Annotated in this window: 42 protein-coding genes (1 of these 42 cut by a window edge); 20 read left to right on the top strand and 22 right to left on the bottom strand. The window is 55.6% G+C overall.

Translation table 11 applies throughout. The features are described 5' to 3' along the window. Positions 1-84: 84 nt before the first annotated feature. The 8 genes from recA to A3850_RS04980 form a co-directional block, all read right to left on the bottom strand. Positions 85-1,167 (bottom strand): recombinase RecA, encoded by a 1,083-nt coding sequence (recA, locus tag A3850_RS04945; RefSeq protein WP_068214778.1) that lies wholly within the window; start codon positions 1,165-1,167, stop codon positions 85-87. A gap of 274 nt (positions 1,168-1,441) precedes the next feature. After that, positions 1,442-6,280 carry a gliding motility-associated C-terminal domain-containing protein gene (locus tag A3850_RS04950; RefSeq protein ID WP_082921628.1) on the bottom strand — a complete coding sequence of 1,613 codons (4,839 nt, stop codon included), beginning with the start codon at positions 6,278-6,280 and terminating at the stop codon, positions 1,442-1,444. A gap of 211 nt (positions 6,281-6,491) precedes the next feature. After that, a complete protein-coding gene (locus A3850_RS04955; RefSeq protein ID WP_068214780.1) occupies positions 6,492-7,100 on the bottom strand; it encodes a lipopolysaccharide assembly protein LapB in 609 nt (202 codons plus the stop codon). An 85-nt stretch (positions 7,101-7,185) separates the two neighbouring features. Continuing rightward, a complete protein-coding gene (gene tatC, locus A3850_RS04960; protein WP_068214781.1) occupies positions 7,186-8,055 on the bottom strand; it encodes a twin-arginine translocase subunit TatC in 870 nt (289 codons plus the stop codon). A gap of 181 nt (positions 8,056-8,236) precedes the next feature. Continuing rightward, positions 8,237-9,091 (bottom strand): SDR family oxidoreductase, encoded by an 855-nt coding sequence (locus A3850_RS04965; protein WP_068214782.1) that lies wholly within the window; start codon positions 9,089-9,091, stop codon positions 8,237-8,239. Positions 9,092-9,315: 224 nt separating this feature from the next. After that, a complete protein-coding gene (locus A3850_RS04970; protein WP_068214783.1) occupies positions 9,316-11,040 on the bottom strand; it encodes a GMC oxidoreductase in 1,725 nt (574 codons plus the stop codon). A gap of 462 nt (positions 11,041-11,502) precedes the next feature. Further along, a complete protein-coding gene (locus A3850_RS04975) occupies positions 11,503-12,150 on the bottom strand; it encodes a gluconate 2-dehydrogenase subunit 3 family protein (protein WP_068214784.1) in 648 nt (215 codons plus the stop codon). 50 nt (positions 12,151-12,200) lie between these two features. Beyond that, positions 12,201-13,925, bottom strand: coding sequence for a GMC oxidoreductase (locus A3850_RS04980; RefSeq protein WP_068219435.1), 1,725 nt, complete (start codon positions 13,923-13,925; stop codon positions 12,201-12,203). A 369-nt stretch (positions 13,926-14,294) separates the two neighbouring features. On the opposite strand from A3850_RS04980, the gene A3850_RS04985 reads away from it, so the two are divergent. Together A3850_RS04985 and A3850_RS04990 are read left to right on the top strand one after the other, a co-directional pair. After that, on the top strand, positions 14,295-17,321 hold the full coding sequence (locus A3850_RS04985) for a CotH kinase family protein (protein WP_068214785.1): 3,027 nt from the start codon (positions 14,295-14,297) through the stop codon (positions 17,319-17,321). A gap of 41 nt (positions 17,322-17,362) precedes the next feature. Beyond that, a complete protein-coding gene (locus A3850_RS04990; protein ID WP_068214786.1) occupies positions 17,363-18,463 on the top strand; it encodes a VWA domain-containing protein in 1,101 nt (366 codons plus the stop codon). Positions 18,464-18,474: 11 nt separating this feature from the next. On the opposite strand, the gene A3850_RS04995 is transcribed toward A3850_RS04990, so the two are convergent. After that, positions 18,475-18,966, bottom strand: a complete 492-nt coding sequence (locus A3850_RS04995) for a hypothetical protein (protein ID WP_068214787.1) — start codon at positions 18,964-18,966, stop codon at positions 18,475-18,477. A gap of 73 nt (positions 18,967-19,039) precedes the next feature. Continuing rightward, positions 19,040-19,804: an alpha/beta fold hydrolase gene (locus A3850_RS05000; RefSeq protein ID WP_068214788.1), complete on the bottom strand. Its 765-nt coding sequence runs from the start codon at positions 19,802-19,804 to the stop codon at positions 19,040-19,042. Positions 19,805-20,140: 336 nt separating this feature from the next. Here A3850_RS05000 and A3850_RS05005 point away from each other — a divergent pair, with 336 nt between their 5' ends. From A3850_RS05005 to A3850_RS20120, 3 genes are all read left to right on the top strand, one after another. Next, on the top strand, positions 20,141-20,671 hold the full coding sequence (locus A3850_RS05005; RefSeq protein WP_157500893.1) for a hypothetical protein: 531 nt from the start codon (positions 20,141-20,143) through the stop codon (positions 20,669-20,671). A gap of 70 nt (positions 20,672-20,741) precedes the next feature. Beyond that, positions 20,742-21,281, top strand: coding sequence for a hypothetical protein (locus A3850_RS05010; RefSeq protein ID WP_068214790.1), 540 nt, complete (start codon positions 20,742-20,744; stop codon positions 21,279-21,281). Positions 21,282-21,695: 414 nt separating this feature from the next. After that, complete coding sequence (locus A3850_RS20120) at positions 21,696-22,319, top strand: hypothetical protein (RefSeq protein WP_157500897.1); 624 nt, start codon at positions 21,696-21,698, stop codon at positions 22,317-22,319. A gap of 210 nt (positions 22,320-22,529) precedes the next feature. Here A3850_RS20120 and A3850_RS05015 read toward each other — a convergent pair whose 3' ends face one another. After that, positions 22,530-23,861 carry a glycosyltransferase family 39 protein gene (locus A3850_RS05015; protein WP_076639925.1) on the bottom strand — a complete coding sequence of 444 codons (1,332 nt, stop codon included), beginning with the start codon at positions 23,859-23,861 and terminating at the stop codon, positions 22,530-22,532. A 285-nt stretch (positions 23,862-24,146) separates the two neighbouring features. On the opposite strand from A3850_RS05015, the gene A3850_RS05020 reads away from it, so the two are divergent. Next, positions 24,147-24,749, top strand: coding sequence for a hypothetical protein (locus A3850_RS05020; protein ID WP_068214792.1), 603 nt, complete (start codon positions 24,147-24,149; stop codon positions 24,747-24,749). Between the two features lie 105 nt (positions 24,750-24,854). Beyond that, positions 24,855-25,358: a DUF4174 domain-containing protein gene (locus A3850_RS05025; protein WP_197493987.1), complete on the top strand. Its 504-nt coding sequence runs from the start codon at positions 24,855-24,857 to the stop codon at positions 25,356-25,358. Between the two features lie 38 nt (positions 25,359-25,396). Here the strand turns inward: A3850_RS05025 and A3850_RS05030 are convergent, their stop codons facing one another. Then, complete coding sequence (locus A3850_RS05030) at positions 25,397-25,924, bottom strand: C40 family peptidase (RefSeq protein WP_068214794.1); 528 nt, start codon at positions 25,922-25,924, stop codon at positions 25,397-25,399. Positions 25,925-26,082: 158 nt separating this feature from the next. Then, positions 26,083-28,299, bottom strand: coding sequence for an ATP-dependent DNA helicase RecQ (locus A3850_RS05035; protein ID WP_068214795.1), 2,217 nt, complete (start codon positions 28,297-28,299; stop codon positions 26,083-26,085). A gap of 372 nt (positions 28,300-28,671) precedes the next feature. On the opposite strand from A3850_RS05035, the gene A3850_RS05040 reads away from it, so the two are divergent. Then, positions 28,672-29,646 carry an SIS domain-containing protein gene (locus tag A3850_RS05040; RefSeq protein ID WP_068214796.1) on the top strand — a complete coding sequence of 325 codons (975 nt, stop codon included), beginning with the start codon at positions 28,672-28,674 and terminating at the stop codon, positions 29,644-29,646. Between the two features lie 48 nt (positions 29,647-29,694). On the opposite strand, the gene A3850_RS05045 is transcribed toward A3850_RS05040, so the two are convergent. Then, on the bottom strand, positions 29,695-30,687 hold the full coding sequence (locus A3850_RS05045) for a MoxR family ATPase (RefSeq protein WP_068214797.1): 993 nt from the start codon (positions 30,685-30,687) through the stop codon (positions 29,695-29,697). 1,449 nt (positions 30,688-32,136) lie between these two features. On the opposite strand from A3850_RS05045, the gene A3850_RS05060 reads away from it, so the two are divergent. The 6 genes from A3850_RS05060 (at position 32,137) to A3850_RS05090 (ending at position 43,457) form a co-directional block, all read left to right on the top strand. Then, the gene (locus A3850_RS05060) at positions 32,137-32,550 is read left to right on the top strand and encodes a hypothetical protein (protein ID WP_082921629.1); all 414 of its coding nucleotides are present in this window, start codon (positions 32,137-32,139) and stop codon (positions 32,548-32,550) included. A gap of 146 nt (positions 32,551-32,696) precedes the next feature. After that, complete coding sequence (locus A3850_RS05065; RefSeq protein ID WP_068214800.1) at positions 32,697-37,724, top strand: DUF4132 domain-containing protein; 5,028 nt, start codon at positions 32,697-32,699, stop codon at positions 37,722-37,724. A 172-nt stretch (positions 37,725-37,896) separates the two neighbouring features. After that, positions 37,897-39,237 (top strand): Trk system potassium transporter TrkA, encoded by a 1,341-nt coding sequence (gene trkA / locus A3850_RS05070; RefSeq protein ID WP_068214801.1) that lies wholly within the window; start codon positions 37,897-37,899, stop codon positions 39,235-39,237. Positions 39,238-39,335: 98 nt separating this feature from the next. Beyond that, positions 39,336-40,784, top strand: coding sequence for a TrkH family potassium uptake protein (locus A3850_RS05075; RefSeq protein ID WP_068214802.1), 1,449 nt, complete (start codon positions 39,336-39,338; stop codon positions 40,782-40,784). A gap of 751 nt (positions 40,785-41,535) precedes the next feature. Further along, complete coding sequence (locus tag A3850_RS05085; RefSeq protein ID WP_068214804.1) at positions 41,536-42,825, top strand: M43 family zinc metalloprotease; 1,290 nt, start codon at positions 41,536-41,538, stop codon at positions 42,823-42,825. After that, the gene (locus A3850_RS05090) at positions 42,822-43,457 is read left to right on the top strand and encodes an SDR family oxidoreductase (protein WP_068214805.1); all 636 of its coding nucleotides are present in this window, start codon (positions 42,822-42,824) and stop codon (positions 43,455-43,457) included. The genes A3850_RS05085 and A3850_RS05090 overlap by 4 nt, the downstream gene beginning before the upstream one ends. A 90-nt stretch (positions 43,458-43,547) precedes the next feature. On the opposite strand, the gene A3850_RS05095 is transcribed toward A3850_RS05090, so the two are convergent. Then, the gene (locus A3850_RS05095; protein WP_068214806.1) at positions 43,548-44,756 is read right to left on the bottom strand and encodes a CotH kinase family protein; all 1,209 of its coding nucleotides are present in this window, start codon (positions 44,754-44,756) and stop codon (positions 43,548-43,550) included. 86 nt (positions 44,757-44,842) lie between these two features. On the opposite strand from A3850_RS05095, the gene A3850_RS05100 reads away from it, so the two are divergent. Next, positions 44,843-45,376 carry a hypothetical protein gene (locus tag A3850_RS05100; protein ID WP_068214807.1) on the top strand — a complete coding sequence of 178 codons (534 nt, stop codon included), beginning with the start codon at positions 44,843-44,845 and terminating at the stop codon, positions 45,374-45,376. 666 nt (positions 45,377-46,042) lie between these two features. Here A3850_RS05100 and A3850_RS05105 read toward each other — a convergent pair. After that, on the bottom strand, positions 46,043-46,375 hold the full coding sequence (locus A3850_RS05105; RefSeq protein WP_068214808.1) for a DUF2853 family protein: 333 nt from the start codon (positions 46,373-46,375) through the stop codon (positions 46,043-46,045). Positions 46,376-46,610: 235 nt separating this feature from the next. On the opposite strand from A3850_RS05105, the gene A3850_RS05110 reads away from it, so the two are divergent. From A3850_RS05110 to hemB, 4 genes are all read left to right on the top strand, one after another. Continuing rightward, positions 46,611-47,348 carry a hypothetical protein gene (locus tag A3850_RS05110; protein WP_068214809.1) on the top strand — a complete coding sequence of 246 codons (738 nt, stop codon included), beginning with the start codon at positions 46,611-46,613 and terminating at the stop codon, positions 47,346-47,348. Continuing rightward, a complete protein-coding gene (locus A3850_RS05115) occupies positions 47,341-48,624 on the top strand; it encodes a DUF4350 domain-containing protein (protein ID WP_157500899.1) in 1,284 nt (427 codons plus the stop codon). Before A3850_RS05110 ends, A3850_RS05115 begins: the two co-directional genes overlap by 8 nt. A 43-nt stretch (positions 48,625-48,667) precedes the next feature. After that, the gene (locus tag A3850_RS05120; protein ID WP_231915283.1) at positions 48,668-49,852 is read left to right on the top strand and encodes a MoxR family ATPase; all 1,185 of its coding nucleotides are present in this window, start codon (positions 48,668-48,670) and stop codon (positions 49,850-49,852) included. A 203-nt stretch (positions 49,853-50,055) separates the two neighbouring features. Further along, positions 50,056-51,051, top strand: coding sequence for a porphobilinogen synthase (hemB, locus tag A3850_RS05125; RefSeq protein ID WP_068214811.1), 996 nt, complete (start codon positions 50,056-50,058; stop codon positions 51,049-51,051). A 20-nt stretch (positions 51,052-51,071) separates the two neighbouring features. Here the strand turns inward: hemB and A3850_RS05130 are convergent, their stop codons facing one another. Continuing rightward, positions 51,072-51,494, bottom strand: coding sequence for an HPP family protein (locus A3850_RS05130; protein ID WP_068214812.1), 423 nt, complete (start codon positions 51,492-51,494; stop codon positions 51,072-51,074). A gap of 116 nt (positions 51,495-51,610) precedes the next feature. Between A3850_RS05130 and dtd the strand changes: the two genes are divergently transcribed. Next, positions 51,611-52,063 carry a D-aminoacyl-tRNA deacylase gene (gene dtd / locus A3850_RS05135; protein WP_068214813.1) on the top strand — a complete coding sequence of 151 codons (453 nt, stop codon included), beginning with the start codon at positions 51,611-51,613 and terminating at the stop codon, positions 52,061-52,063. Positions 52,064-52,659: 596 nt separating this feature from the next. On the opposite strand, the gene A3850_RS05140 is transcribed toward dtd, so the two are convergent. The 5 genes from A3850_RS05140 to A3850_RS05160 form a co-directional block, all read right to left on the bottom strand. Next, complete coding sequence (locus tag A3850_RS05140) at positions 52,660-53,271, bottom strand: flavin reductase family protein (protein ID WP_068219448.1); 612 nt, start codon at positions 53,269-53,271, stop codon at positions 52,660-52,662. Between the two features lie 92 nt (positions 53,272-53,363). Then, entirely contained in the window at positions 53,364-54,299 is a 936-nt protein-coding gene (locus A3850_RS05145; RefSeq protein WP_068214814.1) for a DUF302 domain-containing protein, read from the bottom strand. Positions 54,300-54,485: 186 nt separating this feature from the next. Further along, positions 54,486-56,222, bottom strand: coding sequence for a BatD family protein (locus tag A3850_RS05150; protein ID WP_068214815.1), 1,737 nt, complete (start codon positions 56,220-56,222; stop codon positions 54,486-54,488). Positions 56,223-56,365: 143 nt separating this feature from the next. Next, positions 56,366-57,148, bottom strand: coding sequence for a tetratricopeptide repeat protein (locus A3850_RS05155; protein ID WP_068214816.1), 783 nt, complete (start codon positions 57,146-57,148; stop codon positions 56,366-56,368). Between the two features lie 98 nt (positions 57,149-57,246). Further along, a protein-coding gene (locus A3850_RS05160; protein WP_068214817.1) for an esterase family protein crosses the window boundary here: on the bottom strand, positions 57,247-57,671 show its end. 1,054 nt of this gene lie beyond the right edge of the window; 425 of the gene's 1,479 nt are visible here — the last part of the coding sequence; its start codon lies beyond the right edge, outside the window; it ends in the stop codon at positions 57,247-57,249.

The raw sequence follows: 57,671 nt of genomic DNA on the forward strand, positions 1-57,671 counted from the left end.
CAAAACGCCCCCTCCCAAACAGGAAGGGGGCATTAGTCATGTATTCAGCATCTTCTGGAGCGTTGAGTTCTACTCCAGGTTACTTTACACCGCAGCGTCAGCAGCTTTGCCTTTGCCGTTCTTGGCGGCTTCCAGTTCGGCTTCTTCCTCTTCGGTGATGCCCATGAGGCGGTTCTTGATCTTGGTTTCGATCTCATCGGCTACCTCGGGGTTGTCCTGCATGAAGATTTTGGCGGCTTCGCGGCCCTGGGCAATCTTAGCGTCGCCATAGCCATACCAGGCGCCGGACTTGCTCACGATATCCTGGTCCACACCAAGGTCGACGATCTCGCCTACTTTGGAAATGCCTTCGCCGTACATGATGTCGAACTCAGCGATCCGGAAGGGGGGCGCCAGTTTGTTCTTGGCCACCTTCACTTTCACGTGGTTACCAATGACGGCACCCTGCTTGTCCTTGATCGCAGCACCGGAGCGGCGGATGTCGATCCGCATGGAAGCGTAGAATTTGAGGGCGTTACCACCGGTGGTCGTTTCGGGGTTACCGAACATGACACCGATCTTTTCGCGCAGCTGGTTGATGAAGATGCAACAGCATCCCGTCTTACCGATCGTACCGGTCAGTTTACGCATGGCCTGGCTCATCAGACGCGCCTGGAGGCCCATCTTGGAGTCACCCATTTCACCTTCGATCTCCGCGCGGGGTACGAGGGCGGCTACGGAGTCAACGACAAGGATGTCGACGGCGCCGGAGCGGATAAGGTTTTCAGCAATCTCGAGCGCTTGCTCACCGTTGTCCGGCTGGGAGATCAGGAGGTTGTCGGTATCTACTCCCAGGTTCTGGGCGTAGAAACGGTCGAAGGCGTGCTCCGCATCAACGATGGCGGCGATGCCACCGCGCTTCTGGCATTCGGCGATGGCATGGATCGCCAATGTCGTCTTACCCGAAGATTCAGGGCCGTAGATCTCGATGATCCGGCCCTTGGGGAAACCACCGATGCCAAGCGCGACATCGAGGCCGAGGGATCCCGTTGGGATAGCCTCAATGTTTGCCGCCTCGCTTTCGCCAAGGCGCATGATGGTACCTTTTCCGTAAGCCTTGTCGAGACGATCAATCGTCATCTGAAGTGCTTTAAGCTTAGCGGCGGTTTCTTTATTCTTATCTGCCATAATACTGCTGTTAAAAGAACTTGTTTTGTTAGGCTACAAATATAAACACAAATCAAACAATGCACAACAGTATTCGAAAATAATGGCAAATAAATTCCCTATTTAGGTGTAAAAACCTAAAGTGTAACTTTTAAGATTACGAAAAATGTTTGAAAAGTCAGCTTTTGGTGCTAGAATTGGTCCTCAACAAGGACGATCCGTCCCGCGTCACCAATTTTTTGGCACCCGCGGCAGCGCCCTCTGAAGGTCAGCAGCAGAAATGAGACTCTATAGACTACTTGAGAACGGTAACGTCGCCCCGGTAGAGGAGAGATTCTCCGTCCAGGAACTCCACCCGAACCATGTACACGAATACACCGGGGTTGACGGGCTTATTGTTCGCCGCGTTCCCATTCCACAATCTGATGCCGTCGAGGCAATTGGGGGGCACCTCAGTTTCCTGGTACACCAGACCACCCCAGCGGTCGTAAATCTGCACGTCGGAGATGCGCGTGACGCCCTGGCAGGCGAAGACCCGGAAGTCATCGTTGCGGCCATCACCGTTGGGGCTGAATACGTTGGGAATGTAGACGTTGCGGTTGGCATCGACGTTGACGAAGATGTCCGCAAAGGCCAAACAGCCATTGCTATTGGTTACCTGCAGTGCGTAAGCCTGGTCGCTGAATGGAGAGACGATCGGGTTACGAATGGAATCCGCGCTCAGGAAGGTCGCTGGCGTCCATAGGTAACTATATACATCGCCGACCGGGCTGACGATCGGGTTGAAGCGCGTCAGGGTATCCCCCAACTCAATGGTGATCTCTTCGGGGAGGCTGATCACGATCTCCGGCGGTTGGTTGACGGTAAGGATTTGCTGCGCCGAACAGCCCGCCGCATCAAATACGGTAACGATGACTTCACCGGCAAAGGCATCCGCCGGCTGGTCGATACCTACCCGGAAGCCATTGTTGTTGACGGAGAAAGTGTAATCCTCCGGCCCGGTCGCTGTTCCACCCGCCACGTTATCTACAAATACGGAGGTAGGTTGGCCAAAACAGAGGGGTTCCTCAATCGGTAGCACGTTAAACGTGATCAGGTCCGGCTCGCTGATGTCGTAGCGCACGCTATCCTGACAGCCATTCACGTCGGTGATCGTGACGCCGTAGCTCCCGGGGGGTAAGCCGGTAGCAGTACTGGAGGAAGGGTCCGCAACGTTACCCGACCAGGTATACGGCGCATCCCCAAGGTCATTGTTGTTGACGCTATTCACGAATACCGTGATCATCCCGTCGGATTCTCCCGAGCAAGTCACGGAAGCCGACATGGTCGAATCGATGGCCAGGTCCAGCACGTCCGGTTCAATGATGGTAAAGACGAACGGATCGGGGCTACAGCCATTTTCGTCGGTGATCACCACTTCGTAGGTGCCTGCGGGTAGATTTTCCAGGCTGTTGTCGGTATCCGGGAAGCCCGTCCAGCTAAACGTGTAGTCGCCCGTACCGCCGGTCACCTCGGTCAGTACGATGGATCCATCCGCGGCGCCGTTACAGCTCACCTGAGTAAAGACGGGCACGATCGCGAAGGGTTCCGGGCTGGTGATCTCATCGGTAAATACCTCCGTACAGGTACCGTCCGTAACGGTCACGGATATTGGTCCGCGCGCCAGGCCGGTCACGGTGCTGGAGTTACCCATCTCGGAAAAACCATTGGACCAGTTGAACGTGAACATCCCCTGCGTACCGTCGTCGAAAGCGGCGGAGAAGGATGCCTGACCGTCCGCGATGTTATCGTCGGGGCAGGAGACGGGTGTTGTCGTAAAGGTGCCGGTAATGGCCGCGGGGTCTTCCAGTACGAATGAGTCCATAAAGGCTGGCTCACAATTATTGGCGTCCGTAATGGTTACCGAGTAAGTCCCTGCGGAGAGACCACCGAGGACATTGTTCTGAGTAATTACGCCAGGGTTGGTGCTGTACTCGTAATTGTAGGTCCCATCCATGTTAGGTGTACCGCCACTCGCAGTGAAGGTCAGGCTACCGTCCGCATCTCCGGGGCAGGTGGGGTTGACGGGTGTGACGCTGAGGAGTTCCACTGGGGTCGGGCTGGCCACGATTCCAATCTGCGCGTTTTCACAACCATTGGAGGTGGTCACCACGATGCCGTACAGCCCAATGGCCAGATCACTAATCGTAGCGTTGCTACCAATCGGATTATCGGGGTCGACGAAGGTAGAATCCGGATTCAACCGGAACCATTCAATACCCGTAACCGTCTCGCCGGGGGGCGGGGTGATCGTCGCGGTAAGCATGCCGTCCGTATCGCCGGGGCAAGAAATAAAGCTGAGCGGAATCGGATCAATTTGCGCTGCCGCTGGTGCGGAGATTCGGAAGGAATCGAGGATCTCACACATATTGGCGTCCGTAACGAAAAGGACGTAGTTGGAGTCGGGTTCGAGACCGTCAATGAAGGGCCCGGGGGTAATGGTGTCAAAAGCCATGTCGAGGCTATCATTCGTCCAACGGTAGGTATAAGGCATCGTTCCACCGGAGACGGCCGCCGTTGCCTCCCCACCCATTTGGGGGATACAAGTCGCGTCGCGAATGACCAGGTCTTCGTCGAAGACCAACTCTTCGGGAGAGGTAATTTCAAAAGTATCCGTAAAGGAACAGCCGGCCGGGTCCTCATCCCGCAGCGTAATCGAATACATGCCTGGGCCCAGATCGTCAAAAGCGGTAGGTACGGTAATATCCGTCACCTCTACGTCGGCACTGGAAATGCCAGAGGATAGCTCGATCAGGGTAAAGAAGAAGTTACCCACCTGCGGCGCACCGGATGTGCTACCGACTACCTCGATGATACCGTCATTGGCGCCAAAACACTGAACGTTGGTCAGCGTCTCGGTGATCAGCAGGCTCTTGTTAGCGTCCACCGTAAAGTTGGAGGTGGTCATACAGCCGGACTGGTCCGTAACCGTAACGGCGTAGCTACCGGGCAGAAGTCCGGTGCGGTTGGACATGGTCGTATTAAGGTCGGTACCCAAGCCTCCTGGCCAGGCAAAGTCGAAGGAACCGTCGCCACCGTCGGCGGTGATGGTGATAGAGCCATCCGCCGCCCCGTCACAGGTAGCGGCACTGACGGCATCGGCGGGGTTATCCGGCCGGACCGTAATGGGCAGCGGTTGGCCCAGGAACTGGCTGACGTCCGTCATACACCCCTCGGGCGAGGTCACCGTCACCTCGTAAGAGCCGGACTCCAGCCCGGTCAGGACGTTGCTCGTTTCCGTGCGCCCCTCCCAGGAGAAAGTGTAACCGGCGGCTACGGGGTTATTCACCTCAACGCTGTTGGCAAAGACCTGGACCTGGATGGCTCCGTCATCCCCACCGTTACAGGTTGGCCGGTTGAGTGGTTGGATGACCAGGTCAAGGCTTAGCCCTTGATTGATGGTGACCGGGCGTAATTCCTCCGTGCCGGCACCGTTAACGATCCGGACTTCGTACATCCCGTTGGGCAAATTATCGAAGGTGGTGGAAGCGGGGACGGTAGCTACGGTGCGGGCATCCATAAAGGTTCCCCCTGGCAGGCTGCGAATGTCAAAAGTGATGGGCCCTGGAGTATTGGTCACGTCAACCGTGATGGTTCCATTATCGTCCATGTCACACACTTCATCCGTCTTGGATACCTCGATCCCGAACTGCATGGCCAGGATGGTGATGTTACCATTGTTGAAGTTGATATCGCTGGTGGTACCCATTGGTGGCCCGTCCAAGCGGGTGAACTCGGCGGGAGCGGAAGGTTCGTCGCGGACGGGGCTCACGTCGCCGCCGTTTCCGATGAGGTCGAAGCAGATCTCGAAAAGCACTTCTCCGTCGGGGATGTCGGCCGTACCGTCTCCACCGATGATGTTGAGGATGTAAATCACGTTACCCGGAGGGCGATTTCCACCGGCAGTCATAGGTCCATTTTCCAGGAAACCCGTTACGATGGCAGGGTTGACGTTCGTCGAACCCGTATAGGTAAGGATGGCCGGGTCGTAATCCATTTCAAACTGGAAGCCGGAGACGTCGGTGAAGTTATCTACGGTGACAGGGAAGCAGACGTTCGTTCCCGCCGTGCCGCTGGCGGTGGGGAAGGTGATCGTCACCGGATCGTTACAACCATCCGCGTGGGATACCACGACGGTCTCCAACTCACACGAGATGTTGTCCATGATGCTGATGCGGTAATCACCGGCCGTTGGCACCTGGTACTGCACGAGCCCGTTGTGATTGACGGTATTAGCGGGATTGTTCAACTGCGCCCGTTGCCCGGTGACGGTATTTTCGATGGTGATGGTATAATTCGCATCGCCGGAAAACTCAGGCTCCCCTCCCAGTACGTTGAAGAAGCCGTTGCAGCCGGAGAAGGAATTGGAGGCCGGTAGATTTTCGACCGTGATGGCGTTGAGGTATACGACGCGGAAGGTTTCTTCCAGGGCAACGTCGACACACGGACCATTTTCCTGATAGAAAGCAATACCGTTCACTACCGTATCAAAGGTGATGGGAGCGATGTAAAAGTCAACCGGGCTGGGGCGGCCGCCCATGGGGAAATCCGTGCCGAAAGCCTCTGCCGTAGCGAAGTTGTTGAAAAGGTTAAGGGTGTAGTCACCGGACAGGTTACCATTCGGGACAGCTACGACGAGTTCACCGGTGAAGATGAATTGGCCACCGTTCGCCACACAGGGGTCAGCTCGGATATCATCCCGGGTAGGCCCGCTGACGGTGGGGGGGCATTCGTAAAAGGCCCACCCAACTCCGGAAAATGCGGTTTGATTCGGTACTCCGGAAAGGTCTTCCGTTCCCTCATCGTGGTTGATGCGGAAACGGTCCTGCGCGCAGAGGTAGATGGCATCCGGCCGGTCATCGAAATCTACCCGGTCACTGGCGTCGATGTTTTCACCGAAGCTGTTGCTCTGCATGTCGAAGTCGAAGAAGTCCTCAACGTCGCCCGCATCGTTACAGTCCATTTTTTGGCCCAGGGGGTAGGTGCTTGGTTTGTCGCCGGGGATGATAGCGTGCGGCACCTGTGCGAAGGCTGCTACCGAGCAGAGGAGGGCAAAAAGTAGGGTAGACGAACGAAGGGTAAAGCCTGTGAGCATACTGCGGGATATTCGGTTGGTAGTCGCCACCTTCCACCTGGAGCAAAGGGGAGGACGACACCTAAAGCAAGCCTACACCAGTGGTGTTCGGTGCGGGCGGGTGAAGGTACAGGTTTGGTAACGACGTATTGGCCGGGCCTAGTCTATTCACTGGTGCCGGAAGGAGGCTCTTAACCTTTACTTAGTGGAGTCTTATGCATAAGTGTGTTGCCTACCGCGTGCGGGGCCGGCGGCGCTTTCCACCGTAGCCGCCCGTATTCTGGGCGCCCCCACCCCGGCGTTGGGCGGCCTTGACCTGGCCGGATTGCTTCAGGGCCTGATCCATCATGTCGATCTGCTCCTTGAACTGGGGGATGGTAATTTTGGCTTCCTTAACCTTTTTGAGGTACTTCTTCGCGGCGTTGAAGTTCCGGCGGCGGTACTCGAACTGGCACAGTTGCAGGTTCACCATCGCGCCTTCGGTGGCGCCGAGGTTCATCTGCTCCGCCTTTTTGATCCACTCTTCGGCCGTCTTCAGGTCCTCGCGGCTCAGGGCGATGTTACCCCGCAGCAGGTAGTAGTTGCCACGGTTGGGGCCGTAGAGCCATTCTGGTTTAGCCGTCAGGTTCAGGATTTGCTCCGCTTTGTTGATGTCCTGCGTCTGGAAGGCCTGGGCCGCCGGGGCGATCGTACCCAAAAAGATGTACCCGGCCAGTAGGATAAGGCCGGTAAGGACAAAGAAAATGCCGTACCAAACACCAAGCGTCGCCCAGAGGGCAATACCGCCAATGAGGCACAGCGCGATGAGGGCAAAACGAACGTAGGGAGGGATGACGAACATACGAATAGTAGTATTTGGGAGCCGTTTCCGGCCGGGCCGGCAAAGATACCGGGCAATTTTTTAGTAGCGGCGTCTACCAGCGTTATCAGTCCTCGATGGGGCCACCGATGTCTTCCTCATACTCTTTCTGCGCGCGTTTGGCCACGAAAATGGAGATTTCGTAGAGGGAGTAAAGTGGTACGGCGATCAAGATCTGCGTCACGATATCCGGCGGTGTCATCAGGCTGGCCAGGATCAAAATACCGATGATGGAATGCTTACGGTATTTCCGCATGGCCGCTGCCGTCACCAGCCCGAAGCGGGCCAGGAAGTAGATCAGCACGGGTAATTCGAAGATGACCGCAGCTGGCAAGGTGAACATCGTCATGTAGCCAATGACGGAATCCATCGTCGGGATGTTGGCCGCGCCACCCACGGTAAAGTTGGTCAGGAAGTACATCCCGAAGGGCGCCACCACGAGGAAGCCAAAACTTATACCAATAAAGAACAGGATGGAACAGATCAGGATCACCCACCGGGTAGCCCGCTGCTCCTTCTCGTATAGACCCGGGCGCACGAAGGCCCAGAACTCATAAAAAACGTACGGAAAGGCAATCACGAACCCACCAATGAACGCCATTTTCACCGCCGTAATGAACTGCTCCCCCACCCCAATGGCTTGCACCAAAATATCTTCCTCCGGCGCAATGCAAAGGTTGCCACCCGTAAGTTCACAGATCACCTCATAACTGATGAAGTCCGTCTTTAGTGGACCGAACAGCACCCGGGCGAAGTACCAATCCCGAAATAAAAAGAGCACAATTCCACCCAGCACGATGGCCACGAGGCTGCGCACCACGTGCCAGCGTAATTCCTCGAGGTGGTCCACGAAGGACATCTCCTTATCCTCGGGTGGTTGGGGCCGGCCATTCTCGTCCAGCTCCCAATCGTCAACGTTCATTTGGTCCAGCGGCATGCTAGTAATTTAAGATGGGCGCTCACGCGGGTGCAAGGCAAGTAGGTTAAAACAGTCGTCAACCCAAAGCCCGTGGATCGCCACTCAAAGTGGGGGAACAAAAGTACGACCAAAGAACGGCCCAACTCACAAAGGGATGCCCCGCCGAAGTAAAATGAAATTCCCCTGACGAGCAGGACCACTATATCCGAAAGTCCGCCACCGCCGCCTCACTGTATTCCCACAAGCGCCGGGCGAGCTGCTCATTTCGGGCGATCGCCGATGGTTTCTGCAGGCACTGATTCTCATCGAAGTACCGCCCCGAAACATCCTTCACCTCCGGGCTGGTGGCCAGGTAAACGGAAGTGGAAGCCCCCTGCTCCGGCTTGATGGCAAAGGGTTTGTACATCGACCAGACCGCGCTCGTAAAGGCACCAGCCTTCTTGTTGGCCAAGCGGGTACCGACGACCCCAGGGTGGAGGCAATTCGTCGTCAGGTCCCTACCGAAGCGGCGGTCCAATTCCATCGTGAACAGCACGTTGGCCAGTTTGCTCTGGGCGTACGCTTCGCTGCCGTTGTAGCTCTTTTTTTCTCCCTTCAGATTGGTGAAGTCCAGCACCCCCTTTTTGTGAAGGGCACTGCTGACGTTGATCACCCGCGTACAGTGGCGGCAGCACTGAATGGCGGGCAGCAGATTCAGCGTCAGTAAGAAGTGACCGAGGTAATTCACCGCAAACTGTAATTCGTATCCATCTTCACTGAGTTCGAGCCGGTCGGTATACACCCCGGCATTGTTGATCAGGACGTCCACCTTCGGGTGCTCGGCAAGAAACTCTTCCGTAGCTGCCTTGATCGATGCCATGCTCGCCAGGTCGATGGGCAGTGTATCAACGTTGTGGTTGCCCGTTGATTCCATGATCGCTTTGGCCACGTGTTGGGCCTTGGCGTCATCCCGGCAGGCGAGTACGACGTGGGCGCCCCGCCCCGCCAGCCGCTCGGCCGTAGCGCGCCCAATGCCATCGTTGGCTCCGGTGATGAGAACGGTTTTATCCTTCATGTCTGCACCAAGGCTAACACGGCGGAAGGGGTGCAGGGTTGAGTTAGGGAAGTATTAAGGCACCGCTTCCGGGGTCGAACCCTTCCACCAGCCGGGCGGTAAGTCAGCTGCCGTACATAAATAGGCAAGCCAAAAACGCTCCTTAACCACGTAGAAAAGCCCCTCCGCAGCGAACTACGAAGGGGCTTCCTCAATCTCTGATCCTCCCCAAACTGGGAGTGATACTACATCAACCGACCATCCTTTTTCATCGTCCGGTCCAGATAATCTACCGCGCGGGCGGTGAAGGCCATGTAGGTGATACTCGGGTTCTGGGTGCCGGAGGAGGTCATAAAGGAGCCGTCCGTCACGAAGACGTTCTTGGCGGCGTGTACCTGGTTCCACTTGTTGAGGACACTCGTCTTCGGGTCGCGGCCCATCCGGGCAGTACCCATTTCGTGGATGGCCGCGCCGGGAGCCGTCGGGTTGTTGTGGACCTTGACGTTCTTGCACCCGGCTTCGGTGAGCATCTCCTCGAGACAGGCTACACCGTCTTCCCGGAGTTTACTTTCGTTCTCCTTCAGCCCGGCGTCGAATACGAGTTTAGGGATGCCGTACTGGTCCACGTCGGTTTCGTGGAGGAAGAAGCGGTTTTCGTGGTAGGGCAGCAATTCACCGAAGCAGGTGGCGCCGATCCACCAGTCGTCTCCAGGAGAAGTAATGGCCTTTTTAAAGCCGGGCCCCAAAGGCGCATTCACGGTATTTATCCTGGTCGCCCCACCCTGGTAACCGAAGCCGCGGATGTAGTCTTTCCGCTGCGTCGCCTTGTCCCCCAGGTTACGGAAGCGGGGGATGTAGAAGCCCCCGTTGGGCTTCCGCCCTTTGCTGTAACTGTCCTTGTGCCCGGTGTAGGTGCCGCTACCGCCCATGCCGTAGTGGTGGTCCATGATGTTGTGGCCCAACTCGCCGGAGTCGTTACCAAAACCGTCGGGGAAACGCTCGGACTTACTGTTGAGCATGATGGCCGTCGAGCCAATGGTACTGGCGTTGAGGAAGATCACTTTGGCGAAGTACTCGCGGGTCTCCTTCGTATTGCCGTCAATCACGTTGACGCCGACGGCTTCCTTCGTTTTATCATCGTAAATGATGGAGTGGACGATACTGTCCGCCATCAAGGTCAGGTTACCCGTATCGTTAGCGACGGGGATGGTCGAGCTCAGCGAAGAGAAGTAGCCACCGTAGGGGCAGCCCCGCCAGCAACGGTTACGGGCCTGGCACTGCCCGCGCGTCCCGTGGTGTAATTCCGGAATGTACTGGGTCAGGTTAGCCGTCCGGCCGGGCGTGATGCGGCGGACGTTCCACTTCGCTTCCACCTTCTGCTTGAAGTGGTCTTCCACGCAGTTCAGATCAAACGGGGGCAGGAATTCTCCGTCGGGCAGGTGGGCGAGGCCCTCTTTTTTGCCCTGCACCCCCACGAATTTCTCGGCGTAGGAATACCAGGGGGCAATATCCTTATACCGCACCGGCCAGTCGATGGCCACACCGTCGCGTTCGTTGGCCCCGAAATCGAGGTCACTCCATCGGTAGCAGTGGCGGCCCCACATGATGGAGCGGCCACCGACGTGCTCGCCGCGGATCCAGTCAAAGCGTTGAATCTCGTCGTAATCCCGCTCATCGTCCTTAACGATCCAGTGCTTATTGTCCTGCTGCACCCACCAGTGGAGGCGGTTTTGCTTGTAGTAGTGGGCGGCGATCTCTTCGCGCGGCACCTTACCCTGGTATTCGAGGTCCCAGGTGTCCAAATTGGCCGTGGGGTATTCGCCGTGCTTGACCATCCGGCCCCGCTCCAGCATGAGCGTTTTGTAGCCTTTGGTACAGAGTTCCATGGCGGCGTACCCACCGCTGATACCGGAGCCGACCACGATGGCGTCGTAGGTCACCTCATCTTTTCCTTGTGAATTAAAATTCATGCTCGATCTTTAAATAACTAAACCACTTCGTTTCAGGTATAGGGTGCCCAAAGTACGAAACAGGGCGCGGACGCAGGTGCGGAGCCGGGGATATAAAACGGGACCAACCAGCGTTGGGGAAGGGAGGCGACAAGTCGGATTTAGTTCCCCAAATTACCGGAACCGGCCTAGGATAAAGTGGCTGGAGACCGACCTCTACCGAATTGGCTGGGCGTACCAATCGTTAGCATTAATCTGTGTCTACTCGTTGAAGACCGGGCGCTCGGAGTGGCTTCAACTTCCCAAGCGCGTCATCACCGGTAGGTTGGGGTTTATCCCAACCTGAAGTTTACTTACACAATTAGGAAGACAATCTCTCCCTCTTTCTTGCCCTTTGCTGCGCACCCGCGTCAGCGCCCAAACGAAGAAACGGTAGAGAGCTACTGCCCACTACCGTTTCTTACTATTCGAAAAAGGACTGGCTTAAATAGCCCAGGCCTTACCACCCGTCAATTCCTGGAGGTCACCGCAGGGGATGTACTCACCGGGTACGGGCAGGTATTCCAGCAGGCCAGACTCAACGGCTACCTCGGGGGTGTTGAAGTAGTTGCCAATGATCATGGACTTGAGGCCGAAATAGGCATCGCGTGCGGAAGGCCCGTCGCCCGGCTCAAAAGTTTCGCGGGGGACGTCTTCCCCACTCATGTCAACGTCACCACGGGGGCCCTGCTTGTAGTGGAGGTCCTGGTCCTGGAGGTAGACGAGGGCTGCCTTCTGGTCGAGTTTAGCGAAGCCGCCGGGGTTATCGGCGTCCATCTTTTCCATGAGGCGGTTGAGGCCCTTCGTGAAGTTTTCCTGGTCTTCTTCGGAGTAGACGTCGCCGACCATCTTGTCGATCATCTGGGGGACGCCAACTTCGACGGCACCGGGGTACTCGTCCTTGGGCAGCATGGCATCGGCCAGGCCCACGATGTAGGCGTACTGGGTAGCGTTGAAATAGCCGGGTTGATAACCTTCTTCGAGCATGGCCTCGTCGCGCTTACAGCCCGTGAGTAGGGCGGAGGCAAGGGGGCCGGCCACGGCGGCGCCAGCGAAGTAGCTGGTATATTTTAGAATGTCTCTTCTGTTCATCTTGATGTTAGTCTTAGTGGATCATTAGTCGTTGGGTTCGTCGACTAAATCTAGATATTCATTTTCTTGAGTTCCTTGACGGCGTGGTCCGCCGCCCGGGCCGTGAAGGCCATGTAGGTGAGGGAGGGGTTCACACAGGCCGAAGAGGTCATGAAGGCACCGTCCGTCATGTAGACGTTCGGGGCGGCCCAGAGGCGGTTGTGCTTGTCCACGACGGAATTGCGCTTGTTGGAGCCCATCCGGGCCATACCCATTTCGTGGATGCCGAGGCCGGGGAAGGAGTGGGCGTCGTAGGTATTGACGTCCTTGAAGCCAGCGGCCTCCAGCATTTCGGCGGCGTCGTTCTTCATCCGTTCCACCATCGCGTATTCATTTTCCTTCCAGGAAGCGTCGAAGCTCATGGTGGGGAGGCCGTCTTTGTCCAGGACGTCGCGGTTGATGGTCATCCTGTTGTCGGTGTAGGGGAGGGTTTCGGCGAAGGCCGTCATACCCATGTGCCAGGGGCCGGGCTCGACGATGGCCTTTTTGAAGCCGGGGCCCATCTGGACGTCCATTTCCCGGACGCTGCGCATCCAGTTCGTCCGGCTGCCGCCACCCTGGTAGCCCCAGCCGCGGACGAAGTCTTTCGACTTACTCTTCCGGTCGCCCAGGTTCTGGTAGCGGGGGATGTAGTACCCATTGGGCTTGCGGCCTTTGTAGTACTTGTCGCCGTACTCATCCAATTTGCCGTTGGCACCGACGCGGAAGTGGTGGTCCATAATGTTGCCACCGAGCTCGCCGGATACGTCCATTTTCATTTCTTCTTCGTGCTCCGTGTTCATAACGATGAAGGAAGAAGGGATGGCCGACGCGCAGAGGAAGATGACCTTAGCGAAGAACTCCAGATCCTCTCCGGTTTCCGTATCGCGGGCGCGGACGCCCTTGGCCTTGCCGGTGGACTTATCCATGATGAGGCTGTACACCGAGCTGTTGTTGCGGAGGTGCAAGTTGCCGGTCGCTTCGGCAACGGGCAGGGTGGAACTCACGCTGGAGAAGTAGCCGCCGTAAGGACAACCCCGGATACAGCGGTTCCGGTACTGGCACGCGCCACGGGTACCCTTGTGTACGTCCGGGTTGTAGGAAGTCAGGTGGGCTACACGGCCGGGCGTAACTGCCCAACCGAGGTTCTTTTCTACGCCTTTTTTGAAGTGGTCTTCGGCGCAGTTGAGGGGCATGGCGGGGAGGAACTTACCGTCGGGGAGTTGGGCCAGGCCCCGGAGCTCTCCGGAGATCCCGGCGAAGGTTTCCACGTAGTCGTACCAGGGGGCGATATCCTTATAGCCAATGGGCCAGGGGGTGCCGTGGCCGTCGCGGGCGTTGGCCTCGAAGTCCATCTCACTCCAACGGTAGGAGTGGCGGCCCCACATGAGGGACCGGCCACCGGTGTGGTAGCCGCGCATCCAGTCGAAGCGGGCCTTTTCGTCGTCGTAGGGGTGTTCGCTGTCCTTGACGAACCAGTGCTTGTGGGCCTGGCGGATGGTGTAGCCCGTGCGGTTCTGTTTGGGGTAATGTTCGTCGATTTCGGCTTGGGGGACGCGGCCGTTGTAGTCCAGATCCCACGTATCCAAATTGGCGGTGGGGTAGTCTCCGTGCTTGACGCTGCGGCCCTTTTCCAGGACGAGGGTTTTGAGGCCTTTTTCCGTCAGTTCCTTGGCAGCCCAGCCGCCGGAGATACCGGTGCCGACAACGATGGCGTCGTAGGTGACCTGCTCTTCTCCCTGAGAGTTAAAATTCATTTCGATGATCGGTTTTATCGGTTGAGTTGGTCCGTAACTGGTAGGTTCGGCATTCCAACTAAGCACTAATGCAGTTGTGTGGAGGTGCAATTTACTAAATTAGTTGAGACCCGCTTGGAGGTGGTGGCGTTCGTTCTCGCCCAGTCCCGCTCCACCCATTGCCTGGCACCTGCGGCAGCGCCCATACCCGTTCAAACTGCCGTATGGCGACTAAACGCGTCCCTTCGCCCACCGGTCTCTGTCGGCCGACCGTCAATAGGCCATCCTAATGATTGCTGGTGAGTGAGGCAATGCCAAGCGCAACGTTCGTTGGGCTCAGGACGCCCCGTTGTCCGCTATCTTTACCGGCCGCTACCATCCGTAACCATTATGTTGAGAATTGCTACGCTGCTACTTCTGTTCCTCGCCACCACCGCGGCCAGCGCTCAGGTACGGCTCAATGAAGCGGTGAACTCCAACGGCCAGTACGAGGATGAGGACGGAGACACCCCGGACTGGTTTGAACTCCGGAACACCGGACCGGCGCTTAACCTGGCCGGCTGGACGGTGACCGACGACGAGGATGAGCCTGGAAAATGGGCCTTCCCCAACATCCTGCTCGGTACCGACGAACACCTCCTCGTTTGGGCATCCGGCAAGGACCGCCCCGCGCCACCCACCTACCGCACGCTGGTAGCCGATGGCGACGAATGCCGGTACGTGGTACCAACCAGCGACGTAAGCACAGATTGGGTCAATACCGACTACGACGACTCGGCCTGGACGCGGGGCCGGACGAGTATTGGCTACGGTGACGGCGACTACGCCACCCAACTGAATGCGGGTACCCTCTCCGTTTTCGTCCGCCAAACCTTTACCGTAGCGGACCCCGCCACCATCGAAGAACTGATCCTGAACGTGGACTACGACGACGGTTTCGTCGCCTACCTCAACGGAACGGAAATTGCCCGCGCAAACATGGTGGGCACCCGGCCGGGCTACGACGAAGAGGCTACGCAGGTATACGAACGGCGGATGAATAATGGAGGCACGCCCAATGCTTTTCCCGTGGCCTTCCCGGCAGGGCGGCTACGTTCCGGCGAGAACGTACTGGCCATTCAGGTGCACAACACCCAACCCGGATCGAGTGACCTGACACTATCGGCATTCCTGACGGCGCGGTACAACCAACCGAGCCTGGAAGGGCAGCGGCCACCAACCATTCTGGGCTACGACCTCCGGGGCCCCCACACTAATTTCAAACTCAGTGCCGGCGGTGAAAACCTCTACCTGTTTAACCCCGCCGGCGAGCGGGTGGACCGCTTAAAAGTGGAGGGTATCGAGCGCGACCAATCCACCGGCATCCCACCCACCGGCGGCGAGGCCCGGACCTACGAGCGGACCACCCCCGGCGCCGCCAACCTGACCCCGGGTTACGTCGGCGAAGTGAACGGAACGGTGAATTTTAACCGGGAAAGCGGCCTCCACGCTCCCTTCTCCCTGGAACTGACTGCAGACGGTAGCGGTGACATCCACTACACCACGGATGCTTCGGAGCCGACAAAAGATTCCCCCCGCTATACCGGCCCGCTGGACTTGACGGAGACCACCGTCGTTCGGGCCCGGCTGTTTGACGGGGAGAAATTCCCCAGCGAGCTGGTCACCAGGACCTACCTCATTAACCCGGGGCACGACCTGGACGTGGTGTCCATAGTGGTTGACCCGCAGGCCTTTTTCAATCCCGTTACCGGGCTGTACGCGCAGGGCTTCGATGCGGAACCCAACCGGCCGTATTTCGGCGCTAATTACTGGCGGGACGATGAGCTGGACGCCAGCTTCAGTTTCTTTCCCGCCGATGACGGGGAGCAGTTCTCCCAGGATGTCGGCCTGCAGATCTTCGGTGCTTATAGCCGAAGTTTTGACCAGCGTTCGCTCTCCATCCACGCCCGCAACCGCTACGGATGTAACGAAATGGACTACCCTTTCTTCACGGACCGCCCCTACGATACCTACAAAAGCCTCGTCCTGCGGAGCTCCGGCCACGACTGGCGGGTCTCCAAGATCCGGGACGCGACCATGACGGGTTTGATGGACGGCTCCGGCGTGGACGTGCAGGCTTACCGCCCCGTCGTTACCTACATCAACGGTCAGTACTGGGGCATCTACAACCTCCGGGAAAAGGTGAACGAGGACTTTCTGGCCAGCCGCCACGGGGTCAATCCAGATTCAGTAGACATTTTGGAAAGCACCGGTAACGTAGTGGAGGGCAGCAATACGGACTACCGCGCCCTCTTCGGTTTCGTGCGGGATAACGACCTGCAAGAGGAGGATAATTTCGCCCGGGTGGAGCGCGAGATTGACGTGGATAACTACATCAAATACAACGTAGCCGAAATCTACTACGCCAACCGCGACTGGCCGGTGAACAACATCAAATTCTGGCGGGCCCAACGGCCGGGCGCTAAGTGGCGGTGGATCCTTTTCGATACGGATTTCGGGCTGGATTTTTTCGGGACCGTCCCCCACACCGTGAACGGCTTTGAATTTGCGCTGGACCCGGCGGGCCCTTCCGTATGGCCGAACCCACCCATCTCTACCCTCTTTCTGCGCCGGTGCATGGAGAACGAAGGCTTCCGCCACCGCTTCATCAATCAGTTTGCGGATGAGTTGAACAGTCGTTTCCTGTTCAGTAACGTGGACAGTTTGCTCTCCGCCAACGAAGACCGGATCGCTTCCGAGATGCCCCGCAATTTTGCCCGCTGGAACCTGCCCGATGAGTTTTCCGTCCGGGTAGATCAGATGCGCGGCTTCCTCCGCGAACGCCCCGCCGCCGTGAAGGGCCACGTCCTGGACTTTTTCCGTCTGCCCGCCTATCACCAAGTCGGTATTCTGCTCGACGACGAGCAGGAAGGTTACGTGCAACTAAATAGCTTATCGATCACCGAGTGTGAGTGGTCCGGCGACTACTTCGAGGAGGTGCCCATCCGGCTCACGGCCATCCCCCGGGAGGGTTACGTCTTCAGCCACTGGGAGTTGGGTTCCGAATCGATGGATGCCGAAATCACCGTTGACGTGAAGGAGGCGATGGAATTCAAGCCCATATTCAGGGAGGTCTCCACGGCTATTCCTGGTCGGTCCGGCTTGGGTAGCCTGGCCAACGTCAGTCAGATTCAGTACGCCCCTAACCCCGGTTCGGCCACCGCCTGGGTGAGGTTACAATCCAAATGCGGGACACAAGTGACGGTGGAACTCTTCGACGCCCGCGGCGTACGCGTGCGCACCATTGCCGCCAATGCTTTGGTTACCGACGAACGGAGTTTTACGACGGACCTCTCCGCGCTGCCCGCCGGGACCTACCAATTGCGCGTGCTGGAAGCTGGCGGGGGAACGGTGGCTTACCCCTGGGTCATCCGATAGTCAGTACGTACGCCCTTTCCTCAATCAATAAGTAGCGCGCAATGGAAGATCAGGAATACCTACGCAAGTGGCGCCTCATCCTGGGAAAGGAGGCGGAAGACCCGGACGGGGGCAGCGACGTCAACCTCCCCTCCCGCCTGGCCGGAATGGACGACACCCTGGAGGCGCTCTACGCCGGCCAGGACCGTAAGGGTGGCCTCGGCCGCTCCAGCCCCAACGTGAACCGCTGGTTGGGAGACATCCGAAAGTACTTCCCCTCCGATACCGTCCACCTGCTGCAACGGGACGCCCTGGAACGTTTAGGCCTCCAACAGATGCTGTTGGAACCGGAGTTGCTGGATACCATTGAGCCGGACGTCCACCTCGTCGGTTCCCTACTGAGCCTGAAAAATCTGTTGCCGGACCGTAGCCGGGAGTCCGCCCGCGCCGTTGTGATGAAGGTGGTCCAACAACTGGAGAAGCAACTCAAACGGCCCGTAGAGCAAGCCCTGGCCGGCCGCCGCCGCCAGCATAACCGCAACCGCCGCCCCCGGCCGAGCGACATCGATTGGGACCAGACGATCCGCCGCAACATGAAGCACTATCAGCCGGAATACAAGACGGTACTGCCGGTGGATCTGCGTGGCCTCAGCCGTTCCAAAGCCGGCCTGAAACACATCATTCTGCTGATTGACCAATCCGGGTCCATGGCTGCTTCGGTGGTGTACGCCGGGGTCATCTCCTGCATTCTGGCGAGCATCTCCACGCTCAAAACCCACGTCGTCACCTTCGATACGAGCGTGGTGGACCTCACGGACCAATTGCCCGATCCCCTCGAATTACTCTTCGCCATACAGCTGGGGGGCGGCACGGACATCGGTAAAGCGCTACGCTACGCCGAACGCCTGAATACGAACCCCCGCGATACGGTACTGGTGCTGCTGAGTGACCTCTTTGAAGGCGGGCAGGTACAGGGCATGCTGGCGGCCATGCGGCGGTTACAGCAAACTGGCATCACAATTTTACCGCTACTGGCGCTGAGCGACGAAGGGGCGCCGGCCTACGATAAGGAGGTGGCCGCTGCGCTCATGGATATGGGGCTGCACCCCTTCGCCAGCACGCCGGGCAAGTTTGCGGACGTTCTGGCGGAGGCACTGTATTAGTAGTTCGACGTCTAAAAGGTAGTGTCGATAATGCGCAGGCGCTTCTTCCTCCCCAGCTTGAATTTTTTCTGCCCGAGGAAACGATTCAGGATGTACCCCGTAGCGAAAGACCCGGCGCCTACGGCCAGTTGCCCGCCGGAGATCTGGGAATCCGGGTCGCCATCCGTGTTGTAGCCGAGGAGGCCGATGGTCGTCCACACGACGCCGAACGTCATCAAACTCAATCCAGCGGCCTTGCCGAAGGTGCTCCCCCGGTGGAGGGAGTGGATATTTTCCAGCAGGATGAAGCGGTCGTTGATCACGAGTGCCTGGATGTCCGGCCGCATTTCTTCGATGCGGCCTTCCTGCCAAAAATTATCGCCCTGCATTTTGAAGCGCAGCGTTTCTCCCTCGTACACCCGTTCCGTCCCCGCTTTTCCGACCTTCTCCAGCAGCATCACTTTCTGGGCGCTGCCGCAGGTGCAGAGAAATAGGACGAGGGTAAGGGCTAGCAAAAGGCGCATATATCAAAAGGGATTGTAGCGTAAGCGGTAGGGTTGGTCTACGGGCGATAAAGATAAGGGCGCGCGGGAGCTACTACGTGGCTAGAAAGTTAGTGACGAGACTGGACAATTCTTCCGGCCGTTCGGCGTGGACCCAGTGGCCCGCCCCTTCCACGGTAGCCAGGGTGGCGGCGGGGAAAAGGTCGTGGATGTAGTCCAGGTCCTCATCCCTGACGTAGCCGCTGCGGCCTCCGCGCAAGAAAAGGGCCGGCCCGGTAAAGGAGTCCCCGAAGTTACCGACGGGTCCGATCAGGTTCTCGTACTGGGCGGTGATAACGGGGAGGTTCATCCGCCACTGGTAGCCGCCGGCGGGGTTGCGGGCCAGGTTTTTTAGCAGGAAGAGCTGGATGCCGGGGTCAGATACGTAGGCGGCCATGAGGCGGGCAGCCTCCTTGCGGTCACTCACCTCGGCGGGGTCGAAGGCCTGGAGGGCGCTGAACACATCATCGTGCCCCCGCCGGTACTGCCGGGGTGCCATGTCGACGACGATCAGTTTGGCGACGAGGTCGTTACGGTCGAGGGCGAGTTGCATGGCCGCCTTCCCGCCCATGCTGTGGCCCATCAGGTAGACCGGGGGTAGCTCGAGGTGCTCGATGAGTTCGACCACGGCGTCGGCCATCCCTGCGTAAGAGAATTCATCGACGTGGGGGCTGCGCCCGTGGTTGGGAAGGTCCACCAGGATGACCTGGTAGTTCTCCGCCCACTGGCGGGCGAGGGTTTTCCAGTTGTCCAGCATCCCGAATAAGCCGTGGAGGATGACGAGGGGCTGGCCGGTGCCGAAGACTTTGTGGTGGAGCATGGGTGGGCGGTTAGTGTAGTCAGGAACGCTAGGATTTGAATGAGGTAAGGATCGATTGGCTGGGATAGTTGAGTTTGGGAAATACGTAAACACAGAAAACATAAAAACCACAGAGTGGATGAGCGCCGCCGCTCTATTCTCCTTAATCCTCTTTGTCATCCTAAACTTCTTGTCGAAAAACTACCAAGATGATGACTTCGTACTCCCTCCACAGTAAGCGGTCGGTTTACGTAAAACAATCGTCCAATAATCACGTAGGAGAATAGACCAGCTGCGGTGTTGTAAGAAATACGGCCAATGGCAAACCCATACCGCATGTTTCGTCTTTAACCCTCCGTGCAAAGAGAACCCCGCATACTTGATCACCCCGGTCTGCATCCCCTCTGGGAAAGTTTGGAGCGGGAGCGCCGCCAACAGCAGTGGTTCGCCATCGCGCTGATGATCGCCGGGCTACTGGGCGCCATCGGTGGCGTGGTGGCGGGGAACATTCTCTTCCCCTTCGTCGGTGCCGTAGTGGCGACGCTTTCCCTCTTCTGGCTGTACCGGATCCTCAGCGAACAGCCCATCGCGGTACTGCGGCGGTGGCTGCGGGAGGAGCCCGAACGCTTCGCCTGGGTGTATACGACCCACACGGAACGGATGCCCTTTGGTTTCAAGACCCAATCTCAGGGCACCCTTTACCTCGTCGAACCGGATGGAAAAACCCATTCCTACAGCCTGGAGCCCAAGGACCTCAAGCTGGTAGGTAAAACCCTGAACCGCGTCCTACCCCACGCCGAGTTTGGGTATACGGAGGAGCGGGATTTGCGATACCGGGGGGAGGTGACGCGGGTGAAGGGGCGGGGGGAGGGGGATTTGTTTTTTTAGGGGGTGTGCTTTTGGTTTCTACTAGCTATATATCGGTCTTAAACCTCTCCCTCATACTTATATTGTTGCCATGACGATAGAGGATAAACATGTTCTTATTAACTTTATGAAAACGAAGAATATGACAATATTTACTCAGGCACTACTCTCTTTTGTTTGTGTATTTCTAGTACTAGGATGTACGACTACTGAAGATACCGTGCCACTTGATGATTTCACTGTAAAAGGAATCAAGATTTTAGAGCTTCCACTGTTTGATAGTAGCGGCAATCCATGGGAGGATGATGGTAGTCAAATTGACTTGTATGCTACATTTTATCTAAGAGATTTGATTATAAGTACCGACACTATACAAGACTTTAAAGTTGGTGAAGATGAACTAACATTACCGGAGACAATCGAGGTAAGACAAAGTGATGAAAAACTTAGATTCTCCCTCTTTGACTATGATCCTACAAGATTTTCACCATTAGGGTTTGGTGACTTTCGTGAAGTCTACGGGTTTACATGGTTTCCATCTTCAGGGCGACCAGCTAAGACGTCATCAGGAGCATTACCTTTTAGAGATCCTTTTGAAGGGATACATATTGAACTTTTACCTTTAGATTAAATGACACTTGACCATGTTTTTTATTTCATCTCCTGATTTATTCGTATTATAAATATTTTGCTTGATATACTACACTTCAACTTAAGATAGCGTTTGCGAAACATTACAACTGCTAAAGTCTTAAACTTAAATTTTGCTAAGTTGAAGTCGGGTACCCTCTCTTATTTTAAGCGACTTAATGTTCTATGCAGAAAATCATGAAGTTTATACCTGTATCAAAGTGGTTTGGCATTTAATCCTTTGATATTTTATAACAACGGTAGACATAAAAATAAAGTCGCGCTAAATTTCCCAAGCCACTGCGTTTCAGGTGTACTATCTTTGAATATTGTGAGAATGGAAGGATTCGGTAGCGGATTCCTCTGACCTTTTTGCAATGATTATCAAGTAAACAAAAGAGCGAATTATTCTCATATGAATCATGCACTACGTCTAATTATCATTATTTATTGCCTTACCAGCCAGACGCTCAGTGCCCAAACTTCACTAATAGTAGGGGTAGGATATGAAATAAACACTGTGTCAGGACCAAGTTCAATTGAAAATAGCTTTTTCAACGTGCCTACTAAGGATATGATATTTGATGCTCCAGTGGTGGAATTTATAGTAAGAAGAAGTCTTTCATCTTTTTCTGAAATTCAGCTTGGTTTATGCTACTCTCAACATCGTTTTATAGGTTTTCAGAGAGGAGGTATCAATCCTAGCGTGAACGAGTTTGGCTTCAGAAGATTTTCAGTCCAACCTCAATATGTTTATAGTAGGTATGAAAACATAGGGCTGACTGTGGGGCTCGATATTACAACACTCTTTAATCACTATCGAGCTCCAAAAAGCCAGGGGAGAAGTTTTGTAAATGCTAAGCGTCCTGAGGATTTCAATACCCAATTTGGTGTGGTAGGTGGATTCACTTACGGGTTCAAAAGGTTTTCAGTAGGACTTCAAGCCACCTTTGGTTTATTGTATCGTAAAGAGTATTCCAATTACATCAACGAAGTGAATTTTTATAGACTATCGTTTTGCTACAGTTTAAAAAAATAGAGGTAGATCTCTAATATCATTTTTAGTTTGAGGCGGTGTATTTGTGTCTGACAGCCATGGTGACACGTGGCACTCTACACAATTCCATTGATTTTGTATGACTCCTCGCCTTTAAATAAACTCATCGAAGCGGAAAACTCGATTGGTAGACAGTCGGATGCTACTAGATAGCTTACATAACTAATTTGATCAAGCTGAATTATTCAAAATTTATTCTTCCTCAACAATTACCGTATACACACTACGCAGCGAATCTAAAGTACGCTGATCAGGCACGTAGTCGTAGGAAGCTACAACGTTGAGAAAAAACATATCATTGTAGGGTGTCGGAGAATTGAATATGACTGTGCGATCTAAATCACTGTTTTTGAGAGTTTGTAATCTTGCTACTAAATTTTCGTCGTGTTCTCTAGGGTGTAAACTTTCGTAAAAGTGAACAATGGGCGATACGAATCCCAATATAAACAACAACTTCCCTATTGGTAGTCGGTGCCATTTCTTCCAATCGTAAATTGCTTTCAGAGCCACACCGCTTGCAATGAATATGGCTGGAGCCGTGAAGTAAACGTAACCTTGCATCTTTGTGGCCACAAAGCTGAAAAATATTAAGGGAACGATTATCCAAAGCAGCAAGAATCGATATCGTTCAGGGTTCGATTTGGTCGCATAGTAGATTAACAAACCGATAGATAGGATCCATATCTCGCCATAGTTATAGATAGACTTATCCAGGAAGAACAAATAGCCATTTTCGTGCCCTTCCAGGTATTGAGTAATGTGCTGGAAATTATGCGCTTGAGTAGCCAGATAGACTTCTGGGAAAGAAGTATACGCATAGATCTGCCACGGTAACCATACTATTACGCTACAAACAGCAATTATTGCTGTTTCTAAAAGTACGTTTAGAAATTTTCCATTTCTCAGTTCAAAGGCGATGTAGGCAAGCAAAATGGTGTAGGCAGGTAGCCACTTTACTAGTACTGCCAAACCTATGGTAACACCTATTAACGCACACTTTAGATAACGACTACGCATTTTGCTTGCGGTAACTAGATAAGCTGCCACTGCTATCCAAAACATAAAATGAACATCAATGTGATCAGTAGCTTCAACACCTATTGATAGCTCATTGGATAAACCATGAATGGAAAAGAGTAAAGCCGCATAAAAACCAGAACCCTCATCAAAAAGACTTCTTCCGATTAAGAAAGTCAAGAATATAGCCATACTGACCATCAGGATCGAAGGGAGTCGTACTCCAAAAGTAGATCGTCCGAAAAAGTGGATTGAAGAACCAATTGTCCAAAAAGGAAGCGGTTGCTTATGCATCCATACGTGGCTTCTTGACCAGACTCCGACGTCAGTCCGAAGCACGGGATTTTGGTAAAGCGTTGGTCTGAGCCAAAGGTGATCTTCACTAATATTTGACGCAACTACGCCATGGTAGCGTTCATCCCAATCATTCAGTAGAGGTTGCTGATTTGATATATGTATTTTGATCAAGGCACTAAGTAGACATAGAATCAAGACTAGGTATTTCATGCTATTCAGGATTCTAGCGTCTAATTATTGACGGTATATCAGATGTAAGGCTGAATGAGTTGCAAGTAGGTAGCGATGTAAAGTCGTTATTTCAAAATCAACGGAACTCCTTAATAGTAATCACCCGCCGTAAAACTACGACTAGTAATATAGTCAAGATCAGTACTGCATTGTGCATCGCCACTCACCTTTAAGATTCACGCTCCCCGAAACAAAATCGCCGGAAGGCTACTTCTACTCCTACCCTGGCCGCGTCCTCGTCACCCCACCAAAAACCAACCCACCATGTCCTTCTGGGATTCCATCACCGAGCTATTTCGCAGTGCCGAAGAGAGCACGCCGGGCAACGCGGCCGTCCACGAACTCATCGTGCGGGATGAGGAATATCTGGAGGGGTACGAGCAGTGGAAGCGGACCCACAACAGCCGTCGCCTCCTGGATTGGCTGGAGGAGCAGTACGCCACCCACAAGGCCGGAGCACCGACGGACCAGGGAGTCGGCTTTCTGAACCTCTCCAGCAGCAAGGGTTTCGTGATCTACTTTAAGGAACTCAACTACCAACCGGAGGAGATCGCCTATTTCTTTGACTTCCTGAAGGAGCGCGTCCTCACCCTCAACTACCGGAGCGACATTTCGGACCGCCGCATCTTCAGCCGGCGGGACTGGGTGGAGACCCAGGAACGGCACTACCTCAAGCCCATCAACACCTTTGAGGAAGGGGAACTGCTGCACCAGGCCTTCGGCAACATCACCATTCAGCACGAACTACGGGATGGGGTGCCCCACAACCTCCGCCTCCGGGCCACCTTTTACAGCGACGCGCTTTACGAAGAGGCTCATTCCTTTGGCGCCCTGATGATCGCTCTGGCGCACCGGTCCCCCGGCTAACGCTTGCTCACCGAGTGCACCCTATTCCGAACTTTGCACCCGCGGAAGCGCCCTAAGCCGCTGACTAACAGGGAACAAATGGGGCTGAGCTTCCGTACTACTAGTATGAAATCTATCTGCCTGAGTATCGCGTTGCTTTTTTGTTTTTCCTCCGCGGTGGAAGGGCAGTCCCTGAATGAATTTCAGTGGAAATCGCGCCTAGTGCTCCTGTTTACGCCGGACCCGGGGGACCCACTTTTTGAGGAGCAGGTACGGCTACTTTACCTGCAGCGGGAAGCATTCGAAGAGCGGGACGTGAAGTTCATGTGGATCACCCCAGACGGTAAATTTGAGAATACCGGGCGCTTTTTGGACGAGTCCTTCGCCCGCCAGTACTACGAACGGTTTGACCCCCGGCAGTATGAATTTACGATGATTCTCGTGGGGATGGACGGCAACGAAAAATTCCGCGCCACGAACCGATTGACGCCAGCCTCCGTCCTGGTAGAAATGATCGACGGCATGCCGATGCGGCAACGCGAAATCCTGCAGGGGTACGGGAATAAAAGCATGAGTGGCAAGGACCCTAGTAATCAGAACCGCCCGGCAAGTACCCGCCGCAGCTTCTAAATCAGGGTGTAGATGCTGGGCAAAATTGATGCCCGAACCTACCGTAACACGTTCCTAATCTGATACATCTTTGGTTTCCAGTAACTGGACGCCAAGATATCCTCGCGCATCACTCCGCGAGAGCTCGTAGCGTGAATTACCCACAACTCACCGGGTTGCGAGAGCACCACCACCGATACGTGAAAGACGGAGCCACCAGGCTTTTTGTAGAAGACGAGATCTCCCGGCCGGGCCTCACTCGCGTTTATGACTTTACCCTGTTTTGCCTGATCGCGTGACGTTCGGGCGATATCCAACCCCGCCCCCTGGTAGAGGTAAACGACGAGCCCAGAACAATCAAAACCTTCGTTGGGGCGGTTGCCGCCGTATTTGTAAGGAATACCAATGAGTTCCTGCGCGTGGGTGGTGATGTCCGACCGGATCCAGGAGTTGGGGTCTTCCGAACCCCGCGCTACCCGCGTGGGCTGTTGGGGGTTTCTGCCGATGGGGTCGGCGGGCTTGAAGAGGCCACACGAGGACAGCACGAACAGGCAGCACAACGACAGCAGGGCGGGGGTCAACTTCATCGGGCGGTAGGCATACGGCGTTAAAATTTGGTAGCAGCGGGCAGCACGAAAAACGGGCTACGCTGGTGCAAACGTAGCCCGTTTTGGAGAAATTGCCGTCGAGGAAAGCAATTAGGATTGCGGTAACGTCGCCGGCAAGGGAGACGCACCAGTACCGGTTAATTCGCCATTTCGGTCAGGAACTTGATGCGGACCAATTTGATCTCGTCGATGGTTACGTCCTCCTCCTTCAGGGTTTGGAAGGCGATGTCCGGATCGTCGGTATCGGCCTGCATGAAATACTCATAGGTATCCTCCAGGCTGTATTCATCCACCTCTTCTTCGATGTAATAATCGATGTTGAGTTTGGTGCCGGAATGGACGATGGAGACCATCTCTTCCAATAGCTCATCCATGGAAAGTTGGTTGCCCGAAGCGATGTCCTCCAGCGGAATCTTGCGATCTACGGCCTGGATGATGTTGACCTTTTTCTTCGACTTATTGGCCACCTGCTTGACGACGAAGTCCAGCGGGCGATCAATGTCGTTCTCCTCCACGTATTTCTCGATGAGTACGAGGAAGGGCGTTGCGTAACGGCGGGCCTTGTTGATGGAGATGCCGTTGATGTTCTTCATCTCATCCAGCGTGATGGGATAGCGGGTAGCCATCTCGATCAGACTGGGGTCCTGAAAGATCACGAAGGGAGGGATGCCCAGGCGGGCGGATTCTTTCTTCCGCAGGTCCTTCAGGGCGCGTAGTAGGGGTTCGTCCAGCGTGACGGCGCGGGCGTCGTCGGCGGCGGTACGGATGTCGGCGGCCAGTTCTTTCTCGAAATCGTGGTCAATCGGGATCTGGAAGCTGGTTGGCTTCTTGAGGAAGGCTTCGCCCTCTTCGGTGATCTTGATCGTACCGTAGCTCTCGATGTCCTTACGTACCAGGTTGTTGAGGAGGGCCTGGCGGAAGATAGAGCTCCACAGCACCTCGTCCTCTCCCTTGGCGACGCCGAAGCCTTCGCGGTTGACGAACTTGTAGTCCTTCATCTGCTTCGTCTCCTTACCGAGCACGAATTCGATGAGCATCTTGAGGGGGTAGTTCTCGTCGAGTTGCTTGACGGCCTTGAGGGCGTGGACCATCTTTTCCTTCACCTCCACCCGCTCTTTGGGGTGGCGGCAGTTGTCGCACATTTCGTTGCAGTTCTTCTCGTCGTATTCTTCCCCGAAGTAGTGGAGGAGGAAGCGGCGGCGGCAGGCGGTGGTTTCGGAATAGGCCATCACCTCCTGCATGAGTTGGGCGCCCATCTCCCGCTCCATGAGCGGCTTGTCGCGGAGGAATTTCTCCAGCTTCAGGATGTCCTTGTAGGCGTAAAAGGCAACGCAGCGGCCGTTGATGCCGTCGCGCCCGGCCCGCCCGGTTTCCTGGTAGTAGTTCTCGATGGACTTGGGGATGTCGTAGTGAATCACGAAACGGACGTCCGGCTTATCGATACCCATTCCGAAAGCGATGGTGGCGCAGATGACGTCGACGTCCTCCATCAGGAACTGGTCCTGGGTGCGGGAGCGGGTCTTGGGGTCCAGCCCGGCGTGGTAGGGGGCGGCGCGGACGTCGTTTACCCGCAGTGCTTCGGCGATCTCTTCGGCGGCCTTCCGGCTCTGTACGTAAACGATGCCGGACTCACCCGGTACTTCCTTTACACACTGGATGATCTGGCGAATGGTGTAGTCCTTCTTCCCCTTGGGGCGGACTTCGTAGTAGAGGTTATCCCGGTTAAAGGAGGAAACGAAGGTGCGGTGGTCGTCCCCCATCCGCAGGTTCTTGACGATGTCGGACTGCACCTTGGGCGTAGCCGTGGCCGTCAGGGCAATAATGGGAATATCGTGGCCGATAGCGTCGAGCATTTCACGGATGCGGCGGTATTCCGGGCGGAAGTCGTGGCCCCATTCGGAAATACAGTGGGCCTCGTCGATGGCAACGAAGGAGATATTGGAATCGCGGAAGAACTCGATGTTCTCCTCCTTCGTCAGGGTTTCCGGGGCGACGAACAGCAGTTTCGTATCACCGGAGCTGATGTCCTCCTTCACCTGCCGCATCTGGGTCTTGGAAAGGGAAGAGTTCAGGTAGTGGGCCACGGAATCCTTATCGCTGTAGGACCGGATGGAATCCACCTGGTTCTTCATCAGGGCGATGAGGGGGGAAATGACGAGGGCGCAGCCGTCCATCATTAGCCCGGGGAGTTGGTAGCAGAGGCTCTTTCCGCCGCCCGTGGGCATAATTACGAAGGTATCTTTTCCTTCAAAAAGGGAAGTGATGATGGCCTTCTGGTTACCCTTGAATTGATCGAAGCCGAAGTAATCCTGTAAGGCTTGGTCGATGTGGTTCTTAACTGGTGTGGCGGTCATTATGTTACGCACTTTGAATACTCTCCTTCAGTAAGGCCGGCGTGGAAAAAAGGTGGTTAGCCGGTAACCCAGAGTAACTGGAAGAAGAACTTTTTAAACTGTACTAGATGTCAGTAAAGTAGATGTGGATAGGTAATGGGAGTAATGCGCTAGATGTCAATCTGAAGAAGAGTAGCGGAACTATCTCTTTCCGTAAATTACGGCGTTTTCTCGACATAACCCGGGTATCCACTGAACTATTACGTCCACCCTTTATGGGCCAGGCAGCGCTTTGTGACTGCCTTTCAGTGGGTTAGACGGCGAATTTTCGCTAATGTCACTCAGCGGCTAAACCGGGAGGTTTTTTTCGAGCCCGCAAAAATACACTTTTCCGTGCATAACCATAAGCTCATCACCGAAACGGCCCGCCGCACGCTGCGCATCGAAGCTGAGGCCCTGGCCGGCCTGGTGGAGGGGATCGACCACCGTTTCGCCGAAAGTGTACAGGCCATTTTTTCCAGCAACGGCCGCGTCGTCGTTGCCGGGATCGGTAAGACGGCCCTCGTTGCCAAGAAGATCGTCGCTACCCTCAACAGCACGGGCACCCCGGCTACCTTCCTCCACGCGGCCGACGCCATCCACGGCGATATCGGGATGATCCAACCGGGCGATACCGTCATCGTCATCAGCCGGAGTGGGGAGACGGAAGAGATCAAGATGATGGCCCTGCTCACGCGGCAAATGGGGAATACCCTCATCGCCATGGTGAGCCGCCCCGAATGTAGCCTGGCCCAGCTCGCCGACCACCTGTTGCTGGCCCCCTTCGACCGGGAGGCCGACCCCAACGAACTGGCCCCCACCACGAGTACGACCTTACAAATGGCCCTCGGTGATGCCCTGGCCACCGCCCTCCTGGCCCTCCGTGGTTTCTCCCCCGAAGACTTCGCCCGCTACCACCCCGGTGGCTCACTCGGCAAACAACTCTACCTCCGCGTGGCGGATCTGTACACCCACAACGAGCGGCCGGTCGTTCACCCCACCACTACTCTGCGGGCCACGGTGCTGGAAATGACGGCCAAGCGGCTCGGGGCAACGGCCGTCCTCGACCCCGACGATGACCGGTTACTGGGTATCGTTACCGACGGTGATTTACGACGCTTGCTCTCGGGGGAAGACGACCTGACGGGCGTCAACGCGGGCATCATGATGACGGCGGAGCCCAAAACCGTTCACTGCGATACGCTGGCCATCCAGGCGTTGTCCATCCTGCGGGAATACAGCATCAGCCAGCTTCCGGTCGTGGACGAAAGCGGGGCCTACCTCGGGTTCCTGCACCTGCACGACCTCGTCCGGGAAGGATTGGTATAGGGAGAGTTCCCGAGCCACAAAGTTTACTATCTGCCGAAGGGCAGTCCACTAGGGCACTTCTACGACGTTGAGGACGCGGGCGATAATGTCCTCCTGCTTGATGTTTTCCGCTTCGGCTTCGTAGCTGAGGCCGATCCGATGGCGGAGCACGTCTTCGCAGACGGAGCGGACGTCCTCCGGCGTCACGTAGCCACGGCGTTCGAGGAAGGCCTGGGCTTTGGCGGCCAGGGCGAGGTTGATGCTCGCGCGCGGGCTACCGCCGAAGGTGATGAGTGGTTTGAGGTCGCTCAGCCGGTAGGCTTCCGGTTCGCGGGTGGCGAAGACGATGTCGATGATGTAGCGTTCGATCTTGTCGTCCATGTAGATATTCCGCACGCTGTCGCGGGCCTTCAGGATCTCCGCCGTAGTCGCCACGGGGTTCACCTTTTCGAAGCCCTGGCTGATGTTGCGGCGCATGATTTCGCGTTCGTCCTCCCGCGTCGGGTAGCCGATGGTGCACTTGAGCATGAAACGGTCCGTCTGGGCTTCCGGCAGCGGGTAAGTCCCCTCCTGTTCGATGGGGTTCTGGGTGGCGAGGACGAGGAAGGGCTCTTCCAGTTTAAAGGTTTCGTCACCAATCGTTACCTGCCGTTCCTGCATCGCTTCGAGGAGGGCGGATTGCACTTTGGCCGGCGCCCGGTTGATCTCATCCGCCAACACGAAGTTGGCGAAAACGGGCCCTTTGCGCACGGTAAAATCGTTCACGGCCTGGTTGTAAATCATCGTTCCGACGATATCCGCGGGCAGCAGGTCCGGTGTGAATTGGATGCGGCTGAAGTCGGCCGAGATCGTCTTCGCCAGCGTGTTGATGGCCAGCGTTTTGGCGAGTCCGGGCAGCCCTTCCAGCAGGATGTGCCCTTTGCTGAGCAGCCCGAGCAGCAGCCGGTCCACCATGTATTCCTGCCCGACGATCACCTTGGAGGTCTCCTTACGGATCCGGTCCACGACCTCGGAGTCGATGGCGATCTGTTGGTTAAGGGCGGCAATATCTACGGTGGCCATGGGCGGATTTTTGTCTGGGGTGTGCGCGAAAATAAGGTTTCCTGCGTCTTTGCCCGAAACGCTCTATAAGGTGTTTTGGGCGCTGCCGCAGGTGCAAGGTAAGGATAAGGGGGGAGGGATTGGGATCGACCTTTATTGGCTGGACTGTAAGGGCTCCTTTAATAATTTGCTCAATAGCTGATGGAAGAAAAGTGCTTACGGTACTACCTTAAATCATTGAACTGCAAGGGACGCCCGTGGCGGACTCAACACAAAAGGCAAAAAAACTCAAAAAAGGCGATGCCGTCCGTATCCAATCTTCTACTCTTCCTTACCAACTTATATTTCTTGTCGCTAATGGAGGATTATAATCCACACTTCTTAATCGTCTCTATCGCCCAATACTTCTTTGCGAAACTAAAAAACAGGCGGAGCCACAATCAAACTTTGAGCTAATAGCTGTCCACGCATGTTTCGCCAAGAGGATCAAGATGTTTGAGACGAAAGAGAAGGACGATACCGGCTTCTCTCCCCTCTCTATCGCCCTATACTTCTTTGCGAAACTAAAAAGCAGGCGGAGCCACAATCAAACTTTGAGCTAATAGCTGTCCACGCATGTTTCGCAAAGAGGATTAAGATGTTTAAGACGAAAGAGAAGGACGATACCGGCTTCTCTCCCCTCTCTATCGCCCTATACTTCTTTGCGAAACTAAAAAGCAGACGGAACTACAATCCAACTTTTAGCTAGTAGCTGTCCACGCATGTTTCGCAAAGAGGATCAAGATGTTTAAGACGAAAGAGAAGGACGATACCGGCTTCTCTTCCCTCTCTATCGCCCTATACTTCTTTGCGAAACTAAAAAGCAGGCAGAGCCACAATCCAACTTTGAGCTAATAGCTGTCCACGCATGTTGCGCAAAGAGGATCAGGATGTTTAAGACGAAAGAGAAGGACAATACCGGCTTCTCTCCCCTCTCTATCGCCCTATACTTCTTTGCGAAACTAAAAAGCAGGCGGAGCCACAATCCAACTTTTAGCTAGTAGCTGTCCACGCATGTTTCGCAAAGAGGATCAGGATGTTTAAGAAGAAAGAGAAGGACGATACCGGCTTCTCTCCCCTCTCTATCGCCCTATACTTCTTTGCGAAACTAAAAAGCAGGCGGAGCCACTATCCAACTTTGAGCTTACAGCTGTCCACGCATGTTTCGCAAAGAAGATCAAGATGTTTAAGACGAAAGAGAAGGACGATACCGGCTTCTCTTCCCTCTCTATCGCCCTATACTTCTTTGCGAAATAAGTAAAGCGTCTACCCAACCTAGCGGCAATGCAAGAAGACTAAAATAATTCACTTTTTAGTTACATACCATTGTAGAATACTCAAATAAAGTATATATTTGTTTCGTCGCTAGCTATTCAACACCAATTTGTTGTTACTCCAGCGATAGAATAACCCTCCCTTCAACTTCATCCCATGCAAGCCATCTCCATTCAACTCAAGCGACTTGGTAAGAAGAAGATCCGGCGGATAGATTACGAGTTGCCACCGGTGCAGGACCTGCGGGGATTGCTCGAGGCGATCGTCCGGCAGGAGGTAGCCAAGTTTAATGCTAAACGGGAAGAGGTACAATTGATGCCCTTTCTCACACCGGGAGATATCGAACGGCAATCCCAGGACGGCAAGGTGGGCTTTGGTGACATCGCCAACCGCAATCTCGCGGAGGTCGAGCAAAGCATCGAGACCGCATTGCTGGCTTTTAAGGATGGTCTTTTCATCGTCTTCCATAATGACGTCGAGCTCCGTTCGTTGGAAGATCCGGTCACCCTGACGGAAGACAGCGAACTGGCTTTCTTGCGGATGACGTTTTTGACGGGGACTTTTTGGTAGTTTATAGTCTGTAGTCTATGGTCTACAGTCTGTAGTCGGCAGTCCCGCACTACAGACTATAGACTACAGACTATTGACCCTTTACCTCGCACCTGCGTCAGCGCCCATATCCTACTCAATTACACGAACACACATAAACCAACACCATGATCACATCGGAACAGGCGGATAAAGTATTTAAGGCGAATAAGGCGGCGGCACGAAAATTTTCCGTGTCGGACGTATTTATGGGCCGGTATAAGGAGTTGAGCGCCATCATTCGTAAGGGGTACCGTTTGAAGGGGAAGCGATCTCCAAAACAAGCTTATCTGGAGCATTTTCGGGCGGAGGAGAACCCTTGGGTGAGCTCTACCGGGGAGCGACTGGCCGAAGCACTCTTTGGGGAGCACGGCGCAGTTCACGCCAGCCGCGCCTGGGAATTACTGGGGCAGTTGCCCTACCAGACGGGGTACAGCCGCCGTCCGTTTCGATCCTCCGCCGCCGTGCATTCGCTGGAGAGGAAACTGAATTTCTTCCACCAGTGGGCCCAGGCTTGTGAGCAGGGGTTCCACCCGTTTACGGTAGCCGATACGATGCGATACGCCGTGTACTACAGCCGGGAGACCACCGCCTTCAGCCCAATGATTGCCGCCGCTCTGGAAGCGGAGGGGCCACGGGGAGAGCTGCACGAACTGGCCTGGGACATCCTCCAGGGAGAAGACGAAATTGGTGCCGTAAACCGCGCGTTGATCCAGGGCCTACTGATGACCGACCAGCCGGAAAGCTGGGAAATGGTGGAAAAATTATTACTCGCCGCCCAGCGGGAAGAAGGTCTGCGGCAGACCATTTTTGAAACCGTAGACGAAGGCCACATTGGTGCCTTCCGCCACTTCATCGAATTGATCCGGACACACGATCTGGCCCGCTTCAGTTCTGTCATCCGTGGCGTGGACGTCTGGTTTGGTTTCGGCTGGGAAGCCCCGAAGAAAAAGACGATCAACCGCGCACTGGAGATCGCGGCGGCGTGCCTGCAGGACGTTGAGGCGACCAACCGCTACGCAAATTCTAAGGATAGCCTGGAGTTTTACGTGGCCTTGTGGTCCGTTGCCGTGCAGAACGTGCTCAACGTACTGCCGACGGCGGCCGACATCATTCTGAAGGGCAACCGGACCCAACAGCTTGGTGCGTGTTATTTGATGATCCAAACCGGTTACAGCCACGATAGCATCAGCCAGTATTTCGAGGGGCAGTTTGGGCAGGATATCCTGTTGGACTATTACGTGACGCGCATCATGCCGGACGACACGCCGATCAGCGACCAGATGATGGAGCAATTGATCGCCCACGCTCAGTCGCTACCGAAGGATGGAAAAACCTACGAATCTGGCGTCTTCGAATGGATGGCCCCGAAGCTTACGCCCGAATACTTCTACGACTTCCTGATCCGGGAGGGGCAGGACCACCAACGTCACCGTTTGGCGGAGGACCTGTCCGCCCTGCCGAGTAATTCCCGGGAGTCGCTTCTGCGCAAGTTGTTCCCCGACCATTATACCTGGTCGATGCGCTACGACACCAACAAGAATCGCAAGCCGATCGCGCCGGCCGACCAGGGGTGGACGCGCAAGGTCATGCACCAGGCAATTACCGACCGGAACACCTCCGTGATGGCGACGGGGTTAACGCTGCTCCGGTCCGTCCCGCTAACGGACACCGACGTGGAAGTCGTCACCGGCCTGCTCAAGCGAAAGGGGAAGGACCTACGCGGCTCGTTGATCCAACTCATCCTCGCCCAACAGGAACCAAAAATCAAGGAATTCGAGAGCCGCTTGCTACAAGCGAAAACCGTGGACCAGCGCCTGGCGGGCCTGGAAGTCCTTAGTGTACTGAACGAACGGGGCGCCATGCCGGAGTACGTTGCAACTAGCGTGGCGACTTACCTCGAACGGGGTACTTTTTCCAAGAATGAATCCGTCCTGCTGGAACGTTTCAACCCGCCAGAAGAGCGGGATACCTTCTCGATAGCGAACGGCTTCGGGGTGGTGGATTACGATAATGTGCGTCCGCTGATCACACCACAGTTGAAGTTTAAGGCACCATCGTCCGGTGGGCTCCTCAGTAAAGTATTCGGAACCCGCCAGGTCTTTCTCTTCGCCAAGTTCGTGGATGCGGCTAAAATTCGGAGCGCCATCGAGGGCCTGGCCGCCGTCGTACGGGAGAACGCGACTTACGAGTACACGAGCGTTTATAATGATAGTTACGAGGAAACGTTCCTGTTACAGAACGCCATCAACCTCTTGCGGCCCAACCATACCTTTACCGCTCCGGTAGACCGGGTCAATGACCTGCCCCTCGCCGAAAAGTGGAAAGCCTGGTACGATGGTTCCGGCCTCAACGATTTTGAACTGCTCTTCCTTTACGCTTACCTGAAGGGGAAAGGCGGCAACATCGGTAAGACCTGGTACCGGCAGCTGCGGGACCAGTACTACCCCGAGATCAAGGACGTAGACACACTGGTGGGCGAGCGGGGTGCCTGGGATACCCTGCGCAGTAACCTGTCAACCGTTGCCCACGCCTTTTACTACGCCTACGCGGACCTGGCCACGCTTGATCAATTCCAGGTCGATATGCTGGAAGATATGCTCGCCCGCTGGCCCAATGATCAACGGCGTAACATCACGACTAAATCCCGGTGGGGTTACGATGAGACTTCCAAGTGGGTAGACCTAGTTACCCGACTTCACCCGGGCGTCTACAGTTGGCAGCCCCACGACCGTGGTCTGGGTACCGCGGAGCCAGCGACCCTGAGTCAGTATTATGATTTAAACCAATTGATCTTTGCGGCCTCACGCAGTAGTGCCTACCCGCCGCAACCGCTGCACGAAACGATCAATACCCAACAGCACAGTGGCTACTACTCACGCAGTAGAGGAGATACCGTACTCGCCAGACTACTGCACAAACGCGGGAGCATAACGGCGGACGAACTACTCGTCCACGCCCTCATCGATTCCCATTTCCTGGGAAGTCTCCACAACGCCGAGGCCATCAACGCCAGGAATACGAACCCCACCGACCCGTGGCCGGAGGGTTTAGTGGATGACCTCGCCGTCAACCTGCTCGCCGTCGAGTTGGACCGGGGCGACCTCGCCACCGAAGCCACGCCGTACACCAACAGCCTCAAGCGAGTGGAAGGTGCTAATTACCTCGTAGAGCTAGCCGCGCGGATGGGAAAGGAAACCCTCCACCGGGGCTACAGCTACGGCAACGATACGACGCGCAAAGAGAGCTTCAGCGCCCTCATCAAAAAGACCGTCCCGACGGAGGTGGACACGGTGGAAAGCTTCAACCAACAAGCCCGCGCCGTAAAGGTGACCGACAAACGCTGGTTGGAGATCGCCATGTACGCCCCCCAGTGGGCCACGTGGATCGGGGAGATGTTGAACATCAAGGACTTGGAATCCGCCGTCTGGTGGTTCCACGCCCACGCCAGCGAATATTCCAGTGAGCAGAAGGCCGGTATCGTTGCCCGGTACAGCCCCATTGAAATGGCCGATTTCCGGGAGGGCGCCATCGACATCGACTGGTTCGCGGAAGTGTACGATGCCGTCGGGAAGAAGACCTGGAAAATGCTGCACGACGCGGCGAAGTTCGTCACGGACGGAAATGGCCACCGCCAGGTTAAACTCTACTCCGGCATCATGCTGGGCGAGACCAAGATCACCGAGACGCTCAAAAAGATCAAGGAGAAGCGGGATAAGGTGTACGTGAAAGGACTTGGGCTCGTCCCCCTCAGCAAGAAGATCCCGCGCAAGGATACCCTGAAGCGGTACGAGCTTTTCCAGCAATTCCTCCACGAGAGCAAGCAGTTTGGCAACCAGCGGCGGGAAAGCGAAAAGAAGGCCGTGGAGATCGGCATTGAAAACCTGGCCCGAAACGCAGGTTACAGCGACCCCGTCCGCTTCAGCTGGATCATGGAAGGCCAGGCTACCCGCGCCATTATGGAAGAGTCCGTAGTGGAGATCGACCAGACGCAAGTCCGGTTGGTGATCGACGATTTTGGCAAAGCCGATATCCTGGTCACTAAGGCCGGGAAGAGCCAGAAGTCCATCCCCACCAAACTGCGAAAGCACAAGGACATTCTCCGCCTTAAGGCACACAAGGCTAAGTTGCGGAAACAGTACAGCCGGACCCTCAAGTCCCTCGAGCGAGCGATGGTGGACGGCCAGACCTTTACCGTGGAGGAGATCGCGGAGATCAACGACCACCCCGTGGTGAAGACGCTACTGGCGAAGCTCGTTCTCTTTCACCCCGAAAAGCAACTGACGGGTTTCTGGGCCCACGGCATGCTCATCGACGTAACGGGTAAAGCCCATGAGCTGGGCCGGGACGAAGTCGTCCGCATCGCCCACCCTACGGATCTCTACGCCACCGTGCAGTGGGATTTGTTCCAGCGGTACGCCTTCGACGAAAAGTTGGTGCAGCCCTTCAAGCAGATCTTCCGGGAGCTGTACCTACCTACGGCGAATGAGCGGGAGGAGCAGTACAAATCCAGCCGTTACCAAGGTAACCAGGTGCAGGTGAAGAAGACCGTCGCCCTGCTCACCAGCCGCGGCTGGACGGTAGACTACGATTCCGGTCTCCAGAAAGTGGACTACAAACGCGGCGTTGTCGCCTCCCTCTATGCCATGGCCGACTGGTTCTCCGCCGCTGAGATCGAAGCACCTACGTTGGAATACGTGGCCTTCCACAGCCGTTCGCACTACCGCGCCGTGGGGCTGGACGAGATCGATCCGATCCTCTTCAGCGAAACGATGCGAGACGTGGACCTGGTCGTCAGCGTCGCTAACGCGGGGCAGGTCGATCCCGAAGCGAGCCATTCCAGCATGGAGATGCGGGCTGCTCTGGCGCGGGAATCCGCCCGGCTCTTCCGCTTGGAAAACGTGGAGGTGAAGGAGCGATTCATCGTCATCGACGGGCTGCACGGTACCTACTCAATCCACCTGGGTAGTGGGATGGTGAGCAAGAATGGTTTGCAATTGGGCATCATCCCCGTCCATTCCCAGCACCGGGGGCGGGTATTCCTTCCCTTTGTGGATGACGACCCGAAATCAGCGGAAATCATTAGTAAGATGAAGCTGCTGGCGGAGGATGACCGGATTAAGGATCCGACGGTGTTGGCGCAGTTGATGAAGTAGTTCAGTTGCAATTATCAAGTTGCGAGTTGCAAGTAGCGAGTGTCGAGTATCGAGTTGCGAGTACTCGACACTCGCAACTTTATTCTCGCAACTCGATTCTTGCAACTTGACACTGGGATTTGAGTTGCTTTAGGTATCGGCCGTACCTTCGCGCCATCCCAGAAGCAGCTGCATGAACATCGTCATCGCCGGAGCCGGAGACGTAGGCTTCCACCTCGCCAAACTCATGGCTACCGAGAACCAGGACATTATCCTCATCGATAAAGACGAGGAGGTGCTGGAGTACGCCGGTAGCCACCTGGACGTGCTGACGATTCGCGGGGATTCGACGAGTCTGGAAACCCTCGAACGCGCGCGCATCAGTTCGGCGGACCTCATGCTGGCCGTGACGACCTCCGAGAAGACGAACATGATGACGGCCATCATCGCCAAGAAGCTGGGCTGCCGCCGCGTAGTGGCCCGGGTGGACAACGAGGAATACACCACGGCTGCCAACGAAAGCACGATCTGTTCGCTGGGTATCGACCAGATCATTAGCCCCCGGCAGTTGGCGGCGGAAGAGATCGTCCGCCTCATCAAACAGTGTTCCTTTACGGACATCTTTGAGTTCGAGAACGGTAAACTCGTTTTACTCGGGACGACGCTGGACGACCACTCCCCGCTGGTCGGGCTGCGCCTTAGTGAGATGGACCAATTCGAGAGTAGCGTGGACCTGCACCCCATTGCCGTACTGCGGGGCAACGAAACCATTATTCCGAAAGGGTTTACTACGCTGCGGCGGGGGGACCATATCTACTTCATCACCAAACCGGATCAGAAGAAGAACGTGGAGGCCTTCGTGGGCAAGAAGCAGCAGACCGTGCGCAGCATCCTCATCCTGGGCGGAACGGACCTGGCCATTTCGACGGCGCGCTTACTCATGGATGAGTACCACGTCACGATCGTGGAAAAGAGCAAACGCCGCTGCCAATTCATTAATGAGCAGCTGAATAACGTCCTCGTCATCAAGGGAGACTACAACAATGTGGACCTCTTGGAGGAGGAGGGGTTGGACCGCATGGATGCCTTCATCGCGCTAACGGGTAACGCGGAGACGAACATCATCTCCTGCCTCACGGCGCGCAACCACGGCGTCTTTAAGACCATCGCCCAGGTGGAGAACAAGGCGTACATCCACATTAGTCAGAACATTGGCGTGGATACCCTCATTAATAAAAAGCTGCTCGCAGCCAACAGTATTTTCCACCACGTCCGGAAGGGAAACATCGAGGCCATCACCAGCCTCCAGGGCGTGGACGCCGAGGTGATCGAGTACGTCCTGACGAAGACCAACCAGCTCACGAAGAAGCCGCTGAAGAAGTTACACTTCCCCGATACCGCGTTGGTTGGTGGTATTATCCGCGGCGAGAAAACGATGATCCCGGACGGTGATACGCAGATGGAATTGGGCGATAAGGTGATTGTGTTTGCCCTACCTTCGGCCATCAAACGGCTGGAAGAGCTCTTTAGGTAGCCCTTGCGCACGGTGCTTGACCTACATCGGTTAAGAGTTATACGATTGAATAGTAGCCGCTCTAGCCCCAGCCCATCCTCAGTACTACCCGACTGACCATGATCAATTTCCGCCCCATCGCCAGAGTTGTCGCCATCCTCCTCGCCATCGTGGGGGTGATGATGTGGACGGGCATTCCCTTTAGTCTTTACTACGGAGAAAGTGTGTGGCCCCTGCTCCTGGCCGGGCTCGGCAGTCTGGCGGCGGGTGGGCTTCTGTTTCTGGTGAAGAACCCAAAGGGAATTCCGATCCGTAAGCGGGAGGGTTACCTGATCGTCGTCCTGAGCTGGGCGGCGATGGTGCTATCGGGCATGGTCCCCTACCTTCTGAGTGGAGTGGTCTCGACTTTCCCCGATGCCCTCTTTGAAACCGTATCGGGGATGACGACGACGGGCGCTTCGGTGCTGACGGACATTGAGATTCAGCCCCGTGGTATCCTGTACTGGCGAAGTTTGACCCAGTGGATTGGGGGGATGGGGATCATCGTATTAACGGTCGCCATCTTTCCCCTCCTGGGTATTGGCGGTATCGAACTCTTTGCGGCGGAAGCGCCCGGACCGACGTCGGATAAGCTCCATCCCCGCATTAGTGAGACGGCCAAACGTTTGTGGTTCATTTACGTGGGCCTGACCGTTACGCTGTTCTTCTGCCTTTGGGCGGCGGGCATGAGCAAATACGAATCCGTCAATCACGCCCTGACAACGATGGCTACCGGTGGTTTCAGCACGAGAAATGCCTCGGCGGCGGCCTTTAGCCCGTTGATTCAGTACATCCTCATCCTCTTCATGTTTTTTGCGGGGGTGAACTACACCGTGCTGTACCTTTCCTTTAAGCGGCGGTTCAAGGAGGTTTGGAAAAGTGATGAGCTCAAAGCGTACCTAGTGATTGTGTTTGCGCTCACCGCCTTCTTTACCGCCAAGGTGTGGTACGCGACCGGTGGGACGAACCTGGAAGGTGCCTTCCGCGATAGTCTATTCCAAATAGTTAGCCTCATTACCACCACTGGATTCGTGACGGCGGATTACACCAGTTGGGCGACGAGCCTGACCATCATCTGTTTCGTCTTGCTGTTTCTTGGTGCTTGCGCGGGTTCCACCTCGGGGGGCATCAAACTGATCCGCCATTTGGTCTTCCTCAAAAACTCTTACCTGGAGTTTAAGCGGATCGTCCACCCTTCGGCCATTGTGCCCTTGCGCGTTAATCAGGAGGTGGTGCCGGGTAAGATCATCACTCACGTATTCAACTTCCTCCTGTTGTACCTGCTGCTGTTCATCGTAGGTTCGGTCATCCTGGCTACGATGGGGCTTGATTTCAATACTTCTCTGGGGGCGATGGCGACGAGTTTGGGCAACGTTGGCCCGGGTATTGGCGGGGTAGGCCCGGTCGATAATTTTGCCTGGTTGAGTCCGGGCATCAAGGTGTTTTTGTCGTTTGTGATGATTATTGGGCGGTTGGAGATTTATACGGTGTTGGTGTTGTTTACGCCGTTTTTTTGGCGGTTGAATTGATTTTCTGCTTCCGGCTTCCGGCCGGGATTTCTTCCGGTACGTCGACCTTTAGGTCGACGCTTAACGTCACTGCTTCTCTACCACTTCTTTTCAGAAGAAAAGAAGCAAGATTCTTGTCCTGTAACCGTGGCTTGACGTGATTTTTATCTCTACGGCTCCCGGCCGGGTTTACTTCCGGTACGTCGACCTTTAGGTCGATGCTCAACGTCGCTTCTTCACTACCAATTCTTTTGTAGCCACCACGCAGTAGCAGCGCAGCTAACAGAAGCAAAAGCTTTAATCTGTTTCGTGGCTTAATTTACTTCCGGTACGTCGACCTTTAGGTTGATGCTTGACGTCACGGCTTCTCTACCACTTCTTTTGTGACCAAAAGAAGCAAAAGTCTTGTCCTGTAACCGTGGCTTAACGCGATTTCAGCGGCAGAAAGCTAAAATTTGCCAACTCGCTATCCGATTTTTGTTTTAAGCTTTAAATCTGCCGTTTGCATTTAATTTGTGGGCTACGCCTTAATCATTCGCGTGCTCACACAGTGCAAATTTCTTCACGCTTTCTGCCGCTGAAATCACTACCACGGTTAAGGGACGGATAACTCCCAAGGCTCCAGGTATCCCGTCTAAAATCTAAAATCCAACCTCTAAAGTCCTTACAGGTATCCCGTCCAAAATCTAAAATCCAACGTCTAAAGTCTTTACAGTATCCCGTCCAAAATCTAAAATCCAACCTCTAAAATCCCGTCAGTATCTTAACCCCCATGCGCCACCTCTTATTCCTAACCGTAATCCCCCTCCTGCTGCTCACCTGCCGCACCGCGCGGGAAGCCAGCCCCCGGGCCTACGCACAGGATACGGAGACAATCACTGACGGAGAGGTTACCTACTTCCGGTTTCGGCCGGACAGCGTGCAACGGCCGGATACCTTCGTTTGGGAGCGATTGACGCAACAGGACCGTGCTTACTACCTGCCCGACCCCGACCACCCGGAGTACCTGCCGGAGCGGCGCGTCCGTCTTAATTTTCACGTAATGAATAGTGCGGATTCCATCTTCCCCATGCAGGGGGAGGTGGCCGTGAAATACGCGCAGGATGTCCTGAACTACACCAACGCTTTTATGCGGGATAACCCGGAAAACTGGCTAAACCCGGATTCGATAACTCCGCCCGCCTTACCTACGCACATCAAATATGTGTTGGCGACCGATCCGGAAACCCAGGCGCCTGCCGTGTACGAGCACTTCGACGATGAGCACTATGGATACATCCACAAGGGGCCGGGTATGAACCGGTCCGATATGGAGGTGGTGAAGAAGTACAACGTGCGGCCGGACGAGGAGCTCAACATCTACTGGATGGGGCCGCCCAAGGAAAAGATCGTGAACATGGGCGCGAAGAAAACCTCCGGCAGCGGCATCTACCTTGGCACTGCGCTGAAGGTGACGGACGTATTGTCCAAGGACGTCGCGCCCTGGTCCATCCGCCAGGTATTTTCCCACGAACTCGGCCACGCTCTGGGTCTCTACCACGCCTGGACGCGCAATGATGGTTGCCCGGATACACCCGTCCACGCCAATAAAGCCTGGAGCGCGAAGAAGCGGGGGCCCAACCTGACGAGTAACAACCTCATGGATTACAGCCCCGACCAGGAAGCTCTCACCCCCTGCCAAATCGCGCGTATGCACATCAAATTAGCCGATAAGACCACGCGCCAACGCGGCTGGCTCGAACCCGTCTGGTGCGATTACGAACCGGATGCACCAATCATCATCGCCGAAGACCTGGTGCTGAACGGAGCGCGCGATTACGCATCGGATCTCATCGTCCAACCGGGCGCTACGCTTACCATCAACAACCGGGTCCACCTGCCGGAGGGTGGGAGCATCCGGGTAGCTGCGGGCGGGCGCCTCATCCTGGGCCCGGACGCCATTTTGCACAACGACTGCGGCGGTACCTGGCGAGGGATTTTCATCGCGGAGGCAACTAGTATCGAAGGCTTAGCCACCGTCGAAACCCACTCTTCCGCTACCCTCCTCAACGTCGCGCCATGAGTAAAACTGTCCTCATCACCGGTGGCACGCGGGGTATCGGCCGGGCCTGCGCCGAGGCTTTTTTAGCGGCTGACTATGCGGTCACGATCGTCGCTCGTTCCTCCGCGGCGCTGACGGAGATGGCCACCCAACTCGGCGTGTTTACAATTGCGGCAGATCTTTCCAAGGAAACCGGCGTGGCGGCCGTTCCGATTCGTCCGTACGACGTAGTCGTGCTCAACGCGGCGGCCTTCGCGCCGGGCACTTTACTAGATGCGGAGTCGGACACCTTCACGGAATTATTACCACTTAATGTACTCGCCAATCACCACCTGGCTCGCCGTCTCCTTCCCGAGATGATCGCACAAAATGATGGCCACTTAATCGTCATCGGCTCCACCGGAACGGACAACTGGAAGGGCCACATGACGGCCTACGTCGCTAATAAATACGCGCTTCGTGGCCTTTTTTACGGCTGGCAGCAAGAGTTGGCGCTGTCGCAGGTGCGGTGTACGTTGGTCGCGCCAGGGGCTACCCTGACGAGTAGTTGGGATAACGAAGAAGTACCAGAGGGAATCCTGATGCCGGAGGAGGTAGCGGGAGTGGTGTTGGGAGTGGTGGAGAAGGGGGAAGAGGGACGGGTTTGCCTTTAGAACGCTGCGCTTTGGAACGGCTTCGCCTTTGGGACGCTTCGCTTTAGGACGCTGCGCTTTGGAACGGCTTCGCCTTTGGGACGCTTCGCTTTAGGACGGCTTTGCCTTTAGGGCGGCGAAATAGGATTCTAGGTAGGTGTTGCGGAGGGTGATGAATTGCTTCATCCAGTTGATTTCCGTCATGAAATCGTTGTCGTCGTAGTAGGCTTCGGCGGTGGTGGGCCAACGGGAGAAGTTGCGTTCGGCGTAGGGTTGGAGTTGTTGGGCCAGGGCATCGATTTCGGCGATGAGATTGGCTGGAGAGAAAAGGTTTGAGTGAAGCTCCTCCCACCTTTCGTGCAGGGCTTTGCGGTACCATTCCTGTTGAAGGAGGCGGCGGAAGAGGATGGAGCGTTCCAGCTGGGCGGGGCGTTCGTTCATGTTGGCCTCGTTGTCGCCGTCGCGGCCGAAAGAATGGTCGTAATCCCAGGGTGCGACGCGGATGGGTTGGCCGGTCCGTTGGCGGTAGAGGTAGAAGTTTTTGAGGATACCGTCCTGGTTATTGGTGAGGAGGAGCAGGAGGTGCCAGTCGATAAAGTTGTCCACGTCGATGGCTTGGTGAATGTCTTTATTGAAGGTGGCTGAATCCGCCTCAAGGATGAGCTGCCGCAGGTCTTCCAGTGCCGGGGAGCGATCGGCCTTGCTGCGTTTTGGGTAGGTCTGCTGGTGGAAGTTGTCGGGATTTTCCGCAACGATACCGTCGTAGGATTCGCGAAAAATTTGGGGTTCCTTAAAGATGAAGGCTCCGGGGTCACCCTTTTTTACGTTGAGGGTGGACCGGTCGAGCTTTTCCATTAGTACGTACAGCCCCGCGTAGTCGCCGTTGCGCTGGAGTTCAACGAAAGCCGTGCTGGCCGCCCGGTTATTTGGGTTCATCTGGCGGAAGAGTTGGAAGGAAAGTACGTGACGTAGAAAAGTCTTGTCGATGTAGTTGGCGTTGAGGATCCAGTCGTCGTCCGCGGGTAGTCCGGCGAGGGGAAGATCTTCCGGCAAGTCCAGTTCGTAAGAGTACTTGGAGAAGCGAATCGAGTATCCGCCGCGCCGTTCGATGCGGATGGGGACCGTCGTTAGATTTGCTTCCGCGCCCTCAGCAATCTCCAGCGTCCCCGCTACCTTATCCCCTTTGGGGATGCTGTCCGGCACCGTGAGGCTCAACGTAGTCACGGCCAGGGCTGGGATTGGGGATGCTGCATCGGGTGTGGGGGTGCAGCCGAGTAAGCAAATGGCTAGCGTGATTAGGAGGAGGTATTTTTGGTGCATGGAGACTTGTAGAGGTGTAAGCAGCAATTATGCACTAACTTATGACACTTGAATCAATCTATACGTGAGCCTAAACGTAGCAGCTAATGAAATTGAATAGACTTTTGCCCTTCATAGTGCTCATTGGATTAGCTCACTGCCATGAAGTTAACAGGCCGGACGACCACCTAGGTTATTACGCTCAGATAGGTAGTAGCCCATTTACTAAGTATAATCAATTAGTTATCGTTCGAGATACGGAATTGCTATTCAGATATTATGAAATAGGTTTGCCATGGGTTACTCAGTCCTATGTCCTAGTACAAGGCGAATACAGGACTACGGACGATCAACTTCAGCTGAAATTTTCACCGGGGCAATTGTGTGTTTCCGACGGACAAGAAACAGAATGCTTTGTAAAAGTTGAGGATGTTGAGCAATTCCTAACTGATACGGAGGTAGCGGATTTATTTAACTTTAAACATCAAGCTGCCAGCACGGATTATCAACTCGACTCTGCAGAATTGGAGTACTATCATTCAGCAATGGAGCAAATTGTCTTTAAGCATAAGCTAATGTTGGAGGTCGATTCGGCTGGTTTGAAACCACTTGAATTGGATGATTGTATCGTTTGCGATTGAATTAGTTCAAAATCAACCGTTGTGCCCAGTTATGTTCCCTCGATTGAAGTGGTGAGATCATAGAATTCGGGGGGGCAGGTATAAGATTATTAATAGCCGAGATTTACAATTAACGCCAACGAATATGTCTCTATTAAAAATAGGGTTCGGGCTTATAGGTTGCTTGGGAGCAAAATATCTGTTGCCCAACGTTCGCCGTGCTTGGAGGTTGGTGAAAAACTATCGTGATAACCATTATGGTGGTGGGTTAGGCGAGTATGTCCTATACGTCGATTTTGCGGTATGCGTACTTGGGTTGCTAATTTGTGTGGGTTTGATTATTCTTGCAGGTTTGGAGGCAATAGGATTAATCACAGCAAATTTGTGATGTACTGCCACTTTTTTAGTAATTACCTTCCTATCGGTTTTGGAAGCCGCGAATTTTAATCGCCAGTGAATGCGTTTAAAAGTAATAATACTTACCAAACGTCACAACCAGTCTATTCCTAATCCACATTAAGATCAACTTTCGATACTTGCGAATTAGACAGCTCCACGTCCCCATTGCACAGCACCCGCGGCAGCGCCCATCAGGAACACAAAACCCCACCATCAGACGAACTGAGGGTGGGGTTTTATAGACCAAACCGGTATTAAATTAAATACCAATGAGGAGGTAGTGAACTACTATGCGTAGTGGTCTTCAGCACCGAGGTGCTTGCAAACGAGGTAGTAGAATACGCCGCGGAGCTTGAAGCGCTCGGTGTACTTGGCGCAAACGGCCTGTACGGCTTCCTGGCCCTTCTCGGCGTCCATGCCAAGTTTTTTGACGACGTAGCTTTTTACGACGCGGTCGAGCTCTTCCTTGTCGCTGCAGGCTACTTTGCTGGCATCGATGTTGTAGAGCGCGGGGCCGAGGCCTTTGGCGACCTTTTCGAGGAGGGCGCTGTCATTATCGGGCTCGACTTTGTCGAGGTGGGCCTGGAGGGCGGCTAGTTTTTCTTGAAAATTGTTCGTCATGAATCGAATAGGTTTATTTGGCCCGGGGCCTCATGGAGAGGAGGGAGAAGGCCGGTTAAAAAGTTGTGTTTTGGTACAGTAGTCGCAAGGCCCCACGGGGCCGGAAAACGTGCTGTAAGGTAATTGTTGTAAGGTAATCACGCAAGCCAATGTTTGCAAACACATTGTTTTGTTTGGTGAACTTCGCCGCCCGCCTTCCGCCGATCGGCCGGTGGCTAGTATCTTGGCCACAGTAATGACCCCCACAAGCCTAAAAACCTACTTGCTGGCCCTACTCTACACCGTTTTGCTCCTGCCGGGAGCTACGGTAGACCTCCCCGCCCAGGAGGCAACCAACGGTGTATTTGCCCCCGGGCGCCACGCGGAATTGCGCGAAGAGGTGGTCTTCACCCCACCCGAAGAACAGGAAGAGGAGGTGGAGGAAGTAGAGAAAGATATTTCCACTTCCAACGACTGGACATTTGGCGACTTCAAGGTTTCCCGCGAGATCGCATACGTAATGCTCGGGGTGTTGCTCCTCCTTCTCGGAATACTCGTGTACCGGATTCTGGGCGACGTGGAACTCCGGAAGCGTATCCGCGGCAACGAAGAGGAGCAGGACCAGATCATGATTGAGGAGATCGAGGAGGAAGCGCTCGTCGCCAGCGGCGTATCGCTGAGTCTCCAGGAGCGCGCGGAAAAAGCCGGGCAGTTTGATATCGCCGTACGGCTCCTTTACATCCAATTACTGAAGGATCTGCAGGACAACGGGCTAATTAAGTACCGCCGCGACTACAGTAACCGCGATTACCAACGGCAAATGCGGGGCTCCGAATTGCTTGGAGAATTCCGGGAAGTGACGGTTGATTACGAGCGGTATTGGTACGGGAAGTATTCAATTGATGCTCTCAGCTACCGACTCGTGAAGCGGAAGTTTGCCGCGCTGACGAACCACATCCAACAGGCTTCCACAACTACCCCGCCCCATGCGTAGTGCCCGTACCTTCTTCCAGTGGGCGGCGCTTTGCGTGGTCCTATTTGCATCCGGTTGTGGGCTGGATTGGCGGGAGTCCTACGACTATACGGATGATGACCCCTTTGATCTGTACGTGCTCCACCAACTTCTGCAGGCCCGCGATGGCGGACTGACCATGCTGCAGGATAGCCTGCCCGCCCTCTCGGCGGATGAAGAAGAAGTAGCCAATTACGTTTTCGTTGGTTCTTACGCCTACTACAACGAGAACGAGATCACCCACCTGCTGGACTTCGTAGAGCGGGGTAACAATGCCTTCATCGCGGCAGATGAGTTGCCCGAAGAACTGGCCGAAATGCTGTACGGCTCGGACTGCTACTTTAATTACGACGAATACGATTATTCGACGACCTACGATGACGACTATTCCATCCGGCCGGGCTACCACGACACCGTCCAACTGACGCTCGAGACGGCCGGTGAACCCTACCAACTGGTACACGTCTACGACTGGAAGCCTACCCGGGACCGGGTCAACTTCGTACCCGACTACCACCTTTGTGACCCGGAGATCGATAACGTAAGCCTCGGTACGGTGGATACGAACTTCATCGGGTACGTACGGCTGAACTGGGGAAAGGGTAACTTCTATTTCAATACCCAGCCGAAGTTCTTCACCAATTTCTACCTGGTTGATTCCACCAGCTACCACTACGCGGAGGATGCGCTGGCGATCGCCCTGAACGACGGCCCGATTTACTGGGATGAAGCCTCACGAATCCCCCCCGCCGTAGCTCGGCAAAAGCGCGAAGCCAGGAACCGGCCGGCCCGCCAACTCACGGGGCGCAACCTACTCAGCGGTAATGAATCGCTGAGCTACATCCAGGATAACCCCGCCCTGGCGCTGGCCTGGTACTTGCTGCTGGCTTCGGTCTTGCTCTATGTTTTCTTCCGCGGAAAGCGGCGGCAGCGGATCATACCCATCATCAACCAACGGGAGAATTCCAGCAAACGCTTTATCGATACGCTGAGCCGGCTCATCTATCAGAAGGGAAACCACGGGGCATTGGCTCGGCAGGAACTACGGAGTTTGCGCTTCCACCTACAGGATAAATTTGGCATCCGGTGGCAACCCTCCGAACCGCTGCCGAAGAACTTTGCCGAACTTACCGGCGCTTCGGCCACGCTGATCGAGGGGGCTAACATTGAGATCAAAATTGTGCACGATAAACGGAGTATTGACGAGACAGCGCTCGTTCGATTCTACCGTGCCATTGAACCCATTTACCACCTTTAGTCCTTTACCTACCCAGGGGACCACTACACAACCAACGGCAACTATGCTTGAAGACGACGATAAAACACCCGGCTACGTACCGGCACCACGGGAAGAACCCGACGCCCCATCTACCCCACCCGTGAACCCCTATGCTCCGGCCGGGATGACGCCGGGCGAAGAGGGAGAAGGAACGTCCGACGCTGCTACCCGCGAACCGGCTGCCAGTGCGTCTGATTTGACTCATGACCCTATTCCAGCGTCGACTACTAATCCAGGATTCGTTGCTCAGGACCGTATCGACCTCAATGAACTACGGGAAGCCGCGAGCCGCGTCCGGTCCGAGATTGGAAAGCTGGTCGTGGGCCAACGGGAATTTATCGACCTGCTCATTGCCTCCTTACTCGCTGGTGGCCACGTGCTCGTGGAAGGAGTCCCCGGTATCGCCAAAACCCTTACGGCCCGGTTGCTGGCCAAAACGATTGCGGCGGATTACAGCCGGATCCAGTTCACGCCCGACCTCATGCCGAGTGACGTGACCGGTACGACGATCTTCAACATGGGCACCTCCGAATTTGAGTTCACGAAGGGGCCGGTCTTCAGTAACCTCGTCCTGATTGATGAGATCAACCGGGCTCCGGCCAAGACGCAGGCCGCCCTCTTCGAGGTGATGGCAGAACAGCAGATCACCGTGGATGGCCATACTTACCAGATGGAGCCTCCCTTCTTCGTGATCGCTACCCAGAACCCCATCGAGCAGGAGGGTACCTACCGCCTGCCGGAAGCGCAGCTCGACCGCTTCCTCGTCCGGATCATCATCGATTACCCCAGCCAGGAGGAAGAGAAAGAGATCCTGTACCGCTTCCGGAGCGACTTCCAGCAATCCCAGCAGGACGACGTGGTGGCCGTCTTCACCCGCGAGCTCGTGGCCAAGTACGCTGCCCTCGTGGAGAAGGTATTCATCCGCGATGAGTTGCTCGATTACATTGCTGCCCTCGTCCACCGCACGCGTACTCACCCGGATCTTTACCTGGGCGCCAGCCCTCGTGCTTCCCTCGGTATTCTGCGCTTGGCAAAATCCGTAGCCGCCCTCGCCGGCCGCGACTTCGTTACGCCGGACGATATCCAGGAAGTAGCTTACCCCGTCTTGAACCACCGCATCATCCTGACGCCCGAGCGTGAGATGGAAGGCATCAGTACGCGGGAGGTGATTGAGGAGATTGTGCGGGGGATTGAGATTCCCCGGTGATTCTCGATTCTCGATACTCGATTGGCGAGGACTGATTGGCTACCGCACGGCTTTGTCGCACTGCGTGCTCCCGCCTATGTAATAGCGGTAGCTGAGCGAAGCGAACGCCAAAGCGGTAGCCAATCAGTCCTCACTTATCGAGAATCGAGAATCGCCAATCAATCTTCACCTTCTTAATTATAACCCAACCAACCCCCTCCCCCATGCTCTCTCGCCCCCGCCGCAACCGCCAGTCCGCTGCCATTCGTACGCTTGTGCGAGAGACAGAATTACTGCCTGGCCACCTCGTTCAGCCGATCTTTTTGCAGCCGGAACCGGATGCGCGCCTGCCCATTGAAAGCTTGCCGGGCACGTTTCGTTTGGGGATTGAGGAGGTCGTGCGGGAAGTGGGGGACTGCATTGCGCTGGGCATCCGTAGCTTCATCATGTTTCCGGCCGTTCCGGAAGCATTGAAGGATAAGCGAGGTACGTACGCGACGAGTAAGGACAACTTTTACCTCCACGCCGCTACCCGGCTGAAGAAGGAGTATCCGGAGATCTGCCTGATTTCCGACGTAGCACTCGATCCGTATTCCTCCGATGGGCACGACGGCGTCATCAAAAATGGGAAGGTGGATAACGATGATACGTTACCGCTGTTGGAGGCAATGTCCGTAGCCCAGGCGCGGGCCGGTTTCGACGTCATTGGCCCCAGCGACATGATGGACGGCCGGGTGGAAGGCATCCGCCGCGCGCTGGACAACGCCGGCTTTACGGATACGGCCATCATGAGTTATTCGGTGAAGTACGCCAGTGCTTTCTACGGCCCCTTCCGTGATGCGTTGGACAGTGCCCCCCGCTTGCTCGAGGACGTCCCTACCGACAAGAAGACCTACCAGATGGACCCGGCCAACCGTCGTGAGGCCCTCCGGGAAGCCGCGCTCGATGCGGCCGAAGGGGCGGATTACCTGATGGTGAAGCCCGCGATTAATTACCTGGACATCATCCGAGATCTCCACCAGGCGCATTCGCTACCAATCGCTGCTTACCACGTTTCGGGTGAGTGCGCTATGTTACTGGCCGCCGCCGAGCGGGGCTGGTTGGATTACGAGGCCGCGGCCACGGAAGCCTTGCTGTCGATCAAAAGGGCGGGGGCTGACGTCATCATCACCTACTTCGCCAAGGACTACGCGTCGTGGTGGAAGTCGGGCCGGATATAGTCAGCCAGCCCCGATTACTCCTAGAATCTTTCCGCGTAGAGAATGGGTTCCGGGTATTCCTTTTTGAAGGAGTACCGGATGACGTCAAAAGCAGTGACGACGCCCTTCAATTTGTTGTCGAGGTTAACGACGGGAAGGGTTTTGAACCGACGGTCCATGAACAGTTCCGCTGCCGTGCCGACCTTGTCCTTAGGGGCGAGTTTGACGACTTTTCTGGTCATGACCTGTTCCACGAGCGCTTCTTCACAGCCTTCGTTGCCGCGGCAGTGTTGCCACAGGTCGTAGGAAGTGATGAGGCCGACGAGGTGCCGGTCTTCGTCGATGACGGGTAACTGTTGCAGCCGCTTTTGCTGCATGATCTCTAAAACGGTGCCTACGGTTTGATTGGGTAATACGGTCGTTACTTTGGTAGACATTACGCTCCGCACTTCTTCGTTCATCATAAGTTCTGATGTTTGCGGCTCTTTGGGGGTGCTTTAAATTACGGTTTTTTAGCTCGCCGGGCAAGTCAGCCTTCGAATCTCTTTAATCAAGAATTTCCACCTTCCAATTAACTAACATGCGCGCATTGCTTCAACGGGTTACCCAGGCTTCCGTCACCATTGCGGGGGAGGTTTCGGGCCAGATTGGTCCTGGCCTCCTCATCCTGATTGGTATTGAAGACGCCGATACCTCCGCGGATATCGACTGGCTCTGCAAAAAGATCAGTGGCATGCGCATCTTTGGTGACGAGGAAGGCAAAATGAACCGCAGTGTCGTCGACGTCGATGGCGGCCTATTGGTCGTTTCCCAGTTCACTTTGTTCGCCAGTACGAAGAAGGGCAACCGCCCCGGCTTCACTCGCAGCGCCCGGCCGGAGGTGGCCATTCCGTTGTATGAATCCTTCGTGAAAACCCTCGCGATCACCGCCGGCCGGCCCGTTGAGACGGGGGTATTTGGTGCCGATATGCAGGTGGCTTTGGTAAATGATGGGCCGGTCACGATTTGGGTGGATACTGGGGCGCGGGAGTAGGGGGGGAATTTTGAGTGGACGGACATTATTTAGTGGAGGCCATGTGACGGTTTGTAGAGTGGGCCACCTGACGGTGTGCCACCGCTAGGTAGGCCGGCCCTTCGGGACGGACAGTCTTGCAGCGCCGCAGGCCTCTCCTTCTCTCCAACCTCCCCCACTCCTGCGAAACCTATACTTGGCGGAATCGGTAAAACCTAACGGGCGAGTAGAGTGGGCCACCTGACGGTGTGCCACCGCTACGCAGGCCGGCCCCATCGGGACGGACAGTCTTGCAGCGCCGCAGGCCTCTCCTTCTCCCCAACCTCCCCGACTCCTGCGAAACCTATACTTGGCGGAATCGGTAAAACATAACGGGCGAGTAGAGTGGGCCACCTGACGGTGTGCCACCGCTACGCAGGCCGGCCCTTCGGGACGGATAGTCGTATTGCGCCGCAGGCCTCTCTTTCTCCCCAACCTCCCCGACTCCTGCGAAACTTGTAGGTGTAAAACTTAGTTCCTCCATCTCCTCCTCTTACTCCCTGGCAACCGCCGGAGGCTTAACGCGGCCAGAGGCCACGTCTCCAGAACCGCCGGCAACCTCCGGAGGCAACTCTTGCCTAAGGCCGCGCGTACCCAAACCGCCGTCCCATCCCCACCTCATGGTAGGTATCCAACCCCGCAACCGTCATTGTTTCCAATAGGCTATGATCTACGTGGCCCGTTTCCGCGACGGCATCGTCGGGTAGGAAGATCTCCTGCACGCGGCCCACGATGAAGTAGGTTTCGATGCCAGTGATCTTGTGCTCCTCCTCAAAGGTGAGGCCAATCTTTACGTTTGCCTCTTCCACGTAGGGGGCTTTGCAGCGTTCCGAATACAGAGGGGTGAGGCCGGTAGCGGCAAATTCCGATTCGCCCAGTGGGTAGTTCGCACTCGTCTGGTGGGCTTGTTCCAGGATGGCCGGGTGAATGGTATTGATCGTGAATTCCCCACTCGCCTTGATGTGGTGGTAGGTATGCCGCGGCACCGTCAGCGGACGCATGATGAAGCCCAGTAGTGGTGGTGAGCTGGCGCTGATGTGGACGAAGGAGCTAAAGACCCCCAGGTTCTCCTGCCCCCGGTACCCTTTTGTTCCTACCAAATGGACACCTCGTGGGCCAGGTAACGAATTCATAAAATGGCGGCGGTACATCGATTCCTGAGCGAGGATGTCTTCAAGGCTGAGGTGCATGGGGAGTGGTTTGGGGTGGAACGCCTTTGGTTGGGAAAGGTTATAGTTCGTTGGTGCTTTGGATTCAAAGCACCAACAAACCAAAGCACCAATCAAGGCTGCGTAATCATCCCCGCAATATTGGCCAGCGCCCCGCGGATCATCGTCACCTGTTCCTCCACCCCGGTAACGCCGTGGCGGGCGACCAGGTAATCAATGTCATTGTAAACGACCTTGACGTCACCGTTCTCCTCCTCGAAGACGAGCATCTTTTGGGGGAGGTCGAGGCCAATCGTTCTTTCATTCTCGATTAGCGGGGTACCCAGATTCGGGTTACCGAAGACAACCAGGTAGGTTGGGCGCAAGGTCATGAAGAACATGGCTGCATTTTGCTGGTGGTCGACTTCGGTAATCAGGGAAAGGTTGGGGTTGCTGTCAATCACCTGTTTCAGCTTGGCAACGGTCTCCGCTACGGTGTTCTGGCTGGTTAACTCGATCAGTCCTTCGTTGACGGTGACGGCGCTACGCTCCGCAATGGTTTCGGTGGTCGCACCCATTGTGGTGGCGAAATTGGTCAGGGCCGTGGAGATCATCGGCAGCGTCGATACATTGCCTACGCCGTGGCGATTGGCCAGGTAGCTCGTATTGTTGTAGGCGACGATGATGTCATCATCTTCCGCCTGGTATACCAACATTTTCTGGGGCAGATCGATCCCGGCGCGTTGATTAGCCAACATCAAAGGTGTACCTAATTGCGGATTACCGAAGTAGACAACCGTAGTCGGATCGATGGTAGTACCAATCCCGGCGGCATTGGCCTGGTGGTCAATCTCCGCGGCCACGCTGATGTTCAGGTTTGCGTTCAGTGCTTCGAGAAGGGGTGAGTAGACGCTGGCAAAAGTCTGGCCACGGTACTCAGCGTAGTTCAACCCGGTAACGTTGCCGGGCACGTCATCAGTAATGGGCTCCGGATCGTCATCATCCTCACAAGCGGAAAAGGACACGGCCAGGAGCAGCAAAAGAAAGAAAGGCGAAAGCGACTTGATCATGAGTCGGTTGGTTTAGCGGGGTTCAGCCTCCTAACGGAAACGTCCCCAACCGATGTTCGGTATAGCATTCTCTAAACCAATTGGTAGACAGTCACCAATTAACATCCTGCCCAGATTATAAACTTGGACGTAAGGCCGCTCCAAAAGACGCAGCGACTACCGTACCAAGTACTACCCGACTTACTACTACCCAACTACCCCTTCCGTATCAATAATCAGCGCCTTCGCCGCGGCGTACATCTCCCCAAGATCCTCCGCCCCGGTCTGTCCGGCGTAGAGGGCCATTTCGCAGCGTTGCAGGAGGGCATCGTAGCGGGCCGTCAGGCTTTCGTCCGCCCCGGCACTCCGCAGTTGTTCGCCAATATTTTTGCGGCTCAGGTCGGCCATGGGGAGCTGGAACTTATCCCGTAGGTAACCGAGCAGGGCCCCCTCAACGGCGTCGTAAAAGGGCTTAGGCTCCACGGCTTTAAGGTGTGTCTCGGCGGACTGCAAGCGCCTAGTCGCAGCCTTAGCTGCGGCGGCCCGGGCTACCTCGGCGGGGTCCCGGTTAGCGAGGGTATCCTGGTAGCGGGACCACACCACGACGCCAGCAGCTCCCAGTACCGGAAGTAAAAACAGGAGCCAATAGGGAAGCCCCTTACTTGGGTCATTCCCGTAGGTCCGGCCGGCCGGCAGTTCAGCTACGCGCAAGAGAGAAATGGAAGGCTCCACGCTCGTCGTATCGAAATCGTAATTGGTCTCCCCCGTCCCACCGGTCACGGCTACCCGGAAGGTTTCCGGCGCCAGGGTGACGTAGCGCGATGAGTCCACGTTGAAGTAGGTCAGGGCTGGGTTCAGGACAAAGTCCCCTCCCCGCTTCGGTACGATTTTATACTCAATGATCTTGCGCCCGATGATGCCCGAAGGGCTATCCAGCAACTCTTCCTGCAACACCTTAGGGGCGTAGATTTCCCAGTTTTTACGGTCCACCGGGTCGAAAGCATTGACGCGCTTGATGTCGCCTTCTCCCACGACGGTCACGCGCATCGTAAGGGCATCGTCGGTCGTCATCTGGTCCTTGTCGGTCGTCACGTCCAGGCGGTAGGTACCGACACCGCCACTGAATCCGGGCGGTTGGGGTTGGGGGAGCTCTTCAACGTCCACGTACAGGGTGTCCGTACTCAGGGCGATCTGTTCCATGAAGCGGCGGGAGGACGACCCCACGTTGCGGTACCGGACCACGCCGATGATCATATCGTAGGGCGTGATGGCCAACCGGCCGATCTTGGTGGGGAAGAGGGCGATGCTACCCAGCGTCCGCACTTCGTATTCCCGGCCGTTCTCAATCGTATTGCGGGGCCGGCCGTCGTACTGCCGCCGGGGCTGATCAAAAAAGCCGTCGAAGGTCGGCTCTTTCATGATGTTGCGGCTCACCACGTTATTGGTCGTGTACAGATTGAGGTTCAGAATGATCTGTTGCCCCACGTGGGCCGTCGTCGTAGACAGTTCCGCGCGTAGCACATTGGCTTCCGCAATCCCGTCCGCCCCCGCGCTGGCGGGTAGCACTTCGATGCGTTGGGAATTGGACCGCCACGTCCTACCCCGCGCTCGGATGGTAGCCGGGCCGATCGTTAGTTCCCCTTCTTTCTTAGGTTGCAGTAGCCAACTATAAGTCTGGTTACTGGAGGCCACCCCGTTAATGATCGTCGTCCGCATCGCGCGGCTCGGTCCGTTCAGCACTTTAAAATCTTTGAAACTGGGTGGGGCCAGGTCGGTTCCCTGCGCATTTGTGAGCGTCACCGCAAACTCTACCGTGGAGTTCAGCAACATCTGCCGCTTGTTGAACTTGGCCGTGAAGGAAACGTCCACCTGGTTCCCCTGTCCGGGGAGAAGGGCGCTCAGTAGCATCAGGGTAGCTAAGAGTAAAAGCGGGGTTTTACGCATGGGAGCGAAGATAGGGAGTTGCGAGTGTCGAGTTACAATTGGCGAGTTGCAATTGGCGAGTGTCGAGTTGCAAGTATCAAGTTGCAAGTCTCGCTACTCGCAACTTACTACTCGCAACTTGATACTCGCTACTCAATACTAACTCACCATTCCTTATCACTCCGACACCCCTGCGCATCCCCCTTCCGTAGCCGCTTCATGGTTTCCTTCTCGGCCTGAGCGGCGATCTCGAGTTGGCGTTCGGCTTCGGCGCGGCTCATGCGGGCATCCTGCGGCGTGGCGTCGGGTTGGCCTTCGGTGCTGGATTGGCCTTCCTGGCTGTCGGCGCTGTCCTGTTGCTGGCCCTGTTGTTGTTGCTGTTGGTCCTGGTTTTGCTCGCCCTGTTGTTGCTGGCCGTTTTCCCCGTTCTGAGGGTTGCCGTCTCCACCCTGTTGGTCCTGTTGTTCTTCGCTGTCGCCGGATTGCGAGTCCTGATTTTGCTGTTGCTGCTGTTCTTCCTGGGCCTGGATCTGGCGGATGGCCTTGCTCAGATTATACTTGGTTTCCTTGTCGTCCGGGTTGATGCGCAGGGAGCGTTTGTAGCTTTCCACCGCCTCCTCGTATTGTTGTTGCTGGTACTGCGCGTCGGCGAGGTTGCGGTAGGCGCGGGAGCTCACTTCGTCGTCGGTAGCCAGGCTGGCGGCCTCTTCGTAGCGCTTGGCGGCCTCCTCGAATTCCCCCTGCTCGTAGAGGGCATTGCCGAGGTTGTAGTTGCCTTTGGCGCTGTTCTCGTCGGCCAATGCTTCGTCGTATTCCTTGCGGGCTTCGGCGTAATTTTTGTCCTTGTAGGCTTGGTCTCCCCGCCGGAGGGCACGGTGGCTGGCCTGGGCGTCCACGGCGGTGTAGCTGAGGAGGAAGAGAACCAGTAGGGTCAGTATTTTCTTCATCGGTTAGTTGTTTTGGGCGCTGACGCGGGTGCAGGGTTATTGGGACGAGTTGCGAGTTGCAAGTATCGAGTTGCGAGTATCGAGTTGCGAGGGATGTTTTAGTACCTGGTCATTATTTGCTCCAGTACCCTCCTCCCGGAATACCCCGAGCAGTGCCCTTCCATCGGTACGAATTCGATAACGGCATCCGACTTGGGGCGGGAGGTGGTTTTCAGAAAAGCGTCGTATTCCCGTAACGCATTGTTGAGGTAGTAATTATCCATATCACCCATCCACACGTAGACTTTACCCTGGAGTTTTGGGCCGAGGGTAGTCCAATTCTTTTTGGTGTACTGGAGGAGGTCGTACTGGCGCCAGTGTTTGACGGCAGTGGGGTCGATCTTTCCCGTGACGGGGTCGAAAGCGGGTTTGGGGTAGCCGTCTTCACCTTTGGCGCTGTACAGAGCGTTCCAGGCGCCCCACTGCCCACGGCTGGTGTTGTAGGTGCCGGTTGGGGCCGTCACGTTTTCGTCGGTCACCTCCT

It is taken from the genome of Lewinella sp. 4G2 (assembly GCF_001625015.1).
Taxonomy (GTDB): domain Bacteria; phylum Bacteroidota; class Bacteroidia; order Chitinophagales; family Saprospiraceae; genus Neolewinella.

Coding starts and splice junctions, on each gene's coding strand:
- recA (WP_068214778.1), bottom strand. CDS start 1,167: ATGGCAGATAAGAATAAAGAAACCGCCGCTAAGCTTAAAGCACTTCAG.
- A3850_RS04950 (WP_082921628.1), bottom strand. CDS start 6,280: ATGCTCACAGGCTTTACCCTTCGTTCGTCTACCCTACTTTTTGCCCTC.
- A3850_RS04955 (WP_068214780.1), bottom strand. CDS start 7,100: ATGTTCGTCATCCCTCCCTACGTTCGTTTTGCCCTCATCGCGCTGTGC.
- tatC (WP_068214781.1), bottom strand. CDS start 8,055: ATGCCGCTGGACCAAATGAACGTTGACGATTGGGAGCTGGACGAGAAT.
- A3850_RS04965 (WP_068214782.1), bottom strand. CDS start 9,091: ATGAAGGATAAAACCGTTCTCATCACCGGAGCCAACGATGGCATTGGG.
- A3850_RS04970 (WP_068214783.1), bottom strand. CDS start 11,040: ATGAATTTTAATTCACAAGGAAAAGATGAGGTGACCTACGACGCCATC.
- A3850_RS04975 (WP_068214784.1), bottom strand. CDS start 12,150: ATGAACAGAAGAGACATTCTAAAATATACCAGCTACTTCGCTGGCGCC.
- A3850_RS04980 (WP_068219435.1), bottom strand. CDS start 13,925: ATGAATTTTAACTCTCAGGGAGAAGAGCAGGTCACCTACGACGCCATC.
- A3850_RS04985 (WP_068214785.1), top strand. CDS start 14,295: ATGTTGAGAATTGCTACGCTGCTACTTCTGTTCCTCGCCACCACCGCG.
- A3850_RS04990 (WP_068214786.1), top strand. CDS start 17,363: ATGGAAGATCAGGAATACCTACGCAAGTGGCGCCTCATCCTGGGAAAG.
- A3850_RS04995 (WP_068214787.1), bottom strand. CDS start 18,966: ATGCGCCTTTTGCTAGCCCTTACCCTCGTCCTATTTCTCTGCACCTGC.
- A3850_RS05000 (WP_068214788.1), bottom strand. CDS start 19,804: ATGCTCCACCACAAAGTCTTCGGCACCGGCCAGCCCCTCGTCATCCTC.
- A3850_RS05010 (WP_068214790.1), top strand. CDS start 20,742: ATGACGATAGAGGATAAACATGTTCTTATTAACTTTATGAAAACGAAG.
- A3850_RS20120 (WP_157500897.1), top strand. CDS start 21,696: ATGAATCATGCACTACGTCTAATTATCATTATTTATTGCCTTACCAGC.
- A3850_RS05015 (WP_076639925.1), bottom strand. CDS start 23,861: ATGAAATACCTAGTCTTGATTCTATGTCTACTTAGTGCCTTGATCAAA.
- A3850_RS05020 (WP_068214792.1), top strand. CDS start 24,147: ATGTCCTTCTGGGATTCCATCACCGAGCTATTTCGCAGTGCCGAAGAG.
- A3850_RS05025 (WP_197493987.1), top strand. CDS start 24,855: ATGAAATCTATCTGCCTGAGTATCGCGTTGCTTTTTTGTTTTTCCTCC.
- A3850_RS05030 (WP_068214794.1), bottom strand. CDS start 25,924: ATGAAGTTGACCCCCGCCCTGCTGTCGTTGTGCTGCCTGTTCGTGCTG.
- A3850_RS05035 (WP_068214795.1), bottom strand. CDS start 28,299: ATGACCGCCACACCAGTTAAGAACCACATCGACCAAGCCTTACAGGAT.
- A3850_RS05045 (WP_068214797.1), bottom strand. CDS start 30,687: ATGGCCACCGTAGATATTGCCGCCCTTAACCAACAGATCGCCATCGAC.
- A3850_RS05060 (WP_082921629.1), top strand. CDS start 32,137: ATGCAAGCCATCTCCATTCAACTCAAGCGACTTGGTAAGAAGAAGATC.
- A3850_RS05065 (WP_068214800.1), top strand. CDS start 32,697: ATGATCACATCGGAACAGGCGGATAAAGTATTTAAGGCGAATAAGGCG.
- trkA (WP_068214801.1), top strand. CDS start 37,897: ATGAACATCGTCATCGCCGGAGCCGGAGACGTAGGCTTCCACCTCGCC.
- A3850_RS05075 (WP_068214802.1), top strand. CDS start 39,336: ATGATCAATTTCCGCCCCATCGCCAGAGTTGTCGCCATCCTCCTCGCC.
- A3850_RS05085 (WP_068214804.1), top strand. CDS start 41,536: ATGCGCCACCTCTTATTCCTAACCGTAATCCCCCTCCTGCTGCTCACC.
- A3850_RS05090 (WP_068214805.1), top strand. CDS start 42,822: ATGAGTAAAACTGTCCTCATCACCGGTGGCACGCGGGGTATCGGCCGG.
- A3850_RS05095 (WP_068214806.1), bottom strand. CDS start 44,756: ATGCACCAAAAATACCTCCTCCTAATCACGCTAGCCATTTGCTTACTC.
- A3850_RS05100 (WP_068214807.1), top strand. CDS start 44,843: ATGAAATTGAATAGACTTTTGCCCTTCATAGTGCTCATTGGATTAGCT.
- A3850_RS05105 (WP_068214808.1), bottom strand. CDS start 46,375: ATGACGAACAATTTTCAAGAAAAACTAGCCGCCCTCCAGGCCCACCTC.
- A3850_RS05110 (WP_068214809.1), top strand. CDS start 46,611: ATGACCCCCACAAGCCTAAAAACCTACTTGCTGGCCCTACTCTACACC.
- A3850_RS05115 (WP_157500899.1), top strand. CDS start 47,341: ATGCGTAGTGCCCGTACCTTCTTCCAGTGGGCGGCGCTTTGCGTGGTC.
- A3850_RS05120 (WP_231915283.1), top strand. CDS start 48,668: ATGCTTGAAGACGACGATAAAACACCCGGCTACGTACCGGCACCACGG.
- hemB (WP_068214811.1), top strand. CDS start 50,056: ATGCTCTCTCGCCCCCGCCGCAACCGCCAGTCCGCTGCCATTCGTACG.
- A3850_RS05130 (WP_068214812.1), bottom strand. CDS start 51,494: ATGATGAACGAAGAAGTGCGGAGCGTAATGTCTACCAAAGTAACGACC.
- dtd (WP_068214813.1), top strand. CDS start 51,611: ATGCGCGCATTGCTTCAACGGGTTACCCAGGCTTCCGTCACCATTGCG.
- A3850_RS05140 (WP_068219448.1), bottom strand. CDS start 53,271: ATGCACCTCAGCCTTGAAGACATCCTCGCTCAGGAATCGATGTACCGC.
- A3850_RS05145 (WP_068214814.1), bottom strand. CDS start 54,299: ATGATCAAGTCGCTTTCGCCTTTCTTTCTTTTGCTGCTCCTGGCCGTG.
- A3850_RS05150 (WP_068214815.1), bottom strand. CDS start 56,222: ATGCGTAAAACCCCGCTTTTACTCTTAGCTACCCTGATGCTACTGAGC.
- A3850_RS05155 (WP_068214816.1), bottom strand. CDS start 57,148: ATGAAGAAAATACTGACCCTACTGGTTCTCTTCCTCCTCAGCTACACC.